The sequence below is a fragment of the Ruminococcus sp. MSJ-25 genome (genome assembly GCF_018917825.1).
Taxonomy (GTDB): domain Bacteria; phylum Bacillota; class Clostridia; order Oscillospirales; family Ruminococcaceae; genus Hominimerdicola; species Hominimerdicola aceti.
Window position 1 is genome coordinate 1 of sequence record NZ_JAHLPI010000012.1, and the last position, 57,671, is coordinate 57,671.

52 protein-coding genes and 1 other annotated feature (1 of these 53 running past the window's edge) are annotated in these 57,671 nt (G+C 43.0%); of the genes, 20 read left to right on the top strand and 32 right to left on the bottom strand.

Annotated features, from left to right (window positions below):
* The 9 genes from KQH97_RS03370 to KQH97_RS03410 all read right to left on the bottom strand — a co-directional run.
* A partial coding sequence (locus tag KQH97_RS03370) for a transposase (protein ID WP_216552733.1) occupies positions 1–320 on the bottom strand: 320 nt, incomplete at its 3' end.
* A gap of 204 nt (positions 321–524) precedes the next feature.
* Complete coding sequence (locus KQH97_RS03375; RefSeq protein WP_216552735.1) at positions 525–2,117, bottom strand: NAD(P)/FAD-dependent oxidoreductase; 1,593 nt, start codon at positions 2,115–2,117, stop codon at positions 525–527.
* A gap of 60 nt (positions 2,118–2,177) precedes the next feature.
* On the bottom strand, positions 2,178–3,449 hold the full coding sequence (locus tag KQH97_RS03380; protein ID WP_216552737.1) for a YbbR-like domain-containing protein: 1,272 nt from the start codon (positions 3,447–3,449) through the stop codon (positions 2,178–2,180).
* Entirely contained in the window at positions 3,437–4,318 is an 882-nt protein-coding gene (cdaA, locus tag KQH97_RS03385; RefSeq protein ID WP_117876473.1) for a diadenylate cyclase CdaA, read from the bottom strand. The genes KQH97_RS03380 and cdaA overlap by 13 nt, the downstream gene beginning before the upstream one ends.
* 163 nt (positions 4,319–4,481) lie before the next feature.
* Entirely contained in the window at positions 4,482–5,342 is an 861-nt protein-coding gene (locus KQH97_RS03390; protein WP_216552739.1) for a YitT family protein, read from the bottom strand.
* Positions 5,343–5,372: 30 nt separating this feature from the next.
* Positions 5,373–6,842 carry a DUF2130 domain-containing protein gene (locus tag KQH97_RS03395; RefSeq protein ID WP_118123592.1) on the bottom strand — a complete coding sequence of 490 codons (1,470 nt, stop codon included), beginning with the start codon at positions 6,840–6,842 and terminating at the stop codon, positions 5,373–5,375.
* 283 nt (positions 6,843–7,125) lie between these two features.
* Complete coding sequence (gene hcp, locus KQH97_RS03400; RefSeq protein WP_216552741.1) at positions 7,126–8,688, bottom strand: hydroxylamine reductase; 1,563 nt, start codon at positions 8,686–8,688, stop codon at positions 7,126–7,128.
* Between the two features lie 67 nt (positions 8,689–8,755).
* Complete coding sequence (locus KQH97_RS03405; RefSeq protein ID WP_041337233.1) at positions 8,756–9,274, bottom strand: spore maturation protein; 519 nt, start codon at positions 9,272–9,274, stop codon at positions 8,756–8,758.
* Positions 9,261–9,833: a nucleoside recognition domain-containing protein gene (locus KQH97_RS03410; protein WP_216552742.1), complete on the bottom strand. Its 573-nt coding sequence runs from the start codon at positions 9,831–9,833 to the stop codon at positions 9,261–9,263. The genes KQH97_RS03405 and KQH97_RS03410 overlap by 14 nt, the downstream gene beginning before the upstream one ends.
* 206 nt (positions 9,834–10,039) lie before the next feature.
* Between KQH97_RS03410 and KQH97_RS03415 the strand changes: the two genes are divergently transcribed.
* Positions 10,040–10,288: an AbrB/MazE/SpoVT family DNA-binding domain-containing protein gene (locus tag KQH97_RS03415; RefSeq protein WP_022288275.1), complete on the top strand. Its 249-nt coding sequence runs from the start codon at positions 10,040–10,042 to the stop codon at positions 10,286–10,288.
* Positions 10,289–10,401: 113 nt separating this feature from the next.
* Here KQH97_RS03415 and KQH97_RS03420 read toward each other — a convergent pair whose 3' ends face one another.
* From KQH97_RS03420 to KQH97_RS03465, 10 genes are all read right to left on the bottom strand, one after another.
* On the bottom strand, positions 10,402–11,265 hold the full coding sequence (locus KQH97_RS03420) for a glycoside hydrolase family 25 protein (protein WP_117939147.1): 864 nt from the start codon (positions 11,263–11,265) through the stop codon (positions 10,402–10,404).
* Entirely contained in the window at positions 11,237–11,695 is a 459-nt protein-coding gene (locus KQH97_RS03425; RefSeq protein ID WP_022288277.1) for an Rrf2 family transcriptional regulator, read from the bottom strand. The genes KQH97_RS03420 and KQH97_RS03425 overlap by 29 nt, the downstream gene beginning before the upstream one ends.
* 16 nt (positions 11,696–11,711) lie before the next feature.
* Complete coding sequence (gene rpoD, locus KQH97_RS03430) at positions 11,712–12,812, bottom strand: RNA polymerase sigma factor RpoD (RefSeq protein WP_216552744.1); 1,101 nt, start codon at positions 12,810–12,812, stop codon at positions 11,712–11,714.
* 42 nt (positions 12,813–12,854) lie between these two features.
* Complete coding sequence (gene dnaG / locus KQH97_RS03435; protein ID WP_181982685.1) at positions 12,855–14,618, bottom strand: DNA primase; 1,764 nt, start codon at positions 14,616–14,618, stop codon at positions 12,855–12,857.
* 23 nt (positions 14,619–14,641) lie between these two features.
* Positions 14,642–15,637 carry a deoxyguanosinetriphosphate triphosphohydrolase gene (locus KQH97_RS03440; protein ID WP_216552746.1) on the bottom strand — a complete coding sequence of 332 codons (996 nt, stop codon included), beginning with the start codon at positions 15,635–15,637 and terminating at the stop codon, positions 14,642–14,644.
* Between the two features lie 119 nt (positions 15,638–15,756).
* On the bottom strand, positions 15,757–16,377 hold the full coding sequence (locus KQH97_RS03445) for a YigZ family protein (RefSeq protein WP_117927031.1): 621 nt from the start codon (positions 16,375–16,377) through the stop codon (positions 15,757–15,759).
* A gap of 55 nt (positions 16,378–16,432) precedes the next feature.
* Positions 16,433–16,633 (bottom strand): 50S ribosomal protein L31, encoded by a 201-nt coding sequence (gene rpmE, locus KQH97_RS03450; protein ID WP_022288282.1) that lies wholly within the window; start codon positions 16,631–16,633, stop codon positions 16,433–16,435.
* A gap of 424 nt (positions 16,634–17,057) precedes the next feature.
* Positions 17,058–17,720 carry an orotate phosphoribosyltransferase gene (gene pyrE, locus KQH97_RS03455; RefSeq protein WP_216552748.1) on the bottom strand — a complete coding sequence of 221 codons (663 nt, stop codon included), beginning with the start codon at positions 17,718–17,720 and terminating at the stop codon, positions 17,058–17,060.
* 45 nt (positions 17,721–17,765) lie between these two features.
* On the bottom strand, positions 17,766–20,018 hold the full coding sequence (locus tag KQH97_RS03460; RefSeq protein ID WP_216552750.1) for a sialidase family protein: 2,253 nt from the start codon (positions 20,016–20,018) through the stop codon (positions 17,766–17,768).
* Between the two features lie 11 nt (positions 20,019–20,029).
* The gene (locus KQH97_RS03465) at positions 20,030–20,731 is read right to left on the bottom strand and encodes an ABC transporter ATP-binding protein (protein ID WP_171028866.1); all 702 of its coding nucleotides are present in this window, start codon (positions 20,729–20,731) and stop codon (positions 20,030–20,032) included.
* 149 nt (positions 20,732–20,880) lie between these two features.
* On the opposite strand from KQH97_RS03465, the gene KQH97_RS03470 reads away from it, so the two are divergent.
* Positions 20,881–21,417 carry a nitroreductase family protein gene (locus KQH97_RS03470; RefSeq protein ID WP_022288286.1) on the top strand — a complete coding sequence of 179 codons (537 nt, stop codon included), beginning with the start codon at positions 20,881–20,883 and terminating at the stop codon, positions 21,415–21,417.
* Between the two features lie 211 nt (positions 21,418–21,628).
* Here KQH97_RS03470 and KQH97_RS03475 read toward each other — a convergent pair whose 3' ends face one another.
* From KQH97_RS03475 to glgB, 3 genes are all read right to left on the bottom strand, one after another.
* Entirely contained in the window at positions 21,629–22,627 is a 999-nt protein-coding gene (locus KQH97_RS03475; RefSeq protein ID WP_022288287.1) for a GGGtGRT protein, read from the bottom strand.
* Between the two features lie 15 nt (positions 22,628–22,642).
* Positions 22,643–23,335 (bottom strand): iron-sulfur cluster assembly scaffold protein, encoded by a 693-nt coding sequence (locus KQH97_RS03480; RefSeq protein WP_022288288.1) that lies wholly within the window; start codon positions 23,333–23,335, stop codon positions 22,643–22,645.
* A gap of 119 nt (positions 23,336–23,454) precedes the next feature.
* Positions 23,455–25,239: a 1,4-alpha-glucan branching protein GlgB gene (gene glgB / locus KQH97_RS03485; protein WP_216552752.1), complete on the bottom strand. Its 1,785-nt coding sequence runs from the start codon at positions 25,237–25,239 to the stop codon at positions 23,455–23,457.
* Positions 25,240–25,426: 187 nt separating this feature from the next.
* Here glgB and KQH97_RS03490 point away from each other — a divergent pair, with 187 nt between their 5' ends.
* Positions 25,427–25,987: a TetR/AcrR family transcriptional regulator C-terminal domain-containing protein gene (locus KQH97_RS03490; RefSeq protein WP_022288290.1), complete on the top strand. Its 561-nt coding sequence runs from the start codon at positions 25,427–25,429 to the stop codon at positions 25,985–25,987.
* A gap of 116 nt (positions 25,988–26,103) precedes the next feature.
* Here the strand turns inward: KQH97_RS03490 and KQH97_RS03495 are convergent, their stop codons facing one another.
* From KQH97_RS03495 to galT, 3 genes are all read right to left on the bottom strand, one after another.
* A complete protein-coding gene (locus KQH97_RS03495; protein ID WP_216552754.1) occupies positions 26,104–28,623 on the bottom strand; it encodes a YfhO family protein in 2,520 nt (839 codons plus the stop codon).
* Complete coding sequence (locus tag KQH97_RS03500; RefSeq protein WP_216552756.1) at positions 28,610–29,422, bottom strand: PIG-L family deacetylase; 813 nt, start codon at positions 29,420–29,422, stop codon at positions 28,610–28,612. The genes KQH97_RS03495 and KQH97_RS03500 overlap by 14 nt, the downstream gene beginning before the upstream one ends.
* 62 nt (positions 29,423–29,484) lie before the next feature.
* Positions 29,485–30,990 (bottom strand): UDP-glucose--hexose-1-phosphate uridylyltransferase, encoded by a 1,506-nt coding sequence (gene galT, locus KQH97_RS03505; protein ID WP_216552758.1) that lies wholly within the window; start codon positions 30,988–30,990, stop codon positions 29,485–29,487.
* Positions 30,991–31,276: 286 nt separating this feature from the next.
* Positions 31,277–31,510 (top strand) — a binding site (T-box leader).
* An 86-nt stretch (positions 31,511–31,596) separates the two neighbouring features.
* Between galT and KQH97_RS03510 the strand changes: the two genes are divergently transcribed.
* Positions 31,597–33,267: a 2-isopropylmalate synthase gene (locus KQH97_RS03510; protein ID WP_216552759.1), complete on the top strand. Its 1,671-nt coding sequence runs from the start codon at positions 31,597–31,599 to the stop codon at positions 33,265–33,267.
* Positions 33,268–33,353: 86 nt separating this feature from the next.
* Here the strand turns inward: KQH97_RS03510 and ppk1 are convergent, their stop codons facing one another.
* Positions 33,354–35,498 (bottom strand): polyphosphate kinase 1, encoded by a 2,145-nt coding sequence (gene ppk1, locus KQH97_RS03515; protein WP_216552761.1) that lies wholly within the window; start codon positions 35,496–35,498, stop codon positions 33,354–33,356.
* Positions 35,499–35,665: 167 nt separating this feature from the next.
* Entirely contained in the window at positions 35,666–35,947 is a 282-nt protein-coding gene (locus KQH97_RS03520) for a hypothetical protein (RefSeq protein ID WP_216552762.1), read from the bottom strand.
* A 310-nt stretch (positions 35,948–36,257) separates the two neighbouring features.
* On the opposite strand from KQH97_RS03520, the gene KQH97_RS03525 reads away from it, so the two are divergent.
* From KQH97_RS03525 to KQH97_RS08755, 9 genes are all read left to right on the top strand, one after another.
* Positions 36,258–36,701 (top strand): MarR family transcriptional regulator, encoded by a 444-nt coding sequence (locus tag KQH97_RS03525; RefSeq protein ID WP_022288297.1) that lies wholly within the window; start codon positions 36,258–36,260, stop codon positions 36,699–36,701.
* A 9-nt stretch (positions 36,702–36,710) separates the two neighbouring features.
* Positions 36,711–36,905, top strand: coding sequence for a DUF6472 family protein (locus tag KQH97_RS03530; protein ID WP_022288298.1), 195 nt, complete (start codon positions 36,711–36,713; stop codon positions 36,903–36,905).
* A gap of 518 nt (positions 36,906–37,423) precedes the next feature.
* The gene (locus KQH97_RS03535) at positions 37,424–37,660 is read left to right on the top strand and encodes a hypothetical protein (RefSeq protein WP_117863975.1); all 237 of its coding nucleotides are present in this window, start codon (positions 37,424–37,426) and stop codon (positions 37,658–37,660) included.
* On the top strand, positions 37,647–38,249 hold the full coding sequence (gene lepB / locus KQH97_RS03540; RefSeq protein WP_022288300.1) for a signal peptidase I: 603 nt from the start codon (positions 37,647–37,649) through the stop codon (positions 38,247–38,249). Before KQH97_RS03535 ends, lepB begins: the two co-directional genes overlap by 14 nt.
* Before the next feature lie 45 nt (positions 38,250–38,294).
* A complete protein-coding gene (locus tag KQH97_RS03545; protein ID WP_216552764.1) occupies positions 38,295–44,045 on the top strand; it encodes a Cna B-type domain-containing protein in 5,751 nt (1,916 codons plus the stop codon).
* A 28-nt stretch (positions 44,046–44,073) separates the two neighbouring features.
* Positions 44,074–45,660, top strand: coding sequence for an isopeptide-forming domain-containing fimbrial protein (locus KQH97_RS03550; RefSeq protein ID WP_216552766.1), 1,587 nt, complete (start codon positions 44,074–44,076; stop codon positions 45,658–45,660).
* Positions 45,661–45,723: 63 nt separating this feature from the next.
* Positions 45,724–46,647: a class C sortase gene (locus tag KQH97_RS03555; RefSeq protein ID WP_216552768.1), complete on the top strand. Its 924-nt coding sequence runs from the start codon at positions 45,724–45,726 to the stop codon at positions 46,645–46,647.
* Positions 46,637–47,617: a Cna B-type domain-containing protein gene (locus KQH97_RS03560; protein WP_216552770.1), complete on the top strand. Its 981-nt coding sequence runs from the start codon at positions 46,637–46,639 to the stop codon at positions 47,615–47,617. Before KQH97_RS03555 ends, KQH97_RS03560 begins: the two co-directional genes overlap by 11 nt.
* A gap of 43 nt (positions 47,618–47,660) precedes the next feature.
* Positions 47,661–48,296 carry a sortase gene (locus KQH97_RS08755; RefSeq protein WP_117876497.1) on the top strand — a complete coding sequence of 212 codons (636 nt, stop codon included), beginning with the start codon at positions 47,661–47,663 and terminating at the stop codon, positions 48,294–48,296.
* Between the two features lie 39 nt (positions 48,297–48,335).
* Here KQH97_RS08755 and KQH97_RS03570 read toward each other — a convergent pair whose 3' ends face one another.
* Complete coding sequence (locus tag KQH97_RS03570) at positions 48,336–48,512, bottom strand: hypothetical protein (protein WP_171028869.1); 177 nt, start codon at positions 48,510–48,512, stop codon at positions 48,336–48,338.
* Between the two features lie 349 nt (positions 48,513–48,861).
* Here KQH97_RS03570 and KQH97_RS03575 point away from each other — a divergent pair, with 349 nt between their 5' ends.
* Positions 48,862–49,539, top strand: a complete 678-nt coding sequence (locus KQH97_RS03575; protein WP_117876498.1) for a TVP38/TMEM64 family protein — start codon at positions 48,862–48,864, stop codon at positions 49,537–49,539.
* 46 nt (positions 49,540–49,585) lie between these two features.
* On the opposite strand, the gene KQH97_RS03580 is transcribed toward KQH97_RS03575, so the two are convergent.
* Genes KQH97_RS03580 through KQH97_RS03590 form a run of 3 tightly spaced genes read right to left on the bottom strand, consistent with a single transcriptional unit; the run spans position 49,586 to position 50,677 of the window.
* Positions 49,586–50,182, bottom strand: a complete 597-nt coding sequence (locus tag KQH97_RS03580; protein ID WP_041337261.1) for a manganese catalase family protein — start codon at positions 50,180–50,182, stop codon at positions 49,586–49,588.
* Positions 50,182–50,445, bottom strand: a complete 264-nt coding sequence (locus KQH97_RS03585; protein ID WP_117856469.1) for a spore coat protein CotJB — start codon at positions 50,443–50,445, stop codon at positions 50,182–50,184. The genes KQH97_RS03580 and KQH97_RS03585 overlap by 1 nt, the downstream gene beginning before the upstream one ends.
* Positions 50,429–50,677, bottom strand: a complete 249-nt coding sequence (locus KQH97_RS03590; RefSeq protein ID WP_242989510.1) for a spore coat associated protein CotJA — start codon at positions 50,675–50,677, stop codon at positions 50,429–50,431. The genes KQH97_RS03585 and KQH97_RS03590 overlap by 17 nt, the downstream gene beginning before the upstream one ends.
* Before the next feature lie 307 nt (positions 50,678–50,984).
* Between KQH97_RS03590 and KQH97_RS03595 the strand changes: the two genes are divergently transcribed.
* From KQH97_RS03595 to KQH97_RS03620, 6 genes are all read left to right on the top strand, one after another.
* On the top strand, positions 50,985–52,187 hold the full coding sequence (locus KQH97_RS03595) for an ABC transporter substrate-binding protein (protein WP_216552772.1): 1,203 nt from the start codon (positions 50,985–50,987) through the stop codon (positions 52,185–52,187).
* Between the two features lie 219 nt (positions 52,188–52,406).
* Entirely contained in the window at positions 52,407–53,288 is an 882-nt protein-coding gene (locus KQH97_RS03600; protein ID WP_041337265.1) for a branched-chain amino acid ABC transporter permease, read from the top strand.
* A gap of 143 nt (positions 53,289–53,431) precedes the next feature.
* The gene (locus KQH97_RS03605; RefSeq protein WP_081856082.1) at positions 53,432–54,451 is read left to right on the top strand and encodes a branched-chain amino acid ABC transporter permease; all 1,020 of its coding nucleotides are present in this window, start codon (positions 53,432–53,434) and stop codon (positions 54,449–54,451) included.
* Position 54,452: 1 nt separating this feature from the next.
* On the top strand, positions 54,453–55,211 hold the full coding sequence (locus KQH97_RS03610) for an ABC transporter ATP-binding protein (protein ID WP_216552774.1): 759 nt from the start codon (positions 54,453–54,455) through the stop codon (positions 55,209–55,211).
* A gap of 13 nt (positions 55,212–55,224) precedes the next feature.
* Positions 55,225–55,935 carry an ABC transporter ATP-binding protein gene (locus KQH97_RS03615; RefSeq protein WP_022286767.1) on the top strand — a complete coding sequence of 237 codons (711 nt, stop codon included), beginning with the start codon at positions 55,225–55,227 and terminating at the stop codon, positions 55,933–55,935.
* A gap of 12 nt (positions 55,936–55,947) precedes the next feature.
* Positions 55,948–56,559: an AAA family ATPase gene (locus KQH97_RS03620; protein WP_117897045.1), complete on the top strand. Its 612-nt coding sequence runs from the start codon at positions 55,948–55,950 to the stop codon at positions 56,557–56,559.
* 57 nt (positions 56,560–56,616) lie between these two features.
* Here KQH97_RS03620 and KQH97_RS03625 read toward each other — a convergent pair whose 3' ends face one another.
* Positions 56,617–57,671, bottom strand: partial view of an NAD(P)/FAD-dependent oxidoreductase gene (locus KQH97_RS03625; RefSeq protein ID WP_117897044.1) — the 3' portion only. 325 nt of this gene lie beyond the right edge of the window; the window shows 1,055 of its 1,380 coding nt (coding positions 326–1,380); the start codon falls outside the window, past its right edge — the gene reads right to left on this strand; it ends in the stop codon at positions 56,617–56,619.

Below are 57,671 nucleotides of genomic sequence, written 5' to 3' on the forward strand. Positions count from 1 at the left end.
ATTGTCGAGTGGCTTGGCGGAGGATTATCCTGCAGCAGCCACATAAAGCGAATATCGGTTTTGCAGAGTTTTTCTATTTTTCGCAATGATTCGTATCCGTTTTCCATAAATGCAAACAGCATTACTTTCAGCAAAGTTTCTTCTTCATATCTTGGACGGCCTGTCCTGCGGTCCTCAGTCGTCAGGTATTTACTCAGGTCAATATGATTCATCACTTCACAAAATGTATATACCGGGTCAGTTGTTTCAATTATTTTTTCAATTTCTATTGGAAATTTTAATTGATATGGTGTATAATATTCTTGTGGTTGGTTATTCATGATACTTTAATTATACCACAAAAAAAGACTGCTGTCTTGCTTTTTGGCAAGATCGCAGCCTTTTTTCTTGGGGACTTTTTTTACAGTCCCTTTTTTGTTTATAGGGTGACAAATAATGCAAACGGGACGTCGGGGGCGCCGTCCCCTACAAAGCAAAAAGGTTGTATACTGTACAAAAATTTGTACAGTATACAACCTTTTTTGTTATTTATCACATGGTGCTTGTCTTGACATTATCTGCATTGCGGCTTTTAGACCGTCAACGGCGGCGGACATTATGCCGCCTGCATAGCCTGCACCCTCGCCACAGGGATAGAGATTTTCCACGCTCAGGGAAACCATATCTGCGTTTCGTGTAATGCGAACAGGGGAGCTTGTACGGGTTTCAGGTGCGGTGAGCATTGCACCTTTATCGCCGAAGCATTTCATTTTTCGTGAGAAATTCTGCAAGCCGCCCTCCAGCATATCCGTCACGAATTTAGGAAATACATCACGAAGCTCTGTCGCCTTACAGCCGAGTGCATAGGTGGGTGAAACTGTGCCTGCTATTTCAGGCTTGCCATCAAGAAATCCGCCAACTGTCGTGCCTGCGCCTTTATATGAGCCTGTGAGAGTATAAGCTTTTTGCTCTATAGACCGTGCGAAAGCCACTCCGTCAAGTGGGCAGTGACCAAAGTCGTCAGGGGTAACGGCCACGACAACTGCAGCGTTTGCGTTTTCACCGTCACGGGCAAACTCGCTCATGCCATTTGTGACAGTGCCTCCGCTTTCGGAAGCTGACGGCACAACTGTACCGCCTGGACACATACAAAAAGTGTAAATACCTCTGCCGTTTTTATCACGCCATGAAAGCTGATATTCACCCTTTGGAAGCAGTGGATTGCCTGCATGGTCACCGTATAAGCTTTCGTCCACAGCCGCCTGCTTATGTTCTATTCTTGCACCGACTGAGAATGGCTTAGGCTCAAGAAAAATGTTTTTTCGCTGCAAAAGCTCAAAAGTATCCCTTGCGGAATGACCAATAGCAAGTATAACGGCAGACACTTTTTCGTCCTTTTCACCTGCTGATATAGTTTGCACTTTGCCGTTAGCGATAGCCAGATCAGTGAGGGCAGTGTCAAATCTTACCTCGCCACCAAGCTCTATTATCCTTTTTCGGATAGCCGTGACGATATTTCGCAGATTGTCAGTGCCGATATGCGGTTTAGCTTTTGTGAGGATCTCTTTCGGCGCACCGAAATCCACGAAGCGTTCAAGAACATATCTGCAAAGAGGGTCTTTTATTCGTGTGGTGAGCTTGCCGTCAGAAAATGTGCCTGCACCACCTTCACCGAATTGCACGTTGCAATTGGTGTCAAGCTCGCCTGTGAGCCAGAATTTCTGTACCGCCCCAGTGCGTTTTTCCATTGAGCTGCCACGCTCTAAAATAATCGGTCTATATCCCTGTTCGGCAAGGGCAAGCCCTGCGAACATTCCTGCCGGTCCAAAACCTGCAATGACAACTTTGCCCTCTGCTTTTTTTGTGGATATGACAGGCTTGTAAACACTGCGCTCAACATAGGTCAGGGAAGTGTTCTTCTCACAAAGCTTCTTTTCAAGGTCGGCACTGTCAAGTGTCACGAAAACTGAGTGGACAAAGTGAATGTCGTTTCGCTTTCGTGCATCAAGAGAGCTTTTGTGTATCTCGCAGTCTATGGCGTGCTTTGAGGCACTGCCTAGCTTTTTCAGAGCGGTGGAGATAACTTCCTGCTCTGTTGCGTTAAGGGGGGAACTTATTTGATTTACTATTATTGGCATATATCCTCCTGCGTTTTTACCGAAAAATCGGGACGAATAGATCGTCCCGATAAAATTCTATTAGTCTGAAACAACTATCTGTATCTCGTTTTTGCCGAAACCCCAAACGTTGTTGTAGGTCGGCGAATAGATTATAGCCTCTCGAGCATAAGAACCAGAGTCAATTATGTCGCTGAGATTGACCTCAGCGTATAAGTCGCTGTCTTTAAGATTGTTTATCACATCTTCAGGACCGTAGACCTTGACGTTTGTGAGCTTTTTTGTTTCTATCTCAGTGGACTTGCCTGACGGCTTGCCCGTTGTGATGATATGGTCTGATGTTATGGTGAACTCCTTCGAGGTGTATCCCTCTGAGTCAAAGGATACACGAACGTTTTCATCGCCATTCATATTGATCTCACCTGAGTTGAGAGGGATCTTGAAGCTGAACACCTTTGCAAGGTTTATCTCTGAAAGGTTTATGGAGCCGATAGTGAGCGTTTCTGTATCTGAGTCGTCAAGATTTGGCGATACCACAGATATCTCTTCCTCGGAAAGCTTCAGCGGCAGTGAGCTGACATCAAAATTATCCGTACAATTAGAGATATCTACCTTTAGCTTTGCTGTCTTTTTCTTGTAGATAACAAAATTCACATCGACAGACTTTGTATCCTTGACTTCTATTTTAGATGGATCAACAACGTTGTCGTCATCGTCATAGAATACGATATCCTGTGTATTGATAGTCGTGTCCTCGGATATTTTCTTTGATTTTGAGATCTGTGCCACTGCTTTGCTTATGTTGTCAAGGTCATTTTTCGGACCTTCAACTGTTATCTCGCTTGGCGATGTGGTAGTTTCTTTAAGGATATAGCCCTCCTCAGCGCTTATGAGCGGGGCTTCTGCGGTGAGTGGGATAGTCTTTGTGGTAAGTCTGTCAAACTCCACAGAAACAGTGTCAGGGTTGACAGAAACTACAGTTACCTTGTCAGTGGAATGTGATGACTTGACATCAATGTCAAGGTCGTAGGTACCCTCTTTTGTTACGTCATCAAGATTGACAGTTGCCACAAGATCTGCGGCAGTATAGCTGCCTATCTCATAGTTCATGCCCTTTATCTCAACGTCTACGGAGATATCCTTATAGTTGAGAGCGGAAAGTCCTTTTTCTTTTGCCTGCGTTCCGTCAAGTGAGAACACAACAGGAACGTTTGTTATAGTCTTATTTATTGTAGGATACTGAGTGATAGAAAGGGCAAACCATATTATTACAGCAATGATTATGGAAAGTATTCTCAGACCAAAGTCTGCACCATGGCGATTTTCTTTTTTAGCCTTTTTTACTTTTTCCATTTTGAAATCACCCTTCCTGCAAAAGAATTTTCTCTAATGGAATTAGCGTCCTTTTCAGGCAAAAGACGATTGTCCAGAAGTCTTTTCAGAGAGTCCTTTGAATATCCTCTGGTAAGCTCTCCGTTTTCGGCAACTGAGATGTTGCCTGTTTCCTCAGATACCACGACTACTATTGCGTCAGAGTTTTCGCTCATTCCGATAGCTGCACGGTGTCTTGAACCGAGTTGTTTGTTTATAAGTTCGTCTTTCTGCGGTCTTGGCAAGAAACAGCCTGCCGCAAGTATTATTCCGTCTCTGATTATTACAGCACCATCATGGAGCGGTGTATTCGGGAAGAATATGTTTCCGAATATCGCTGTTGACGGTATGCAGTTGAGTATCGTTCCTGTAGCTATCTGTTCACCAAGCTTTGTCTTTCTCTCACAGATTATAAGCGCACCTGTTTTGGTGGAAGAAAGACTTGCTGCAGAATCACATATAGCGTCAATAGCTTTTTTCCAATGTTCGGTGTTGTCGTCAGAGTCACTTGAGCTAAAGAAATTAAAGCCACCCAGACTTGTTCGTCCAACCTTTTCAAGAACACGTCTGAGTTCAGGCTGAAACATTATGATAAGAGCAAGGAAGCCCCACTGGAAGCAGATCTTCAGCAAAAATCTGATAGTTTGCAAATTAAAGAATACTGCAAGCAGGTAGCAGCCTATAAGTATAAGGATACCTTTTGTGAGCTGCTGCGCCCTTGTTTCGCGAATAAGCTTTATGCCGTGGAATATCAGAAAGGAGAGGATAGCAATATCGACAATGTCATTAAGACCTATTGATGTAAAAACGCCCCAAATAGCGTTTATAACATAAGCGATACTGTCAAGCATAGTTCACACCCTTTCGATAATTTCTGTAAATGTAATGAAAAAAACAAAACAAATACAGATGATTTTATATATATTAATAGTATATCATATTTTTTCGCAAAGTACAAGGGTTGAACAAGATTTTTTTTAATAAAAAGCGGACCTTTTTCAGCCCGCTTCTATATCAGCTCTCTTTTGGCAGATAAAATCTTCCTGAGAGTTTTTGTGTTTTTACTTCGTTTATGAAGGCTTTCGGATCGGCTTCTTTTACAGCGTGTATGACTTTTTTGGTCTGTGCCGCTGATACTACTGAATAGACGATCTGTCTTTCGCAGTGTCCATAAGACCCCTCGCCGTCAAGTATGGTCGCGCCATGCTGGCTCACTGCATAAATAGCGTCTGCTATCTCTTTGGGCTTGTTTGTTACGATAAGCAAGGTGCTTTGCTGGAATTTTTTGTAGAGCATATGCAAAACGGTTGTTGAAGCATATTGAAAGATGATAGAATACAGTGCTTTGTCCCAGCCGAACATAAAGCCTGCAACACACAATATGACCGCATTGAAGCCAAGTATAACATTGAAGGTGTCCATATTGCTTTTTTCTGAAAGATAAATGGATATAAAGTCCGTTCCACCTGATGTTGCACCACGATTAAGGCAGAGGCTAATGGCAACGCCGTTTATCATTCCTCCGAAGATGCTTATGAGAAGCACGTCCTGGGTGATTATGTGGTCGGGGATAAGGTCGGTGAAAAAGCTGTTGAGCAGTATCATCACGCAGGAAAATGCCGTGAACTTTTTGCCGATAAATCTGAAACCGATATACACGGGGATTATGTTCAGAGTTATGTTTATGATGCTGAACGGAAGCATTATGCCTGCAAGCTGTTTCACTGCACGCTGTATGAGTATGGACATTCCTGTCATTCCGCCTGGGTAAAGACCGCCTGTGTTTACAAAGGTCTTTGTGTTTAGCGCCATGAGAAAGGCGGCGACAGTCACGGCGATAATTGTGAAAATGTCTTTTCTGATATCTTTTTTCATGGCTTTGCCACTCCTTTCATATGTCAGCAATTATTCTCCTTTAAGCTCAGCAAATTTTTTCTGCATGGTAGGGTTATTTTTGGTAAGGCTCTTGATAGTGAGAGCGTCAGCCTTTTTATTAGCAAGGCGCAGATTGTTTTCTGATGAAATAAGATTTTCTTTTATCTTTGTGAGATGTGCTATAGACTTGTCTATTTCTGTGATAGCTTCGCCAAAACGTCTGCTTGCAAGTTCATAGTTTCGGGCAAAGCCCTCCTTGAAAGTGTTGATGTTTTGCTCAAACATTGTGATGTCGATATTCTCGTTGCGTACCTTTTCAAGCTCTTCCTTATAGGAAAGGGTATTCATGGCGGCATTTCTCAGTATGGTGATTATCGGTATAAAGCACTGAGGTCTGACTACATACATTTTATCGTAAGCATACGAAACATCTGTGATGCCTGCGTTATAAAGCTCGCTGTCGCTTTCCAAAAGTGAAACAAGTACAGCGTATTCGCAATTTTTCTGATGTCTGTCCTTGTCAAGCTCTTTGAAGAAATGCTCGTTCTTTTTCTTGGTGGAGGTGGTGTCCTGCTCGTTTTTCATTTCAAACATTATGGATATTATCTCCACACCGTTTTCATCACATTCACGGTATATAAAGTCGCCCTTGCTTCCTGAGCTTGCGTCGTTATCCTTGTCAAAATAAGCGTTTCTGAATGCGGTAGCTCTTATCTTGTTGAACTCGTTCATGCAGTGCTGTTCAAGGCTCTCGCCCACCATTTTTGTAGACAGACGGCTTTTTAGGTCTTTGTAGTATGCGATAGCTTCGTCCTTGCTTTTTATCTGTGCATTAAGCTCTGCAATAGTGGAATTTTTCTCACTTTCCACTTTTGAAAGTGCAGTGGTAAGCTCCAACGCCTTTTCAGTATCCTTATTTTTGATATCCGTTTCAAGACGTGTTATCTCCGCTTTATATTCATTTTCTGACTTTTGCATTTGCAGAGTATGCTCAGAATTGAGCTGCTGTATCTGCATATCACGCTGGGATATCTCCTGCCTGAGCTTATCCTTTTCGCTGTTGAATTGCGATCTTGCTTTCTCCACAGCCATTGATATGGCAAGTTCTTTTTCTGTGGTCATGGATTTGGTCTGAGCGGTAAGCTGTGCGATAAGCTTTTCGTTTTGACTTATCTGCTCCTTTAGCTGTTCAAGCGTTTTTTCATATTCGGCTCTTGTGCTCTCCTGCGCCTTTGTGACTGCAAGTGTCTTTTCACTCTCACCGTTAGCCGCAGCCGCTTTCAGCTTTTGTATCTCCATATCCTTATCATTGACAGCCTTTGTATACTTGCTGTCAAAATCAAGCTTAGCAAGCTTCAAAGCCTTGTCTTTTTCATCAGCCACACGCTTGTCAAGCTCTTTATCAAACTCAGCCGTTTTTACCTGTGCCACGATAGCCGCATAGCCCTGTTCATCAACTTTGAATACTTCTCCGCAGTGGGGACATTTTATTTCAGACATTTTATGTACCTCCGATTTTTTGTTTTTTCTTTAATATGATTATATCATATTTTATTCTCCTATACAAGAAATGAAGAAGATTTTTTTACGACAAAAAAGCAGGAACGTAAAAATCACGCTCCTGCCAATTTGTTGAAAAGCCCAACAGTTAGCGAGCGACCAAAGGTCGCCCCTACATAAAATAGCTACGTCATTTGTAGGGGACGGCGCCCTCGACGTCCCGCTTGCTTGTTTTTTTTCAGCACTCTCAGCAGGAATGTAAAAATCACGCTCCTGCGAAAATTTAGCCGAGTATTTTCTTTATATCTTCTTCAGGGGTGCTGATAGGTGTAAGCTGGAACTTATCCACCAAAACGTCAAGCACGCCCTTTGAAACGAATGCAGGGAGGGTCGGTCCGAGGTAGATGTTCTTTATGCCCAATGAAAGCAGGGTGAGAAGTATGCACACTGCCTTTTGCTCATACCATGAAAGCACAAGTGTCAGCGGCAGATCGTTCACGCCGCAGTCGAACGCCTCGGCAAGTGCAAGGGCTATCTTTATGGCTGAGTATGCGTCATTGCACTGTCCGCAGTCAAGTATCCTTGGTATGCCGTCGATAGTGCCAAGATCCATATCGTTTATGCGGTATTTTCCGCAGGCAAGAGTTAGGATAAGGCTGTCAGGCGGCGTGAGCCTTGCGAAGTCTGAATAGTAACTTCTGCTCGGTGACGCACCGTCACAGCCGCCTATGAGGAAGAAGTGCTTTATCCTGCCCTCTTTCACAAGGCTTATTATCTTTTCGGCATTTGACAGCACTGCGTTGTGTGCAAAGCCTGTTGTTACTGTGTGACCGCCGTTCATGCCTGTCATTTCTCTGTCCTCGTCATAGCCGCCGCACTCAATGGCTTTTTCTATAACAGGCGTAAAATCCTTGTCGTCGCCAATGTGCACAAGCTCAGGATATGACACGATAGAGGTGGTGAAAACTCTGTCGCAGTAGCTTTGACGGACAGGCATTATGCAGTTTGTCGTGAAAAGTATCGGTGCAGGGATATTGTGAAATTCCGACTGCTGATTTTGCCAGCCTGTGCCGAAATTGCCCTTTAGCTGCGGATAGGCTTTGAGCTTTGGATAACCATGGGCAGGGAGCATTTCACTGTGAGTGTAGATATTCACTCCTTTATCTTTGGTCTGCTCAAGGAGAAGTTTCATATCGTGCAGGTCATGACCGCTCACGACGATAAAAGGCCCTTTTTCAATGGTCAGTGGAACTTCTGTAGGGACAGGATCGCCGTATGCGTCAGTGTTTGCGGCGTCGAGAAGTGCCATACATTTCAGGTTCACATTGCCTGTTTCAAGCACCAGCCCTAACAGCTTTTCAGGGTCGTTCTCACTGCCTATGGCACGCAGAGCCTTGTAGAAAAAGCTTGTCACCTCGCTGTCAGTTTTGCCAAGTGCCTGTGCGTGATAAGCATACGCCGCCATACCCTTTATTCCGAAGAGGATAAGTGATTTCAGCGAGCGGATATCCTCATGATCGTTCCACAGTTTTTTCATGTCGTAGTCATCAAACTTCTGAGAGTTGATGCGGTTTCGCTCAATGTGTATCTCCTCTGTGAGCTGTTTTATGGTGACATTATTGAAGTTCACGTTCGTGATAGTCGTAAAAAGCCCTTTGAGTATGAGCATATCTGTTTTTTCAGTTGGCGAGCCATTTTCTGCGGCGTTTGCAAGGGCGATAAGTGCACCGATAAGCTCGTCTTGATAAACTGCTGTGTCGGCTTTTTTGCCGCATACGCCTACTTTTCCGTCACAGCCTGTGTTGTGTGCAGTCTGCTGACACTGGAAACAAAACATATCTTTCATTGGTAAGACCTCCGTATATTTGTGATAGGTCTATTATGTACCGATATGTGAAATTTATTCCTGCGTTTTATGAGAAAAACAGCCTAACAGCCAGTGCAGAGAATACAAATCCCATAAGGTCTGAAAGGCACGCCGCCGCAAATACCGAGGGATAAGCCTTTTGTTTTATGGCTGAAAAATATACTGCTATGGTGTAGAATGTGGTTTCCGTCGACCCCATTAAAACGCTTGCCACACGTCCGCTGTAGCTGTCAGGGGAAACGCTTGAAAGAATGGTTTCAAGGCAGGCGAGTGCGCCGCTCCCTGAAATGGGTCTGACTATGGCAAGGGGTATGCACTCTTCCGGAAAGCCCAGAAAAGTGGTCACAGGTCGGAGCAGTTTTGCTATAATATCAGCCGCACCTGACGAGGTGAACATTCCCACTGCTGTCATAAGCAGAATGAGCATTGGTATCAGCCCCACGGCGATTTTGAGGTTTTCAGTCGCACCCTCGCAGAACACGTTCACTATATCCACCTTTTTCACAAGCCCATAGCAAAGTATAAAAACCATAAGCGCAGGCACGAAAATGTCACCGAAATTCATGGCGTTCGTCCTTTCTGAGGTTGAGGGCATAGACCATAAGACAGCCTGCGGTCACGGAGATAAGGGAGGAGAAAATGATAGCAGGTGTTACGTCAAAGGGGGATACTGCACCGTGTTCAAGGCGCATTGCCGCAATGGTGGAGGGGATAAGCTGAATGGAAGCTGTGTTAAGCACCACAAGCATAGAAATGCACTTCTTTCGTGCCGCAGGCGGAAGATTCTGCATGGCTTTCACGGCGGCTATGCCTGAGGGTGTGGCGGCATTGCCTAATCCTAAAAGGTTTGCGGTCAGGTTCATTGTCACGGCATTCATGACCTCGGGGCAGTGTGTGGCATCTCTGAATAGTAGCCTTGTGACAGGGGATAGCATACGGGCAATGACCGCTGTTATGCCAGCCTCTTCACATATCTTCATAAGTCCGCCCCAAAGACACATCGAGCCACTCAAGTATATGACAAGCTCCACCGCTTTGTTACAGCCTTCAAGAGAAGCCACTGATACTGCTGTCATGTCGCCTTTAAGAAAACCGCATAACAAGGCGGATAGGGACAATATCACAATTATTACGCTTAATATAATTAACACTCCTTTCAGTTAGTATTCATATCAAGTTAATATATAAAAAACTTTGACAATAAGTGTGAAATTTTGGTGATAACGCTTGACAAATGTAATTATGTTTGTTATAATATGTTTATCATAAGATTTATGTTAAATGAAATACTATTTTTGTGTTTCAAATTAATTTAAAGGGGATTGATTTTATGAAATCTACAGGAATTGTAAGAAAAGTTGACGAGCTTGGAAGAATAGTTCTTCCTATCGAGCTCAGAAGAACCTACGACCTTGCTGTTAAGGACGCTATCGAGATCTATACAGATGATGACAAGATCATTCTGAAGAAGTTCCAGAGAACTTGTATCTTCTGCGGAAGCGGTGAAGAGTGCGTTGAATACAAGGGCAAGACAATTTGTGCAGCTTGTATGGCAGAGCTCAAGGGTGAAGCTAAGTAATTACATATTTGTAGTAATATTATGAAACAGACAGGACGGACATGAAAGTGTTTGTCCTGTTTTTATTTTATGTGATAGAAAAAGCGTGTATGCAAAAAAACATACACGCTTTTTTATATTATAAGCTTTTTGAAATCATCTTCGCTGCCATTAAATACCGTCATGTGGAGATATTCGCCGCTTTCATAGAATGAGAATTTTACACGGTTGGTATAAGTCCAAAACGTCCAATCCATATCCTCGTCAGGCTTTGAAAACAGGCTCTCATACCATATCTTGTCCTTGTTAAATCTGCTGTCTGAAGCAACGATGTTTTTGTACGTCCGTTCTGTGCAGTATATGACAGGTCTTACGCCGTATTGCTTTTCTATCCTGTCGCAGAAGTCTGCAAGGTTATCTGCGGCTTCATAATAGTCAGGGGGCAAAAGTCTGTAAAGTCCTCTCAGTCTTACCTCCACTGCAGGGATAAGCCTGCCGCTTAGATCCTCGCCCACAGCATTTATGAAATGCTCTGCCTGCTCAGTGCCGTCAGTATCAAGCTCAAGCACATGATATGCTCCCACTGATATATCAGTGTCCTTTGAGCCGTTCCAGTTGTCACGGAACGCACCGTCCTCAAAGGTAGTGCCTTTGGTGGCTCTTATATAGGCGGTCTGGATATTCTGCTTAGCAAAACTCTTCCAGCGTATCTCGCCCATTGACTCTGTTACAACAGGTCCTCTTATTGGATAGTCACGCTTTTTCGGCTCATTGAACCACAGTCTGCCTGTATACAAAAGCACCGCAAGGTTTATCACAAGCACAACTGCACACAGTATTATCAGCCGTTTTACGAGCTTTTTCAGAAATCTGTGACGCGGCTTTTCTTCCTCGTAGACCTCGTAATTTGTGTAGTTTGAAAGGTCACGATCGTCATACTCGCTGTCTATTTTGTTTATAGCTTCCTTGTCAAGCTTGAATTTCTTGCTGCGTTTCATTAGCAGTATCCTCTCGGTTAAATTCCTCAGAATTTGCGATAAGCTCCGCAAAGGTATATGTGTCAAGCTTGTTCCTTACCATTTCAGATATCTCGTTAAAAGCTTTCTGATAACAGCAGATACCGTCTGCACCTCTGTTGCAGGTGCAGTCTGGGGAAAGACATCTTGAAAAATAATATGTACCCTCTATGGCTTCAAGAACGTCTTTCAAGGTAAGCTGTGCAGGGTCTTTATTTATGATATAGCCCCCCTGCGTGCCTTTATATGACTTCACTATATCAGCCGCAACAAGCTTTCTCAGTATCTTCAGCGCAAATCGAAGTGTAACGCAGGCATCATTGGAAATGGTCTTTGCGTCCATTTTGTCTTTTTCGCGGCATAGAACGGATACTATTCTTACTGCGTAATCCGCCTCAAGTGTTATAAACATTTATTTCCTCCGAAACTTAGTCAAGATAATCTCTTACCTTGTTGCTCCTGTTAGGGTGACGGAGCTTTCTGAGAGCCTTTGCCTCTATCTGACGTATTCTCTCACGGGTAACGTTGAACTGCTGACCTACTTCTTCAAGAGTTCTTGAACGTCCGTCCTCAAGACCAAAACGCAGTCTGAGCACCTTCTCTTCTCTCTCTGTAAGAGTGGAAAGCACCTGATTTATCTGCTCTTTAAGAAGCACAAGTGAAGCGGCTTCTGCCGGAGCCGGAGCGTCATCATCAGGGATAAAGTCGCCAAGATGTGAGTCCTTCTCCTCACCGATAGGTGTTTCAAGAGAAACAGGGTCCTGAGCGATACGCATTATCTCTCTTACTCTTTCAACGCTCATATCAAGCTCTTTTGCTATTTCCTCAGGTGACGGATCATGACCGTTCTTGTGGAGAAGCTGTGAGGATACTTTCTTTACCTTTGTGATAGTTTCTACCATGTGTACAGGTATTCTGATAGTTCTTGCCTGATCGGCGATCGCTCTTGTTATAGCCTGTCTTATCCACCATGTGGCATATGTGGAGAATTTGAAGCCCTTTGTATAGTCGAACTTTTCAACGGCTTTGATAAGACCCATGTTGCCTTCCTGGATAAGGTCAAGGAAGCTCATTCCTCTGCCCACATATTTCTTTGCGATAGAAACAACAAGTCTGAGGTTTGCTTCTGCCAGTCTTTTTCTTGCTTTTTTAGCGTCCTTTTCATTGCCGCTAGACATCTTTTCTGCAAGCTGTATCTCCTCCTCGGAGGTAAGAAGCGGCACTCTGCCTATTTCCTTAAGGTAGATCTTAACCGGGTCGTCGATAGCGATCCCGTCAGTTGAAAGGGAAATATCAACGCCGTCCTGATCCAGATCGTCTTCCGGGTTTACCATGTCAAGGCTGTCGTCGGTGATGATATCATCAATTATCTCAATGTTATTTGCGGCACAGCTATCATAGAAGCTGTCCATTTGCTCGACGTCATAGTCGAGCTTTTCAAGAGCGTCAGTTATCTCTTTTGTAGTGAGCTTGCCTGTAGTTTTGCCGTGTTCCATAAGGTTATCAAGTATCTGTTTCTTGTCTGTCATTTCAAACACTCCAATCTCAATTTTTACATCGGTTGATCTTTGCTAATTCTTTTTGCGCATTTCTTCAAACTTTTTGAAGAAGTCATCGTCGGATATATCCTCCTGTTTCTCCTTCGGCTTGTAGTTTAAAAGCACATTTATATAATCCTCAGCGACCTTGGCGTCAATGCCCAGTTCGCTGTATTTTTCCAGTATCTCCGTTATCTTACCCACTTCCTCGGGGGAAAATTCACCATTAAAAGATGATACAGAGCAATCCTGCAAATCTGTTATCTTGCTCGTCAGGCTTTCGTAAACACGCCTATTGAAGCTGGTAACGAATTTGTCGGGCGGAAGCCTTTTGAGAACATCTCCGCAGGCGTCATGATTATTGTAGAGATAATATATGATACCCGCTTCGGCGGCGGATTCTCGTCTGTGTTCATTGGCTTCGGGGTTTATGGTGTCACGTTTGTCAGCGAAAGTTATAGTGCGAGTCCATTCCTTTTTGCTATACTGATAGCGACGGTTTTTAAGTATAGCATTAAGTTCTGCATTAACAGTTGTGATGCTCACATTCTGTTCAGCCGCCACCTTTTTTGCGTATATCTCACGCTCAGTAGGGGAGCTTATATCCGCAAGGACTTTATAGGCTTTTTTGAGATAATCTATCCTGCCTATATCAGTGTCCATATCAATGCCGTCTTTGCATTTGTCTAGCTCAAACTCTATTGCACCGTCTGATTTTTTCAGCAAATGACGAAAGTGGTCTGCTCCGAATTTGTTTATGTACTCATCAGGGTCTTTTGCACCGTTCATTTTTATAACGGTGGTCTTAAGGCCAGTTTCACCTAGAATTTTTATTGCTCTCGTTGTGGCTTTCTGACCTGCGCCATCTGCGTCATAGCATATGACAACGTTGTCTGCATAGTTGGATATTATCTTCGCCTGCTCAGGGGTGAGCGCAGTTCCGCAGGAAGCTACGGCATTCTCAAAGCCTGCCTGATTAAGGGAAATAACGTCAAGATTACCCTCGCACAGAAGAATGGTCTTATCTTTCACTGCGGCGTTTTTGGCGAAGTTCATGGAGAAAAGAAATCTGTTTTTTGAATACACAAGGGTATCTTTTGAGTTAAGGTATTTTCTCTTATCGTCAGGTGTGAGCGCTCTTCCGCCAAAGCCCACTATATGACCTGCAAGGTCGATAAAAGGGAACATCGCACGATTTACGAAGAAATCGAACGTATTTCGGGTATTCTTCTGTGAACGTGAGATAAGCGAGCCTTGCTCCAATTCTTCCTCGGTGAAGCCCTCAGAGAGCATATAGCTTTTCAAGGCAGACCAACTGTTTGGTGCAAAGCCCATTCCATATTTCTTTATGGTTTCAATACTGAGCTTACGCTTATTTATAAGATAGTCAAGACATTCCTTGCCCTGTGGTGTCTTTAGCTGATGATAGAAAAACCTTGCGGCTGTTTTATTCATTTCATAGAAGCGCTTTCTGGTATCGGTGCGCTTGCTGTCATAGCCGTTATCCTCCGGAAGAGGCACTCCGCCACGTTCTGCAAGGAGCTTAACAGCTTCCCAATAGTCCAGATTATTGTACTTCATTGTAAAAGTGATAACATCTCCGCCTGCTCCGCAGCCAAAGCAGTGAAAATACTCTTTGTCAGGGTGAATATGGCAGGACGGGGTTTTTTCGTTGTGAAAAGGGCAGAGGCAAACATAATCTCTGCCTGTTCTTTTGAGGGTGACATAGCTGCTCATGACCTCTGCGATAGGGTTGGCAGCTTTAAGTCTTTCTATAAAATCTATAGGCAGCGGCAAATTTCTTCCTCCTTGGGTATGCGCTAATACTTTGTCCACCCCAATGGGATAAACAGATTTTTAAAGGTCTCAATGGCAAAGCCGTCTGTCATGCCTGATATGTAATCGCAGATAGCACGGTCAATTCCAAACTGATAGGCGAGATTCATATAAAAGGCAGGCAGCTTTTCGATATGATGAACATAGTAGTCATAGAGCTTTGCTATCATGTCTTTAGCCTTGACTTCTTCTGATTTGCACTTTGGATTTGTGTACACAAAGTCAAACATAAATTTATGCAGTGCAGTGTAGGCGTCACTCACTTCGTCGTCCATATGCAGGTTTTCAGCTCCGCCCTTGATAAGCGAGGTCACAAGAGTGGTTATCCTCTTAGACTTGGATCCGCCAAGCACCTTGGTGATACTTTTCGGGATATCCTCTTCGGTCATAATGCCAGCACGAACGGAATCGTCGATATCGTGATTTATATAGGCGATAACGTCTGCAAATCGCACAACATAGCCCTCTTTCGTGTCGGCTATCATGTTAGTGTGCTTTAATATTCCGTCACGGACTTCTTCTGTGAGGTCAAGACCCTTGCCGTCTTTTTCCAAAATGTCCACTACACGCAGGCTTTGCTCATAGTGGTGAAAGCCGTCAGGGCTAAGCTCGTTGAGAGCCCTTTCTCCTGCATGACCAAAAGGTGTATGACCAAGGTCATGACCCAGTGCGATAGCTTCGGTGAGGTCTTCGTTGAGCCGCAAAGCCCGTGAGATAGTCCGTGCGATCTGACTTACCTCAAGGGTATGAGTAAGTCGTGTTCTATAATGGTCGCCTGCAGGGGACAGATAGACCTGAGTTTTATGCTTCAGCCGTCTGAAAGAGTTGCAGTGAAGTATCCTGTCACGGTCACGCTGGAAACACGTCCTCAGCGGACAAGGTTCGCAAGGCTTTTTACGCCCTTTTGAATCAACAGACAAGCAGGCGTTTTCGCTCAGAAATTGTTTTTCAAACAACTCGGTTTGTTCTCTCGGCAGCACAAAAATTCCCCCTTACAGTATATAAAACATACTAACTCTATATAATATATACTATAATAGTTCAAAAAAGCCTTTATTTTTACATAAAGGCTGAATGTTTTTGTATAGTCGTACAAAGTTCACGCAAAATCAGCAAGAAGATTTGTTTCTTCTGACAATTCAAGCTTGCCGCAGGATATATCCGTAAGCTGTTTTTTTAGATTGTCTGCAAGCTCAGACTTCACAAGAAACGCAAGATCTACAGAATCGGCAAAGTCCTCTTTTTCCATTATCACGCCATATTCAGGCAGCGCATAGCTGACCTTGCCATAAAGTGTATAGTCGCAGGAAAAGGATATTCTTGAACACTCACACATTTTCATTTTTCTTGCAGCGTTCACCGCCATTGAACAGCCCTGAGAATAGGCTCTTGTAAGACCGCTTGCCCCCAAAAGTATTCCACCGAAATATCGTGTCACCACCACACAAACGTCTGTAAGCCCAGATTTGTTTATTACATCAAGCACAGGCACTCCGCCTGTACCCTGTGGCTCGCCGTCGTCGCTGTATCGCGAAACGTTACCCTCTCTCAACACATAGGCATAGACGTTGTGCCTAGCCTTGCGGTTTTCGGCTTTTATCCTGTTTATAAATGCGACAGCCTCATCAGCGGTGCTGACAGGTGCGATATGCCCGATAAATTCGGACTTTTTCTCCGTAAAGCTCGCCTGAGCTTCCTCATAGATTGTTGTATATCCCATTTGGTTTCCTCATATAAAAGAAAAAAGGAACGGAATTATCCGTTCCCTTTGAAAATTAGTCAAGATTAAATCTCTTCTTGAATCTGTCAACACGTCCGCCTGTATCTACGAGCTTCTGCTTACCTGTGTAGAATGGGTGGCACTTAGAACAAATTTCAACCTTGATATCCTTCTTTGTAGAACGAGTATGGATAACATTACCGCATGCGCAAGTAATTGTTGTTTCCTCATACTTTGGGTGAATTCCTTCTCTCATTTGACTTCCTCCTTCCAAACTAAAATTATGACTCATAGAAGCCCATCATTTCAGTTTAGACAGTAGTTCTATGTAGTATTTATCAATATGCTGAACAAATCAGCTTTATTATTATACCATTATATACGTCACTTGTCAAGCACTTAACACTTTTTTTACATTTATCATGCTCGTTTCGACAAAACAAAAAGGCAACCCATCGGCTGCCCTTTGCTTGTGTAAAAATTTTGGAGAGGATGAAACGAGCTAAGAGTTTGATCTTAGTGTTTACATTCTTTTTCTTTCTCTGTTCTACATTACATATTATAGCCTTTAGGGGCTGTAACTTCAAGAACAGACAAGTTACATTTCACTACAATACTGTTACAAATTATTTCAATTTGTAACTTTAAAATAACTTTAAATTTTTCTTTGAACAGTCCTATTAATCGTGATCTACGCCGTATGTTGCACGGTATTCCAGCATTTTGTCAAGATACTCTTTGCCCTCAACAACACCGTCCTGAATAGCCTTGATAATATCGTTGATGTTTACGATAGAGTATACCTTTACGCCAAAGTCTTTATAAGCCTGTTCAACGGCAGAGAGGTCGGTGTCAAGAGCCTTTTCCATTCTGTCAACTGTGATGACCATGCCTGTTACGTTTACGTCTGCGGCACTTTTGAGCTTTGGCATTGACTCTCTGAGAGCCTTGCCAGATGTCATAACATCGTCGATGATTATTACCTTTTCTCCGTCTGCAAGCTTCTTTCCAACGAACATTCCGCCCTCGCCGTGATCCTTAGCTTCCTTTCTGTCAAAGCAGTAAGAAACGTCAATGCCATACTTTGTTGCAAGTGCGATAACGGCTGAAACAGCAAGAGGGATACCCTTATATGCAGGTCCGAAAAGTGTTTCAACAGGTATTTTGTTGTCAGCTATGCAGTCAGCGTAAAAGCCGCCAAGCTTTGCAAGCTGTTCGCCTGTTTTATAGTTTCCGCAGTTGATGAAATACGGAGCTTTTCTGCCACTTTTAAGAGTGAAGTCACCAAATGTGAGAACTCCGCTGTCTACCATAAATTTTATAAATTCTTCCTTGTAGGTCATATTGAACTTCCTTTCAATTATGTTATTTTGATTATACCACATTTTTCACGGCTTTGCAAGGCTTTTTTGTCTGCCGAACATAAGTCCGTGAGAGCCTGTGGCAAGGCAGAAAACGCCGTGTTCACGCATATCTCCGCATATTGAGTGTATAACACCGTATTGCTGTCTATCGGTGTTTATACGTGCGAAGCTTTCGCCCAGATCATCAGAAATATAAAAGCCGTATTCGCCACTGATATTTCCTGTGACATACATTGCAGGAGTTTCTTCAAGCCCTTTTCCAAAGCCTATGCAGTTAATCCTATCCTCAGGAAGAATATCACTTATACCCACGCTGTCACTCTTTATCTCGAAGCGGTAAAGTCCTTTTATGCCGTTTGCAAGCCAGAATACTCCGCTTTTATCTGGCTGTCTTGAAAGCTGATAGTGAGCGTATCGTGGACATTTTATGTCCATTTTTATGGACACTTCTCTGAAAGTTGCACCTTTGTCACGGCTGATGTAAAGCCCCAGATTTGCTCTTTCTGCTATGGCGAAGAAAAGATCGCTGTTGTAATAGTCCGAGAATATTTTTACGTTGTGTTCATCTGCAGAGTTTCCGCTGCTGTCCGTAAAAATGGACTTTTGCCATGTTTTGCCCTCATCGTCAGTATAGCAGACAGCCTTGTTAGAAAAGCCTCTGCCGCCTGCAACAGCCCACATTATGCGTTTGCCGTCGGCAGATATCGCTGTCCAACCTGAGTCTACATTAGGCTTTTCGATGTTGTCAAGCTTTTGGTCTATAAACTCAGAAAGCCCACGGGGCATGGTAAGTCTTTCCCACGTTGAACCGCAATCTTTGGATAAGATCAGACCACCTTTTGTTTTGCCCGTCCAGTTGCCACGGGGAGTTGCGGCTATGTATTCGGGTCTTTGGAGTGTGAAGTCTGCGTTTAGGCAGGTGATGTAGCGGTCGCCATTTTCGTTTGCAAAGGAATTTTCGCAGTCACTGTCATAGTCCTTAAAGGCAAAGCCGCCAAGGTCGCCAATGATATCTATAATGCGATTCCTGCCATGGGGAGTGGTGTATACATTAAGGTGAACAGTTTCCTCTATGCCCTCGCAGAATGGTTTGACAAGCACATCTCCGCTTGCAAGACCTGTTATCATGAACAGACCTGTTCCTGTGTTGAACAAGGCTGTGTCGCTGTCAAAAGGTGAAAGCTTTATGTCGCTTATCCAGTGGACACAGTTTCCGCCGCCGTTGTATCGTGGTTTCATGTATGGGATATTCCAATCGAAGCGGCTATATTCAAGACCATTCATTATTATCTTCCAGCTTTCACCGCTGTCGGTGCTTGTATAGATCATATCTCCGCCATTTTTTCGGCAGACAGTTGATAGCAAAAGCATTTTGCCGTTGGAACATATTCCGCTGTAGCCGCATGGGATATGGTCCTCGGGGGTGATGTCTTTGTCAAAAACAGTCACTCCATTTTCGATGCGGTATCTGTATACCTTGCCGCCTGAAAGCGAGCCTGTGTCGCAAGCATAAGCACCCATGCCGCCGTAGAATACTTCTCCGCTTGAAGCAAAAGTGATGTAGATATATCTGCTGTCGCTGGTGATACGCTGTGGCACGAAGCCGTAATATGACGAATTTTCGTATTTCACAGGGTCGGGGGCGGTGAGGGGAACGAAGCTTTTCAAGCCGTCTGTGGAGCAATACAGAGTGTGACCTCTTGTTACACCGTCAGGGGAGTTTGCTTCACCTGAACAGCCTGCGATAAAAAGTTTGCCCTCACTGTCTGTCCATATAAGCGAGATGTTTTTCTCACCAAACAGGTCTATGCTTTGCCAGCTTTCGCCCATATCATCAGAATAGATAATTCCTGCGGTCTGAGAGCCGAAATACAGCCTGCCGTTTTTGTAAATAAGTCTGTCACCTGTGGCTCTGCCAACTTCGTTTCCGTGAACGCTGCATGGCAGTGTCTTTTGAATTATATTTTCTCCCTTGTCATCAGATATGCAGATATAATTTGAGCGTTTATCTCCGCAGGTGAAAAATAGCTTATTTGGGTCGTTTTCGTCAAGGGCTATTGCAAGGGGATAGGTCTGCGCAGGGTCGTCTGCGGTAACTTTGTCTGCCAGATACGCCCAAGTTTGTTTATCAAAGTCATAGCGGTAGATACCGCCTATGTCAGTGCGTATATAAAGCGTTTTGCTGTCGGTGGGGTGGAAAGTGATACCTGTCACAAAGCCGCCTCCGCCTATTTTCAGATTGCCATATTCGTATTTGACAGGTGAAAGAAGTTTCATATTTTTCTCCATTACCATTCGATAGTTGAAACGTCAACAGGGTCTTTGTTTATCTCGACCTTATCCACCTTGCTGTTTTTGACGGTTATAACTCTGTCGGCCATTGGTGCGATTGCGGAGTTGTGGGTTATGACTATAACTGTCACACCGTCATTTCGGCAGGTATCTTGCAAAAGTCTGAGGATATTTTTACCTGTGTTGTAATCAAGAGCGCCCGTTGGTTCGTCGCAAAGAAGAAGCTTAGGATTTTTCGCCAATGCTCGTGCGATAGAAACACGCTGCTGCTCGCCGCCTGAAAGCTGGGAGGGGAAGTTGTTCATTCTGTCCTCGAGTCCCACTTTTTTCAGCACTTCTTCAGGCTGTGAGGCATGAGCGCATATCTGTGTGGCAAGCTCTACATTTTCCTTAGCAGTAAGATTATTCACAAGGTTATAGAATTGAAAAACAAAGCCTATGTCATATCTGCGGTATGTTGTGAGCTGCTTTTTATTAAAAGTGGCAATGTCCTTGCCGTCAACAAGGATCTTGCCCTCGTCGCAGGTATCCATGCCGCCGAGCATATTAAGTATAGTAGTTTTTCCTGCACCGCTTGCGCCTACTATAACAGCAAATTCGCCTTTTTCTATCTCAAATGAAACACCGTCTGCGGCATTTATGGTTATCTCGCCCATTTTGTATCTTTTATAAACGTTCTCGAATTTTACAAAGCTCATAGTCTGCACCCCCATATTGTCTTTACGTTATTGTATCACAATAATATGAACATTTCAAGGGCTTTTGCTACTTGAAATGGTGGAAGTGATATGTTATAATTGTATCTGAAACAGGCGTGAGCCTCACATTTTGACAAGGAGAGATATAAATGGAATTTCAGAAGCTTATTGAAAGCAGAAGAAGCATAAGAAAATATGACGGCAGTAAAAAGGTAACAAAAGAGCAGATAGAAACTCTTATAGCTGCTGCAACAGAAGCACCATCGTGGAAAAACTCTGAAACTGCAAGGTATTACTGTGTTCTCAGTGACGAGATGACAAAGAGGGTAAGAGAGGAGTGCTTGCCTGGATTTAACAGAGAAAGGTCTGAAAATGCGGCGCTTCTTGTAACGACTTTTGTACATACAAGAGCAGGTTTTGACAAAGAGGGTGATCCTGATAATGAAGTCGGCAATGGCTGGGGCTTTTACGATCTTGGTCTGCACAATGAGATACTTCTTCTCAAAGCGGCTGAGCTTGGCTTAGGCTCGCTTGTAATGGGTATCAGGGACGGGGAGAAGCTCCGTGAGGTGCTTGAAATACCTGAAAGCGAGATCGTAGTATCGGTTATAGCCGTTGGCTATCCTGCAGAAGCCCCTGCCAGACCTAAAAGGAGAGCTGTTGAGGATATTGCAAAGTTCTTTTAATATGGGAGTTATGCAGTTTTTTAGCTTGTATTTGTGATATTGACCTTCCTGCGCTTTAGTTTGGTCGTCAGACCTTTCTTACAGCATGGGGAGGTCTTTTTGTGCGTAAAAATAAGGCGTTAGAACAAAATCTAACGCCTTACTGATATTCTTTTGAACACGAAGTCTTATCGTTGTTCGCATTACAAGATTTGTGAAGTGGCTTAAAACCTTACTTCATAGCCTCTTCAACTGCAACTGCGCAAGCAACTGTAGCACCAACCATTGGGTTGTTGCCCATGCCGATAAGACCCATCATCTCAACGTGAGCAGGAACTGAAGAAGAACCAGCAAACTGAGCGTCGCTGTGCATTCTTCCCATTGTATCTGTCATACCGTAAGAAGCAGGACCAGCAGCCATGTTATCTGGGTGCAGAGTTCTACCTGTTCCTCCGCCTGAAGCAACTGAGAAGTATTTCTTGCCCTTCTCAAGTCTTTCCTTCTTGTATGTACCTGCAACTGGGTGCTGGAATCTTGTTGGGTTTGTTGAGTTACCTGTGATAGAAACGTCTACGTTTTCCTTCCACATGATAGCAACGCCCTCGGTAACATCGTTAGCACCGTAGCAGTTTACCTTAGCTCTCAGACCATCGGAGTATGCCTTACGGAATACTTCCTTAACTTCGCCTGTGTAGTAATCCATTTCTGTTTCAACATATGTGAAGCCGTTGATTCTAGCGATGATCTGTGCAGCGTCCTTGCCAAGACCGTTAAGAATAACTCTCAGAGGCTTTGTTCTAACCTTGTTAGCCTTCTCAGCGATACCGATAGCACCCTCAGCGGCAGCGAATGATTCGTGACCTGCGAGGAATGCGAAGCACTCTGTGTCCTCTTCAAGAAGCATCTTGCCGAGGTTACCGTGACCAAGACCAACCTTTCTCTGGTCAGCTACAGAGCCAGGGATACAGAAAGCCTGAAGTCCCTCGCCGATAGCAGCAGCAGCGTCAGCAGCTCTTGTGCAGCCCTTCTTGATAGCGATAGCGCAGCCTACTGTGTAAGCCCACTTAGCGTTCTCAAAGCAGATAGGCTGAATGCCCTCAACGAGCTTATAAATGTCAAGACCCTTAGCCTTGCATACGTCAGCACACTCTTCGATAGTGTTGATACCGTACTGATTGATAACAGCAAGGATCTGCTTTTCTCTTCTCTCATATGATTCAAATAAAGCCATTGTAACAAATCCTCCTTATTCTTTTCTTGGGTCAACGATCTTAACAGCGTCAGCTACTCTACCGTACTGACCCTGTGCTTTTTCAAAAGCAGTGTTAGCATCGTCGCCAGCCTTGATGAAGTCCATCATCTTGCCGAAGTTTACAAACTTGTAGCCGATGATCTCGTCATCTTCGTTAAGTGCAAGACCTGTAACATAGCCGTCTGTCATTTCAAGGTATCTAGGACCCTTTGCAAGTGTACCATACATAGTACCTACCTGTGAACGAAGTCCCTTACCAAGGTCCTCAAGACCAGCGCCTACTACAAGACCGCCCTCAGAGAATGCACTCTGTGAACGACCGTAAACGATCTGGAGGAAAAGCTCTCTCATAGCTGTGTTGATAGCGTCGCAAACGAGGTCTGTGTTAAGAGCCTCGAGAACTGTTCTGCCTGGAAGGATCTCTGATGCCATAGCAGCAGAGTGTGTCATACCTGAGCAGCCGATAGTTTCAACGAGACATTCCTGGATAACGCCCTCTTTTACGTTAAGTGTCAGCTTGCAGCAGCCCTGCTGTGGAGCACACCAGCCGATACCGTGTGTAAAGCCTGAGATATCCTTGATTTCCTTAGCTTTTACCCACTTTGCTTCTTCTGGAATTGGAGCTGCACCGTGAGCAACGCCCTGAGCGATAGGGCACATTGTTTCAACTTCGTGAGAATAAACCATTATTTACATAACTCCTCTCAAATGATTTTGGTGTAAATGTTGTATATTACATACACTCATATTATAACGCATATTTCGCCATTTTGCAATAGTATTTTATGATTTTTAATATTTTTTTCTCATTCTGTGGTAATTATAACGCTGCTGAGAGGTGCGAGTCTGAGTGGCAGCTTATAGTTTGTGGTATAAAGACCGCTGTTTATGCAGTTTGATCCACTATAAATATCACGGTCAGAGTTGAGAAGCTCTTTGTAGGCTCCGTTTTGCTCGACCTTCAGGCTATAGTTCTGATAGCTTCCGGAAAAATTGAACACCATATAAAGCGTCTTGCCGGAAGGGTCGCTTCTGCGGTAGGCATAAATGCACTGATTTTTGTTGTCTGCGTCTATCCAGCGGAAAGATGTGGAATTATAGTCGGACTTATACAGTGCAGGCTGTTCAACATAAAGCTTGTGGAGTGCTTTCACATACTCGTGTAATGAATCGTGTATAGGATATGTGAGCAAATTCCAGCCAAGCTCTTTTTCATCACGCCATTCAAGATATTCGCCAAGCTCGTTGCCCATGAAGTTGAGTTTCTTGCCAGGGTGAGTGAACTGGAAAGTATACAATGCTCTTATGGTAGCAAACTGCTCCTGCTGACTGCCGAACACCTTATCCACCATGGTTTTCTTGCCGTGAACTACCTCGTCGTGAGAATAAGGAAGAATGAAAAGGTCATTATAGAAATAACTCATGGAGAAAGTCATTTTATTGTGATGATTTCTGCGTTCAAAAGGCGGAGTCTTTATATAATTGATTGTATCGTTCATGAAGCCCAGATCCCATTTATAGTCAAAGCCAAGACCGCCGAACTCAACAGGGGCAGTTACCTTTGTGTAGTTGGTGGAATCTTCTGCGAAAAGCATAACGTCAGGGTGCATTTTCTGAATGGTGTAATTAGTGTTCTTCAAGAACCATATACCGCTGTCGTTCACAGCGTCATCAGTGTGGCCGTGACGATATATAAGGTTTGCAACTGCGTCATATCTCAATCCGTCAACATGATATTTTTCTATCCAGAAATTAACTGAGGATTTTACAAAGCTGAGCACATGAGGCTTTGTGTAGTCAAACAGGGCAGTACCCCACTCGGAGTATCTGTCATACTCGTTGTCGCTTTCAAAGAGGAAGCCTCCGTCATAGATGTGCAGGGCATAGAAATCACGAACAAAATGTACGGGTACAAAGTCCAGAATAATGCCGATATTTTCCGCATGACAAGCGTCTATGAACTTCATAAGCCCTCTAGGGTCGCCGTAACGGCTGGTTGCGGAGAAATATCCCGACACCTGATAGCCCCATGAGCCGTCATAAGGATATTCCGTCAGTGGCAGAAGCTCGATATGGGTATAGCCCATTTCCTTTACATAAGGTATGAGCAGGTCTATCATTTCTTCATAGGTGTAAAAGCGGTCGGTTTCTTCTTTTCCCTCTTTTATTCGCCACGAGCCGAAATGTACCTCATATATGTTCATAGGCTTTTCATAGCATTTGTCGCGCTTTGAGAGCCATTCTTGGTCATTCCAGCTATAGCTGTTGATATCATAAACCACAGACGCATTTTTCGGTCTTAACTCGCTGTACACCGCAAAAGGGTCTGAGCGGTAGTGCTTTTCAAGAGTAGGCGTTGTGATAACATACTGATAAATGTCACCCTCTTTTGCAGGGCGTTCAACGCTCCATACCCCACGTTCATCACATTCCATAGGGATAATATCTCCATTCAGGCAAAGCTCTACCTTCCTTGCATGGGGCGCATAGGTGGAAAATCTTATGCCGTTCTCTATTTTTACTGCCCCCAGGGCTTCATACGCTCTACAGCTTTGACCATTTATAAATTCTGTGATGATATTGTTTTTCATGCCGTTTCCCCCTGTGAAAAATATGATAATGATAAAATATTTATAAAAAGTTATTGAAATTTCATAAATTTATGATATAATAAAAGTTAGCGCAAATTGTCTGCTTTTTTGACATTAATCCAGCTTAGTCTGATTTTTCCTCAAAAAAGACCTTTTGTCGTTATGAATCTGAAAGGAATGTAGTTAAATGTCAAGCTCTGCGATAACCAAAAGTGCTTTGTGTGATTCACTGAAAAAACTCTGCGAGCAAAAACCCTTTGATAAAATATCCATATCCGATATAACAGGTGAGTGCGGTCTTAACCGCCAGTCTTTTTATTACCATTTTCAGGATAAATATGAGCTTTTGAGCTATATCTATCTTCACGAGCTTTTCGCTGACATCACCAAAGGCGTAAACTACGACAACTGGTATGAGCGTCTTGAAGGATTTCTAGTAAATATGCTCAAAGACAAGCGCTTTTACTCAAACACGCTAAAAAGCAACGAAAAGATATTCGAGCATTATCTTTTCAGAAGTATGCACAAGCTGTTCATCAGATTTTTCTATCACGCTGTTGCTATAACCAGAAAGCGTTCCGATAAGGCAAAGTTCTTTGCCGATTTTTATTCTCATGGCTATTGTGGAATAATAATAGATTGGGCAACGGGCGGAATGAGAGAAACTCCACATGACGTAATGCTGAAAATGCGTGAGCTTGCATACGAAAATGTTACCATTGGTGAGGGATTCAGACAGAACCTTTGACAAAAGTCACACAATCACTCTGTTATTTTATCATATTTTATGTAATAAGTGAATAGACAAACCTAAACATACGACAAAAAAAGCGACAGATCCAGATTTCTGTCGCTTTTATTTTACTACTTTGAAGCTTTTGATTTTCTTCTGTCAATAATAACGCATACTATGAATATGAGCAAGCCTGCACCTGAGAGAACTATGCCCTCGTGGAGCAACGGTGCGGTAAAGGTTATCTTTATGCTGTGGCTGCCTTTTGGTATCTTAAAGCCAAGGAATGCAGTGTCGGTCTTTTCACACTGCACCTCTTTGCCGTCGATCTCAGCGGTGAAGCCGTCGGTATACGGAATGGAAATGGTGAAATAGCCGTCATTTTTAACGTCTATAGTGCCGTTTATCACATCTCCGTGAGAGGTCTTCTTGTCTATCATGAACGGGTCAACGTCACGCACAAGGCTGTCTTTGTCGATGACATAACAGCGAACGTTGGTTATCTCATACTTGCCGTCAGAGAAATTCACCTTAACGCTGTCTGCACTATAGTCCTGACCTGTGGTTATGACGTATTCAAAACGTCTGTTATTATTGTAATACTTCCAATCAGGTGCAGTGAGCTTGTTTTTATTGCCGTTTATGGACACCCAAGCGTCCTTTCTGCCACCCTTTATATCGTTGTTCACATTGAAAGATACAAACATTATCTCATTGTTCGTGAGCGTTTCGGGAAGCGTTATCTCCTGAGTGAAAGGCTTTTTGGCGTCAATGGTGTATTTTCCCCATTCACGCTTTATCTGGTCGCACTCTGTAAAGTTGATGGAGCGTACTTTTTTGATATCAGATGAAAATGACTTTTCCGTCTTATCCTCAACTATTATATTATTGAAAAGAGCTTCCACTGAGTAAGGATAATTCAGGGAATTATATTCTTGTCTGCCGATAAGAGCATTGGTAGCATATCCGAAAGGTAGAACGTCATTGTTTTCATAAAGAGAAAGGCTTCCGCTTTCTTTTATCTTCTTGTAGCCTGACACTGCCTTTACCGGGTCGTCAGTGATAAGATATCTGTTTGAAAAATACATATCAGCAATAAGGCTTCGTGTCTGAGTGGTCAGGGAAGTGTTGCGGTATGAATTTTCGTTGTATATCTCGCTGTAATAAAATTTGTTGTAATCTTTATTGTGCAGTGAGGAATATATTGACATGGTGTAATAATCTGCATTATATATCATGTTCACTGTGTTCACTTCGTCAACGCAGTTTGAAGTCCTCGATATCTCCTCTTGCGAGCCGACATAATCTGCAAGCGTATTCATATCACTGCTGTTATCATATTCAAGCTCACTTAAAGGCACAAGCTTGTCTGCAAAGTTTGCATATACTGTGGATACCACGAGGCAAAGGGACATTCCTATATTAAGTATGAACTCTTTTTTGCAACGTCTGTATACAAACAGGCTCGACATAAGCACAACAAAGTCAAGGATAATATAAAACTCCACTTTTTTGGTGGTCTTGAACCAGAAAACTCCTGCCAGTGCAACTAAAAGGGTTATCACTGCAAGTGGTTTAAGCTTTAACTTTCCTCTTATTATATCAAAATAGGTGTGTCCGAAAAGGAGCATACCAAGAGGAAGGAAAGGTATAAGAACTTTCGGGTCAACATACAGTGTGCCGTTTAACATATAGACTATTATAGGGCAGGTGGCTATTACCATCATAACGATCCCAAGAAATCTTCTATAGCGTTGTTTTGAGAACACCGCCGATATTATGCTAAGCACTGTGAAAAGGCAAAGCCCCATTGAGTAGTGATAATAGAGCAGGAATTTCAAGTTTACACCTGGTATGAACGACTTGAGATCAACATGGCTGTTGCCTGCCTCTCTGCCTGAGAGCATACAGTGCAGTGTCGGCAGGATAAGTACGCACGCTATTATCACTGCTAGGATAAGCCTGAAAGCGAATGCTGTTCCGTCTTTGCAGAACTTCTTGAAAGTTGGCTTTTCATTTATTTTCAGCCAGCGGTAAACACCATACACTGCCATTGCCGCAAGACCCGACACTGCAAAGAAATAGCTTGTCATGAGCATCAAAAATGCCCAAAGCGTCACCATGTATTTTCTCTTGCCCTCAAAATAATCCTCGATAGCCATAAAACCCAAAAGCAGGAACGGCATATAATTCACGAACATTATGTGCCTGTGACTGTGGAAGATAAGGGGCGCTGAAAAGAGAAACACAAAGCTCAGTGCAAACGCTGTGTTGTCTGTGAATTTCTGCCGCATCCATATATAGAATATCCACAGGCTTGCTATAATGCCTATTATGGATACTATCTGTATATAGGTTGACATTTTCACAAAGGGCAGAAGATAAGAAAAAAGTATTATAGGCGAATAAAGTCCATAATATGACAGATTATAGATGTTCTCACCACAACCTATGTTCGGGGCAAAGGAGGGAAAAAAGTCCCCTGTTTTGTAAAAGAGCTTTCTGAAATAATCAGGGATAGCATAGTGCTGTCCGCCCCAATCAAGCTCAGAGCCATAGGCGTATTTAAACCTTGTGAGCGCAAGGACAAACAGAAGATATATCCCTGTAAGCACACACAGATGTATTATATTTTTCTTACTGAGCTTCATTCACAGCCACTCCCAGCGCAGTTGCAGTTTGTTTTTTCATTTCAGGGTGTTCACTGTAGCGTTTATACAGCGTCCAATCCTCATAATAAGCCATATGCCACAGCTTGTCTACAGTTTTCTTTTGAGAGGTATACATATCCGCAAGCTTTTTCTTGAACTCGTATCTCTCCTTTGATATCTTTGGCAAAGTGTTGCCCACCACCTTCAGACGGCTAGCCTTGTAATACTTGCCAAAGCAGTAAAGGTCACATTGGATATTGTTCTTGTCGTATATCTCAGTGACGTAATTATGCACGTTTACATGGTGGATATGACCGTATTCGCCTTTTTGATTATGCACAGCTATAAGCTTCCAATCCTTGCAGGTCATTATCTTTTCAAGGTCAGATTCGATACCGTCCTTAACAAGCGCCCAATCGTCACGCTTACCCCTGACTTTATCAGGATATTCAAGCATTATACACTCGTTTCCCGAGGCTTTCACCACGTCCTTGAACTCCTGAGAACGCACCTTATTTCTTCCGTTTGTTACACACACAACAAGATAGCCTTTATCATAAAGATGTCCTCCGCCCCAAAGCACTTCGTCATCAGGGTGAGCCACTATCATAAGCTTATCAGCCTTTGATGACGAAGCAAGCTGTAACTGTATGGCGGATATGGGCGTAACGTCATAAGCCTGATTGATCGTATCTCTTATATGCCTTTTGTAGCCTAAAAACCACAGTGTGCCTATAAAAATGACTATTGCCAGAATTATTGCTGTTTCCTTTATATGTCGTCTTGTAAATCTGAGCATAAAAAAGCCCGCACCCTTGCAGGATCTCTCCTGCGAGATACGGGCGTTCACCTCTTTCTTTATTACTTGTTGTTCACATAGTCTATAAATCTTTCAAATGCAGCCTTTCCGTCTTTGTTTCTCTTATAAATGCCTGCATGTTCAAGCACCTTTGCGAACACGATGCCTATTTCTTTCTGCAAGACCTCGTGAACGTTCTCGGCTGTTATATTGTTTCTCTTTGATATCTCCTCAGCCCAATCAGCGTGCTTTTCTATCATCTCGTCACGGCGTACACCCTCTATGCCCTCTGTGACCAGAACCTGAGCAAGCTTCTCCATTTCGCCTTTAAGTCTTGACGGAAGCACCGCAAGACCCATTACTTCGATAAGACCGATGTTCTCTTTCTTTATATGGTGAAGCTCCTGATGTGGGTGATAAACGCCAAGAGGATATTCCTCTGTGGTGATATTGTTTCTAAGCACAAGGTCAAGCTCATATCTGCCGTCCCTCATTCTTGCGATAGGTGTGATAGTGTTGTGCGGCTCGCCTTCAGTTTCAGCGTAAATGAACGCTTCTTCATCGGTGTAGCCTCTCCAAGCTTTGAGTATCTTGTCAGCAAGGTCAACGAGAGCATTTTTGTCCTCGCTGTTTATTCTGATAACTGACATAGGCCATTTGACGATACCTGCGTCAACGTTCTCAAAGCCCTTGAAAACTATCTTTTCTTCAACAGGGGCTTTCGCCATTGCAAAAGTATAATGACCGCCCTGGAAATGTTCATGGGAGAGTATCGAACCGCCGACTATCGGCAGGTCAGCGTTTGAACCTATGAAATAGTGCGGAAACTGTCTGACAAAGTCAAAAAGCTTCTCAAATGCCGAACGGTCTATTACCATGGGCGTATGCTTTTTATTGAAAAGGATACAATGCTCGTTGTAATAAACATATGGGGAATACTGAAGTCCCCAGTCTGTGCCGTTTATTTTAAGGGATATAACACGGTGGTTCTGTCTTGCAGGGGAGTTCACTCGTCCTGCATATCCCACGTTCTCATAGCACAGCAGGCACTTAGGATATCCCGATTGCTTTGCAAGCTTTGCCGCCGCAATGGCTTTCGGGTCTTTTTCAGGCTTGGAAAGATTGATAGTTATATCAAGGTCGCCGTACTCTGTTGGAGCTATCCAGCGCATATCTTTCTTTACCCTGTATCTTCTTATGTAGTCCGTGTCCTGCGAAAGTTTGTAGAAATAGTCAGTTGCGACCTTTGCAGACTGGTGGTTGTAAAGTCCCCAGAACTTTGTGTCTACCTCTGACGGTCTTGGAGTAAGAAGCCCCATGAGCTTTGTGTCAAAAAGATCTCTGTATACAATGGAATTTTCCGTAAGACCCTTTTCCACAGCGTAATCGAGAAGCTCTTTGAGAGTGCTTTCAAGATCAACGTCAGAAAACTCCTCCGCTGGTTCGTCATATTCCTCAAGGTCAAGGGCTTCAAGAAGCCTGTTTGTAGTGTAAACTCTGTCGCTCTCCTCAATAAGTCCGCTTTCCAGACCATATGTTACAAGTTTTTTTATGCTTTCAAATATCATGTTACAGATCCCCTTTTGTACAAAAGTATGAGGGGTCACCCCCTCAGCCAGCTCTATTATTATAGCCCATTGCTTATTCTTTGTCAACCGACAGAAAGGCTAATTAAGATACTTTTAAGCATTTGAAAAGTGTGATAAGAATATTTTAAGATTATTTTGCAGGGGACGCCAGCCCCTACATTTAATGTTAGGAAAAACGATTTAGCACCGAATATTAACAAATTGTTAAATCGGCAATTGTCCTATTGACAAAAGCGGGAAGTATGGGTATAATAAAAACAATATGACAAAGGCGTTGACAGGAACAAAAGCAAAGTTCTGACATTACAGAGAGCCGTCGGTGGGTGCAAGACGGTATGCGGAATTTGTGATAACTCGTCCCCGAGCCTGAACGGTGAAATTTTATTAGCCGCTCACGGGTTCTCCCGTTATAGAGATACGCATTGATAGATGCGGCTGAGATATGCGGTGTGAACCGTATATGAATGAGAGTGGTAACACGGCAAAGCTCGTCTCTCCTTATTGGTAGGAGCGGCGATTTTTTTATGCCCTTTTCCACATCACTATCAAAATAACTATCGGCTTTATTTATAAGGAGGAACTGACATGAAAAAAGTAGAAAAGTATGAGAGAGGCTATTATATGCCTCCTGTAAAGTGCATGAAGTGGGCTGAAAAAGAGTATGTTGACCATGCTCCTGCATGGTGTTCTGTTGACCTGAGAGACGGAAATCAGGCTCTTATCATTCCTATGAGCCTTGAAGAAAAGCTGGAGTTTTTCACAAAGCTCGTTGAGATTGGCTTCAAGGAGATAGAGATAGGTTTCCCTGCCGCTTCTGAAACAGAATATGAGTTCTGCCGCACACTTATTGAGAAGAACATGATACCTGATGATGTTACTATTCAGGTACTTACACAGTCAAGAGAGCATATCATAAAGAAAACATTTGAAGCTATCGACGGTGCAAAGAACGCTGTTGTCCACCTTTACAACTCAACATCTGTTGCACAGAGAGAGCAGGTGTTCCGCAAGTCTAAGGAAGAGATAATCAAGATAGCTACAGACGGTGCAAAGCTCTGTAACGAGTATAAGAAGCACGCAAAGGGAAATATAGTATTCGAGTATTCTCCTGAGAGCTTCACAGGCACAGAGCCTGAGTTTGCAAGAGATATCTGCAACGCTGTTATCGACATCTGGCAGCCTGCACCTGATAACAAGGTCATCATCAACCTGCCTGTAACAGTTGAAATGTCAATGCCTCATGTTTATGCTCAGCAGGTAGAGTATATGTGCGACACTCTTCACAACAGAGAGAACGTTATTATTTCACTTCACCCACATAATGACAGAGGCTGTGCAGTGGCAGACTGCGAAATGGGTCTGCTTGCAGGCGCTGACAGAATAGAGGGTACTTGTTTTGGCAATGGTGAGAGAACAGGTAACGCCGATATCGTTACTATCGCACTTAATATGTACACTCACGGAGTTGACCCTAAGCTTGACTTCTCAGATATGCCTGCACTGGTAGAGCTTTACGAGAGAGTTACAAGAATGAAGGTTTATGACAGAAGTCCATATTCAGGCGCACTTGTATTCGCTGCATTCTCAGGCTCACATCAGGACGCTATCGCAAAGGGCATGAACTGGAGAAAAGAGAAGAGCTGTGACAAGTGGACAGTTCCTTATCTTCCTATCGATCCGCATGACGTTGGCAGAGAGTATGACGGTGACGTTATCAGAATAAACTCGCAGTCAGGCAAGGGCGGAATAGGCTTTATCCTCCAAAATCAGTTCGGCTATGATCTTCCAAAGAAGATGAGAGAGGACTTTGGCTACAAGGTAAAGGCTGTTTCAGACCACAAGCACAAGGAGCTTATGCCTGATGAGGTATACAAGATATTCAAGGACGAGTACCTCAACAAGTGCGCACCTGTTGATATTCCTGAAGCACACTATGTTCAGAAGCAGAACGGCACTATCTGCGCCGCTATCACAGCTTCAGTAAACGGTGTAACAGACGATCACACAGCAGAGGGCAACGGACGTCTTGACGCTGTGGCAAATGCTATCAAGCAGGCTTTGAACTTTGATTTTACCGTGGAAACATACACAGAACACGCTCTTGAAAGAAAGTCAACATCTGAGGCTGTTTCGTATGTTGGAATTTCCTGCGGTGATAAGATGTATTGGGGCGTCGGCAGACACTCAGATATCATCGTATCTTCTATCAAGGGACTTGTTTCAGCTATCAACAACGCTTTTGCAGATAAGAAGTAATGAATAAAAATTTAAGGGACAGGCGAAAGTCTGTCCCTTTTTTTGTACAAAAAATGCAGCCATATAGAATATGACCGCATTGTATATTATTTCTTTTTTCTTCTGAAAAGCCTTTTGAGCCAGCCTAAAAAGCCCTTTTTCTCCTTTTCAGACTCGACAGCCTTGGCATCATTAACAGGAGCAGGCTTTGGTGCATTGGCGTATGCCTCAGCGTAAAATCTGCTTTGTGCGTCAATGGCGATATCTCCACGCTCTGCACGGACATATTTTCCGTCAGGCTGCATTATCCTTGCTTTTACGTTGTCCTGCATCTGGGTGTCAAAAATATCGAGGACACGTTTTTTTACTTCTTCACTGAGGATAGGTGCGGCGACCTCAACTCGCCTTGTGGTGTTTCTTGTCATATAGTCTGCGCTGGATATGTATACCTTTTTGCGAACACCTGTGCCGAAGATATATATCCTTGCGTGTTCAAGATATCTGCCCACTATTGAGCGTATCTGCACATTGTCAGTAACGCCCTCCACGCCTGCCACAAGGCAGGATATACCTCTTATGACAAGCTCCACCTTTACGCCTGCCTGAGAACATTCTATTATCTTGTCCATAAGTACCTTATCAGTAAGAGAATTGAGCTTTGCGGCAACATATCCCTCACCGCCTGCTCTTGCAATGCTTATCTCATTATCCATAAGCTCCACTACCTTATTTTGCAGACAGTGTGGAGCGACCATAAGTGCCTTTGAGCTTTCCACAAGCTCGCCCATTGAAAGCGTTCTGAACACCTCGCAAGCATCCTGAGCAATGTCATTGTTTGACGTCATAAGGCAAAGGTCTGTGTAAAGCCCTGCGGTCTTTTCGTTGTAGTTTCCTGTACCCACCTGAACAGTGTACTTTACGCTGTCGCCAACTTTTCTTGTAATAAGACAAAGCTTTGAATGGACTTTAAGCCCCTGCGGACCATACATTACATGACAGCCTGACTCCTCGAGAAGCTTTGACCACCCTATATTGTTTTCCTCATCAAAACGTGCCCTCAGCTCCACGAGCACAAGCACGTCCTTACCATTTTCAGCGGCGTTGCACAACGACTTTATGACCTTGGAGTTCTTCGCCACACGATACAAAGTCATTTTGACAGACGTAACGCTATCGTCCTTTGCCGCCTCGTCAAGAAGCCTGATAAAAGGCTTTATGGACTCATAAGGATAGTGCAGGAAAAGATCCTTTTCGTCTATCTGCTCTATCATTGACCTTGACGGGTCTATCATCGCAGAGGGCTGCGGCTCCTGCTTTGGGAAGAAAAGTTCCTTTCTGTCCGATGCCTTGTCAAACACAGCGAACACATAGGACATATCAAGGGGAGTTTTCTCCACAAAGACTTGCTTTTCTGAAAGCTCCAACCTTGAAAGCAGTTCGTTCAGCACAGTGTCGGATATTTGCTTTGAAAGCTGCAATCTTACAGGACAAAGGCGTTTACGCTTGTTGATAAGCTCAGACATATTTTGTCTGAAATCAAGTTCCGAGTCAAAGCCCTCGTCAACGTCGATATCGGCGTTTCGTGTCACTCTCATAAGAGCCTTTTCTTCTATTTTATAGCCCTCAAATGCCTTGTCAGCATAATGGAGAATAAGCTCCTCTACAAGGATATAGCTTATGCAGCCTTCATCACCAGGAAGAAAGATCACACGCTGGAATTTCTCGTTACAGCTAACTATACCCACTGTGACGGCAGATTTTGAAGCGAGTTTTGCGACCGCATAAATACTTTGATTTGCAAGAAACGGGAAAGGGTGTCTTTTATCGATAATAAAGGCGTTAAGAAACGGCTTGACCTCATAGGCATAATAAGCTTCAAGAAATTTCTTATCCTGTTCAGTAAGAGCCTTTATGTTTTTATGTACTATATTTTTAAGCTCCAGTTCCTCGCAGATAGCTTTGTATGTCTTATCTTTTATTGGTATAAGCTCATGAACACGCTCAAATATTGCTGAAAGCTGTTCAGATGGACGCATTTTGGACTTGTTGTCTTTATGATCGTCGTCCACAAGCGAGGAATCATAAAGTGAACCCACACGCACTCTAAAAAACTCGTCAAGATTGCTTGCAAATATCGACTGAAAAAGCAATCTTTCAAGAAGCGGTGTAGCACTGTCCTGAGCTTCTTCAAGAACTCTCTCATTAAATTTAAGCCATGATAACTCTCTGTTATCGTAGACCTTGTTATTCATATTCTTATTTCTCCTAACTCCTATCGTAAGAAAGGCATCTTATATCATACTGTATTATTATACCGCCAAACGAATATGATGTCAATGCAGGTGCCGTAAAAAGCTTGTAAAATCGCCATAAAACAAAAAAACTCCCGCCCGAAGGCAGGAGCAGATCGTCTTGAAGATCAGATCACGATATATTCCTTAGCGGTCTGGCATATATTTGCACAGTTATTCGCAAGGACGCTGTTGTCTTGTGGCAGATTCGGCAACATGACAAGCCAAAAAAGAATGAACACCATTATAAGCATAAGCGTAGCACCAGTCAAAAGTATCAAAGCGGCTGAACGCTTTGATTTCAGTGTTGTATGTACGTCGCTGCACACTTTCTCGGCGGGCTGTGCATTTTCTTTTTCCTCGTTAGGAATACGTTTTTCTTGCTCTTTTTTACACTCAGTACACAACATATACTTTAAACCTCCATAATCTATTTTTACTTCATTAACTATTATACCACATTCTTACCGTCTTGTGTTAAGCTGGCAGCTATAATTTACAGAAATTTTGACTGAACTTTTTGTTAATATGTAAAATTCTAAAACTTGTCGTGTGTATATGATTTATATTCATCAACAAAACCCCTAAAAGAATAACTTAACAAAATCAAATATTGATATAATTCTGCTATTGACAAATGAGAAGCGTATGTTATAATTACTGTGTGTGGAAAAATCAACGAAAATACGTTGTAATTAGCTTTATGTGGAGGAAGTAAAAATGGTAGACAATGTACGTCGTGAATGTATCATGTCAATGTATGAGATATACCCTCTCAGCAGAAAATTGGTATTTGATACGTTTGATAAGAAAAAGTATGATATAACAAGAACTCAGCAGATAATAATGCTGTCACTATGTATTGAGGGAACGCTCACAATGTCACAGCTTGCAAGCAAGATAAACACTTCTAATGAGCAGGCAACAAGGGCTGTGGCACAGCTTGTTGACAAGGGCTTTGTTATCAGAATGCAAAACCCCGATAATCGCAGAGTTATCAACATCAGGCTCACTGACGAAGCTATGCGCTTTATGGAAAAGATGAAAAACGAGATACTTGATGATATACTTGGTAAATTTTCCAGTGTTTCAGATAGTGATATGAAAAAAATGAAGGACGCACTTGTATTTATAAATAGTATACTTAAAAAGGTGCTTAAATAGGAGGCTGTTATGACAAAGGCAAAGAAAATAGTCAGCCGTTGCGAAAGCTGTGTGAATTACGTTTTTGATGAGGATTGTGAATGTTACTGCTGCATGGTAGATCTTGACGAGGACGAAGCATACAGATCAATGAGCGACAGCGAATATAGCTGTCCTTATTACAGGCTTGATGATGAATATGCTGTTGTGAGAAAGCAAAATTGATGATAGATCGGTGAATACATGAAATTTGCCGATTTTTTTCTTGCTTTGTTGAACGTGTAAAGTTTGAAAACTTGTCGATGTAGCTATGTAAAGCTTATTTGCTTTGCAGTGAACATTTGTCGTTAAATAAGGACCGATCTGGGACTAAATTAATATTTGACGAATGATAGAAAGTTATTTATCAAAGTTTACAAAATATTAATAAATACAGTATTAGTATACAATGTTAAAATATTGACTATGCAGGCTGCTATAATCAAAATAGGAAAGATTTTTTTGGGGAAAGTTGCAATTAGCGTAAAAACGCAGGTTTCGTATTGTTTCATGTTCAAGGCTAATAAATATGCCGTTTTATCATCTGCCGGCACTGTGAAAATGATAAATCAATATTGTGCGAACTATCAGTATATTTATATGCAATAAAATACAAATATGATATATTGTGGGATTGACAAATGGAAAATCAAGTGATATAATACTTGTAATTATATAGGCATATTGCGTCGGAGGTGAGGCTTTTGAAGGATAAGGCGCTTGAAAAATTGTCGAAAAATGAGCTGCTCGAGTTAATGCTTTATCTGCGAAAAGAATATGATAAGCTTAACGCAGAGAATGAAAAGCTTCTTCAAAAGCTCGAAGATAAAAAAAGTATCACTGACCGACTTGACAGGCTGGAGCGGCAGGTAGCTGCACTGACCGGTCACAAGCTGGTTGTTGAGCAGCCGGTAGTGGAGGAAGATCATGGCGGCAGATAGCAAGAACGAGGTGTTAAAAAAACCTGAGCTTCCTGATGTCCAGACACTCGAGCGGGTGGTAAAAAAGCATCATGAAAGGCGGGAATATCTGAGGATACTCCGCAGCACCGTGGCGTCGCTTCTTGTTGTGGCAGCGGCAGCAGTGATCATATCAATGTTATTTTTGCCTGTTTTGAGAGTAACGGGTACAAGTATGACGCCGACCTTGCATGACGACGAGCTGGTGGTGTGCAGAAAGCGTGGAAGCTTTCAGAAGGGCGATATAGTTGCGTTTTATTATAATAATAAGATACTGTTGAAACGTGTTATCGCTACAGCAGGAGATGTGGTGGATATTAAGGAGGACGGTACTGTTATCGTCAACGGAAAAACCTTGAATGAGCCGTATGTTGACGGCAAAGCTCTGGGAGAATGTGATATCGAGTTGCCTTATCAAGTGCCTGACGAGAGAATATTCGTTATGGGCGACCACAGATCTACGTCTGTTGACAGCCGTACAAAGAGGATAGGCTGTATTGCTGAGGAAGCAGTGCTTGGAAAGGTCTCACTGAGGATATATCCTTTTAAAAGGATAGGCACAGTGGACTAGCGTTTATTATAATATAGTGTATAATTTCGGAGGGAGTGATCCGTTTTGCAGAATTTTAACAGTAAAGTTCGGCAATATCTAAAAGAAAATGAAAGGAAAAAACGCAGCCGCTTGTTCGGTGTGGTGCTGTCTGTAGTTATGACAGTGTCAGTGCTGGCAAGTCTTGTTATGCCTGCAATAAGTGCCACTGAGGGTACTTCCGTGGCAGGTGGAGATGTTTCCTATAACGGCGGAAGCTATTCTTATAAGGATGCGAATAGCGTCACGATAAAATCCTATGATGCGGTCGGTTCAGGAAAAGACCAATCTAAAAAGATCGAATTCAATGTGGAATTTGATTTTGGCAAGGGCGAAATGACCAATAGGTATATTTATTTCCCTATCGACGATAATGTTAGCCTGCCCGAGGGCGGTATACCGTCAGACGGAACCTGGGGCGATGTCGAGGATACTCACTTCGATGAAGGACATGGAATTTCAGGTAAGTACAGAGTCGACGAGATAAATGGAAAGAAGTATCTTTTTATTGAGTTTGACGAGCGATATAAACAGAAAAACGAGAAGGACGCTATAAGCGGTAAGGCAAGCTTTGAGGGTAATGTAAAGCGTAAGGATACAGATACAGGTGATAAGACCACTGTTGAGATAGGCGGTCAGACGGTTGAAATAGACGGTTTTACTCCGCTCACTATGTCTGCCGTAAAGGACGCAAGCGAAACTGCTGACGGAGTTAGGTGGACTATCACAGTTGACAATCCTGCAAAGAAGCCTCTTGACAGGATCGAGGACGAGCTTTTTAAGGATGCTGTTGACGGAAGCTTCACTGTTTCACCTGAGGGTGCGGGAAGCTATGACGCGTCAAGCGGAAAGTTTGTTTTCAGCGATGGATTTAGCGAAGAAAATGTTACCATAAGCTACACGACCCCATATCCTACAAGCAATCCGGATTTCGTTATGTCAGGTAAGGTGGAAAACAAATCCACTACATATGACAAAGACGGTAATGGAGTAAAAGCAGATAAAACTATTTATTCTGAGTCAAAGAAGGATAAGATCTCAAAAACAGGCAAAAATGTTGACTACGACAATAACGAAGTCACATGGGAAATTGTTGTAAGCAACCCTAGCGGTGCAGACCTAAAGGGCTATCACCTTTATGATGAAGCATTTCCTGATGCAAAGCCGGGAAGCTTTACACTTAAAACTGACGATGGCTCAGATGTAAAGTACACACTTGACGGAAACACGCTTACGTTTGACGATAAAATAACAGCATCCCAAATCACCATTGAGTATGTGACTGCTATCGATCCTGACAAGGCGGAAACTACAAATACAGTTAAAATGCAAAGACCTGATAACAGCGAACCATGGAATGATATCACATCAAGTGAAACTGTTTATAATAGGTATCAGATATCAAAAAATGGTTGGATAGATAATAACACGTTAGGTATACTCAAATGGGAAGTAACTGTTAAATGTAATGACAAAAATTCTACCCTTAAAGGCAAGACAATAACTGATAATATGCTTAAAGCAGGACAGATTGTCAGCATAAAGGTTGGAAATGATACCTTTGATGCAACAGTTGCAAGTGACGGTGAGCTTGTTTTGCCTGACAGAATAGGTGACAATAACGAGGTAGTTATTTCCTATGAAACAAAGGTTGCTGACTATGATCTTGGCGACCCTGACAGCAGTGGATATTATTCAGTGAAAAATACTGCAGGTATTGACGGCTTCCATTCTGACAAGACGGTTTATTATAAGCCTGTAAACGAGAAGTCAAAAACAGTTCTTGACATTTCTCAGAACGGAAGCAGTGTTACATATAAGTGGCAGGTAGAGGTCAAGCAGACAAACGGTTCCTTCAGGGGCAAGACTATAAGCGATGTAATGAACGCTGCGTCAAATGACGGCAAGTCAATAAAGAGCGTTCTTGACCCTGATTCCATTATTATGTATGTTCAGAGAAATGGAAAAGGAAGCTATGAAACTCTTAACAGTTCAAATTACACTGTAGTACCTAATGCCGACAACACTTCGTTTGAGATAAAGTTCAATGATAGTGAAGAATTTGACAATATAAACCTTGTGCAGATACAGTATAGCAGTACCGTAGATGTAACAGGTCTTGACGCAGGTACTATTATAAATGTAAATAATAAGGCTGCTTATAAGGGTGAAACATTCGAGCCTAGTGCAGATAAGACTAAGTTTACTATAGGCGACAGCTCCAAAGCACCTTATGAAAAGTATGACGCTGCAAGCAGTGTAGCAGGCGACACAGTGCATGATCTTAGCAGCCTGCCTGTTGTTACTGTAAATGGCGTTGAGTATTACAGGTTTGATTGGCGGCTTGATATCAACAAGGACGGCACTTATAAGCGTAACGATAATGTTGAGATCGTGGACACGCTTCCGGCGGGAATGATATTCTACGAGAACAAGGATTATCTCAAGTATTCATTTGGAAATAGTTCTGATAAGTATGATTTTGCACAAACAACTCAGTTTGAATACTTCTATGATAAGACAGCCAATACAGTAACTTTCAAGACTGCATGGAATCAGCAGGACGCTTGGACAGCTTACTACAGTACACTTGTAAAGGTCGATGATGTTAAGAATGGTGTTTACAAGAATGGTACTGCAGCGTTCAAAAACACGGTTCAGGATAAAGCTGGAAAATATCCGGAGAGAAGCCAGACGCAGACAGTTAAGGAAAAGAACTTGAAGAAAACTTCTTCTCCGAAGTCCACCGGCTGTGAGATAACTTATACCATTGATGTTAACCCTAAAAAGCTCAAATGTTCTACAAGCGGAATGATAACTCTCAACGATGTTATCAAGTGCGGAGGCACGGCTGTAGTTAAGACAAAGGACGCTCAGGGTAACATTCAGACAAAAACGGTAAGCATAAATGGCAATTCCTCTGTTGATATGGATCTGAAGTCTATCAAGGTATTTGACGCAGATACGGGTGCAGAGCTTGCTGTGAGTGATTACAGTTATGTGATATCAGATCCGGAGGTAGTTGACAGCACAGTTTCTTGCAGTGCAGATGTTATTACCAATGAAAAGGGCAAGTTTATTGCTAACTTTATTCCAAGTGAAAGTATTGTTGGCGCTAAGGGTACTATTGATCTGACTTTGCCTGAGGGCTACGAAAACGGAAATATAAAGAGATACTATGTGGCTTATGGCTATATGGACGGCAACAGTTTCAAGGAAGTAAAGGCTTTTGCCAATAAGAGCGGCGAGTGGTCAGATTTTGGCAAAAGCATATCCGTTCCTGTGGAAGAGGTTTCTTCTGAGAAGGCGGGCGGTGTTTTCAGAGTCGAATATGAATACAGGGATAGCAGCGGCTTTTCAAACACTGAAGTCAGCAATGAAAAAATGCTTTCGGCTGTAAAGTGTTCCGCACTGACAGCGAAGACACGAGATTTTGTAAAGAAACTTGAAATAAACGTTCCAGATCAGCGTCACCTGAAATTAGTTTACATTTATACAGGAAGTCCTGCAAATGATGAGGACGCTGAGAACGATGGCTATAAAGTTCATGTGTTCAATAATATCTCATTTGACACAAACGGCTCTGCTGTAAATGACAGTGAAGATAATGATTCCGAGTTTGAGTTGATAAATCAGTCAAAGGCGTCATCAACAACTGTTGAGCCATTTAAGCTTATGAAGGTAGACAGCGGAGACTATAGTATTATGCTTAAGGCTTCTTTTGAGATCTACAGATACACTAAGCTGGAAAATGGCACATACGATTGGCTCCCGGCAGTAGATTTCAAAGAAAATGCTGCGAAGGACAGAAGATCAGTTATTTGGGGAAATTCGGCACAGGATAAGGCGCAGACATTCAATGTAAATGCTGACGGGTCATACAATCTTGACCTTGAACCTGCCGCAGGCACAGGAGATACTGAGGGCCATCTTTATAAGCTTATAGAAAAGCAAAGTCCAGAGGGTTATCTTCTTGACGAAACTCCTATTTATTTTGCTTTTAAAGTGCGTCCGGCTGTAGTTCCAAGTGAAGTCGGTGAGGACGGATATCAGTTCGTGAAGAACGGAGATATGTTCAGAGTAACAAATCTGCTGAAAGAGTTTAAGATAACTGCAAGCAAGGTTTGGAGCGATGGAAACGGCAATCATTCGGCAGAGAGCGTAAAGTTCCTTCTTGGCTCGTCAACAACTAAGGTTTTAAGCGGTGTTCCAGATGATATTCAGTGGGGCAGTGATGAGGTAACTCTTAACGAAGCTAACAATTGGAAACATGAGTGGACAAAGCTTCCTGGATATACAAAGGTCGGCAATGATTACAAGCAGCTTTACTACTATATCAAAGAGATCGATCTTGCAACAGGATATGAGGCTGTATACAGTGCAACGGCAATGAGCAAAAACACTGATGTTACAGTTACGAACGTCAAGGGACTTAACATTACGAAGGAATGGCGTGATGAGCTTGGAAACAAGCTTGCTGACAGTGAGCTTCCTGCCGGTATCGACAAGATCGATGCAGATGTTTATGAGTCCTCTGTTGCACCAAATTCAACTTCAAGAGTGAATGGAGATAACGGAATACCAACAGATTGCAAACTTATAAAAACTGTTTCTTTGGAAAAGTCTAAGAATTGGACGGTAACTCTTGACGGTCTTGACAAGGACAAGTATTATTATGTTCTTGAAAAGAATATACCTGACGGCTTTGGCGTTACATATACTTATTCTAATAACGGCAGTGCCACGGGCTTTGATACAATCATCAATACCAAGAACCCGCAGAAGATAGAAAAAATGGATGTTCGTCTGCAAAAGGCATGGTCTGACGGCGACAGCAATGCTCATACCAATGATAAGGTAACGTTCAATATCTATAGGTCAACAAATAAGGCTGACGTGCCTGAAAAATATAACAAGTTTACAGGTACAATGGATAAGGGACAGAATGTTAAATTCAAGATCCTTACAAGCAATGGTGCAGAAATGGCTCAGAACGGAAGCTTTGCCTCTGAGTATACCATGTATGGCTCGGCTAAGTTCAGTTTTGATATGACAAAGTCATGGATAAATAACGGTGAAACTGAGGGACGTGTTAGAGTTCTTGACAGTTCAGGAGCTGTTCTGGCTGACATCTATAAGTCAGGTGAAAATTGGGTGGACGGCAAGGCTATACCTATATGGAGCGGTGATAGCAAGTATGTCAGCGTTAGTGATTACGTTACACCGTCCTGGGACAAGAGTCAGTTTGTTCTAAATCTGAATAATATCACTTCAGATATTACTGTTGAACTTACACTTAAGGGCGATAGTGGCTGTTCATATGCAGTAACAGCTAATGATCTTGGCACACCTGAGAAGACGAACGTTACACCTGTTCCTGATAAAGATGCGATACCTAGCGGTGAAGTATTCTTGTGGAAGCAGATAACGCTCACGGCTGATAACAACTGGTCAACTGCCGTTTCTCTTGAAGAAAATAATGTCAAAGGAAATAAGTATTACTATTGGTTTGAGGAGATAGACGTGAACGGTCAGCCGGTAAGCACGTCATCATATAAGGCTTACTACAGATACAATGGCTCAGAAAATGAGAATTGCATTGATATGACAAAGAACGGCGATCAGTATGTTCAGGTCTATAACAACTCAGAGGAAACTTTGGGAGAGCTGCCTGAAACAGGCGGCATGGGTGTTATCCCATTCGTAGCGGCAGGCGGAACAGTCACTGTTGCTGCAACATTACTTTTAGTTACAAAGCGTCGCAAAAAAACGCTATAAATAAACCAATATGAAAGGATAATTAATTATGAAGATGAAGAAATTCGCAGCTCTTGCTGCTGCAACCGTTATGTCAGTTTCAGCTATTGCTGCAACATCAGCATTCGGAGTATTTGCTACTACTGATGCTGGCGTTAATAACATTGTTATCAAAGATTCTGATACAAACAGAGTATATAAGGCTTATCAGATCTTTGACCAGGCATCTGCAACAAATACTATCAAGTGGGGCAAAGGCATTAATGGCGATGCTCTGCTTACCAGCCTGAAAACTTCTGGTCTTAGCACTTATATGTCACAGTTCGACAGTGCCGAGAGCGCAGCAGACGTTGCAAAGATAATCTCAGACGCAGATCATTGGACAAAGGAAGATACTGCCAAGTTTGCAAAAGCCGCTTCTGCCTGCATCATCGACAATAAGTCTGTAACCGCCTATGAAGATAACGGTGAGTACACTATTCCGCTTCCAAATGCTGGCTATTATCTCGTTGTCGATGCAACAGAAAATAATGGTGTTGATAAGGCTAACTCAGCTCTTATCCTTAACGTTTCAGGCACAACAAACGTTACTCCAAAGAGGACAAAGCCAACACTTACAAAGCAGATCAAGCACAATGAGAATGACTCATGGGGCGATGTTGGCGACAACGCAATCGGTGACGATGTAGAGTTCAAGATCACAACAACTATACCAAGCGATGTATCAGCTTATGACAAGTATACATACACAGTTCGTGACCAGCTCAGCGAGGGCTTTACATTCAATGATAACCTTACATACAAGTACTATGACGCTGACGGTCAGGAGATCACTTCTGTTACAGTAGGCCCTAACACAACAGTTGGCGACGACAGCAGTACGACCGACTATAAGGAGTCTTTCTATGTTACTTTCGATATCAAGGAACTTGTAAAGAACTATCCTACAGTTGCAAAGATCGAAACTTTTTATTCTGCTAAGCTCAATGAAAAAGCTAAGGTAGCAGTTACTGCTCCTGACAGCGTGAACAATAACCCTAACACAGCTTATCTGACATATTCAAACAATCCTCAGGACACAACAGGTAAGGAGAAAGGTGAAACACCTAAGGTCACAGTTTATGACTGGACATTCTCACTTGTTGGTAACAAGGTAGACGAAAAGGGCGCGCCTCTTGCAGGTGCTAAGTTCCAGCTTAGAAATGTTCATAACGATGCTATCAGACTTGTCAAGATAGCTGACAATGTTTACAGACTTGAGATCGGCAGTGAGGCAGGCTCTGTTGATTATATCGAAACAGACACAACAGGTAAGTTCACTATCAAGGGCATTGATGATCAGACAACTTACAAGCTTGTTGAGATAGAAGCTCCTGCTCAGTATAACAGAGCTGATCCATATGAGTTCAAGTTTGACACAACATATGATCCTGCTAATACGCTTCAGTCCATTCGTATGCTCGACGGCACTGATTCAGGCACAAGCGGTTCAACAGTTAAGATCATAAACCAGAAGGGCGGCTCACTTCCAACAACCGGCGGTATCGGTACTCAGATCTTCTACGGTGTAGGCGGAGCTATCGTACTGGGCGCAGGTGTGCTTCTCATTGCTAAGAAGAGAGCTAAGAACGACTAATTTTTGAATTTATTTTTACCTTTGTCCTGCCGATCTCGGTCGGCAGGCATCAGGGAGGACTCCATGAGGAAGAAAAGCGGTAAATCAACTACAATTTTATTGGTCTTGTTATTGCTTGTGGGGCTCTCCGTGATGTTATATCCAACAATAAGCGATTGGTGGAATTCAAAAACGCAAAGCCGTGCGGTGGCGACTTATCAAAAAGCGGCAAATGACCTTTCTGACAAGGAGAATGAAGAGATACTCAGCCGTGCCAGAAAATATAATGAAGAGATAGCAAAGCTTGCCCGACCTTTTGTGGATTATGATCAGGTCAAGGGCTATGAGGATATCCTAGATATCACGGGGACGGGTGTTATGGGCTATATTTCCATTCCGACTATAAGGGTGGAGCTGCCAATTTATCATGGCACAAGTGACGGCGTGTTAAATGTCGCTGTGGGACATTTGCAGGGTTCGAGTCTGCCTGTTGGCGGAGCGGACACTCATTCGGTCATTTCAGCACATAGAGGTCTGCCGTCGGCAAAGCTTTTCAGCGACCTTGATAAGCTTGCGGAGGGCGATGAGTTCACTATAACAGTGTTGAAAGAGGTCTATACATATGAGGTCGAGGATGTTTATATAGTTCTGCCTAATGAAATGGATAAGCTGAACATTATTCCGGGTGAGGATCATGTTACGTTGACTACCTGTACACCATACGGAGTCAATTCTCACAGGCTTCTTGTTCGTGCAAAGAGAGTTGAAACTGCGGACGATACAAAGAGTGTTTCAAAAATAACGGCAGACGCTGTTCAGCTCGATTCTCTTGTGGTCGTGCCTTTTGTAGCAATACCATTGTTTGTGGTACTGCTTGTGTGGTGGTTTGTGGATTCAAAACGCAAAAAAATCTCTCATGATGAGCTTGTGGCAATGCTAGATAAGCCAGAGAGTGACGATAATGTTGAAAATCTACCTGATAAGGAGAGTAGCAAAGATGAAACTTAAATTTTCTCAGCTTGCAAAGGCTGTTTTGTGTACGGCGGCAATGGCTGTTTCAGCCTTGGGAAGTATGACGATCTCAGCTTCTGCAGCCGATAATATCAATGTGGATATAGTGTGCAAAAATGATACAACGACTGTTAGTAATGCCGAGTGGAGCATATATAAGGTCGGTGAGCGTAAAGAAGCTGACTTTGTCCTTACCGGCGAGTTCAGCGATTATCCTATAGATATGTCTGATTTTACTGACGCTTCAAAAATGCAGGCTGTCGCTGATACGCTCGACAATTACGCAAAAACCGATGGCATAAAACCAGTTTCAACAGGCAAGACGGACGCAAACGGTGAAGTAAAGCTTTCTGCTGATTCTGTGGGTCTGTATCTTGTTTCAGGCAAGAGTTTTGAAAACACAACAGCTAAGTTTACACCTTCTCCGTCACTTATCGAGATAGATAAGGATATCGTGGCTGAGGGTCAGATAACAGTTTACACCAAGTTTACATACGAAGAGATCCCAGCAGGGGACAGTGATTATGGTGTAAGAAAGTCGTGGATAGTTCCTGATGGTCAGGAAAAGCTCATACCTGATAATATCAAGGTGGAGATATATCGTGATGGCAAGCTTTTCGATACTGTTACTCTTAACGCTGACAACAATTGGGAGTATTTCTGGAAAGACAATTCTACGGCTGAGTGGACAGTTAAGGAGATAGATATTCCTGCCAACTACACAGTTGTTACCAAAAGTAATGACAAGCTGTTTCTTATAGAGAACACATATAAGTCAGACAGTTCGAGTAATACAGATAGTAGTTCAAGCACACCTGACAGCAGCTCGTCAGGCTCTGATTCATCAAGCTCAACGCCTGACAATATACCACAGACTGGTTCGCTCAACTGGCCGGTGCCTGTACTTATAGGCGGTGGAGTTATCCTTATCGTGGCAGGCTGGAGAGTAAGCAGAAAAGAGAAATAAAGGCGAAACCACATAGGCTCGCCTTTACAACAGGAGAAAAATAGTGACTAAAAAAAAGCTAGGACTTTTGTTGATAATAATGGGGATAATGCTGATAGCGGCGGCATTATCCCTTAATTATTACAACTATTTTCATGAAAAGCAAAGTAATAAAAGGATGGAGGCTGTGCTGAGTGACCTGAAAACGCAGATCTCAGACAGTTCAGAGGATAGCGACAGCAGTTCACCCTTTGACATTTTTGACGATAGTCGATCCACGGACAGCGAGATAGATGACCCGGATAAGGATATCGTGCTTGACGGCAACTCATATATAGGCTTGATTTCATTCCCGACACTTGGGCAGGAGTTTCCTGTGACCCGTGGCTGGAGCTATGCTGCCATGAATACTGCGGCTTGTCAGTACAGCGGCAGACGTGTAGACAATGATCTTATAATCTGCGCTCACAATTACACAGGCTTTTTTGATAAGCTGGATAAGCTCAGCTCAGGTGACGAGGTCATTTTCACCGATGTTTACGGCAGAGAATTTAACTATACTGTCACAAACAGCGAACTGCTGAGCGGCTGGGATTCGCCATCGCTCATAAAAGGTGGTGGCAGCGACTGGGATCTGACCTTGTTCACCTGCACATGGAGCGGTTACAGCAGAGTGACTGTAAGACTTGTTTATTCATAAATACATCAAAAACGCACAGAGTTCTACACCCTGTGCGTTTTATATTCCTGCGGCAAGTCTTATTTTTTTTATATCAAAAGTTTTTAGTTTGTCATCGTATATGCAGTGTCGTCTTGACTTTCTTGGGTGGCGGCGTGTATAGTCAATGGCTTCTTCAAGGTCATTTGTTTGAAAAACTGGACGTTTCATTGCTTTGTTGTATACTGTGTATCTCATAAAAATACCTCCCAAATAATTCTTATAATTAATTATAACATTAATTGGTACGTTGGTCAATAGCAATATTGTACAAATTTAACCTATTAATCAGATATACATAAATTAAAACAGAAATCGACTTGTTTAAGAACACTTCACGACATAAGACGACATAATTCTACTTATAAAAATTATAGTGATAGTGGGATATTGTGCAAAAATGAGAATGGTTGGTCAATTTGACGAACGATAAAGTATAAATTTGTTTTGACAGCGAAAGTTGTAACACAGTTTTCATTGATTGATAATTAATTGAACATTCAAATATGGTATAATACCCTAAAGAATCGGAGAGGAGCGAGGAGTTATGGATAGGTTTGTGCGAAAATATGGAAGATATGTACCCTTTGCTTTAACTATTATCATAATAATTTGCTGTGCTCTTTTTCTGAAGGACCATGAGTTTTCTGAGATACTCAGTTATTGCCCGGACAATTTGTGGCTTGCCGCATTTGTTATTCTGGGGTTTTATGGATTGAAGTCCTTGTCGGTGGTATTCCCGCTTGCGGCTATTTTTGTGTGCGTGGGTGCAATATATCCGTTCTGGGTGGGCATTTTGTTGAACGTAATAGGACTATCGGTTTGTTTTACTGTTCCTTATCTTGTGGGAAGGATATCGGGTGGCGATATCATGCGTGTTATTGAGATGAAATATCCTAAGGCACGAAAGCTTGTAAATTATGGGCATGACAATAATCTGTTCGCCTCCTACATTTCAAGGGCAGTGGTAGTTGTGCCGGGCGACCTTGTTTCAATGATACACGGCGCACTGCGAATGCCTTACAGACCATATCTTCTTGGCTCGATAATGGGAGTGATGCCTGAAATGCTTGTGCAGACATATATTGGAGCACAGTTGAAGCATTTGACAATAAAATCTGTGCTTGTGATGATAGCACTCATAGCTGCAACGCTGGCTTTTTCGCTGATACTTAATAAAAAGGTCAGCAGGAGCGGCAAGCAGATGGACAAAGAAGATTTTTGATATATGTACAAAAAAGCGGACTGATAACAACAGCCCGCTTTTTTTATTATTTGTCAAAGCTAGGATTGAAAGCGTAGAAATTTTTGCTGTCAAGCATATCCTGAATAAGCCTTAGACCTTCGCCAAAACGCTGGTAATGGACTATCTCACGTTCACGAAGAAACTTGATAGGGTCACGGACATCGGGATCGTCAGCAAGCCTGAGAATGTTGTCGTAGGTCAGGCGGGCTTTTTGCTCAGCAGCAAGGTCTTCGTGTATATCAGCAATAGCGTCACCGGTACTTTGGAAGATTTCCGCAGAAAATGGTACACCAGAGGCGGCTATAGGGTAAACGCCTGTAGTGTGGTCAACAAAATAGGTGTCAAAGCCACTGTCTTTTATCTCCTTGAGGGAGAGGTCACGGGTCAGCTGATAGATAATAGTGCCGATCATTTCGATGTGGGCAAGTTCTTCTGTGCCGATATCGTTGAGTATTGCCTGCACTTCACGACAGGGGGCTGAGTAACGCTGATTGAGATAGCGAAGTGCTGCACCAAGTTCGCCGTCAGGGCCACCAAGCTGCGAGATAATGACCTTAGCCAAAGCAGGATTAGGGTTAGCGATCTTAACGGGGTATTGCAGCTTTTTTTCATATTGCCACATTAGTCAACACTCCTTTCCCACGGAAAAGGTGATGTTACCCATTCCCATTTCTTGGACGAATTGTTCTGCGTGATCGTCAAAGGTCCGTATTTCTCATTGTATTCCGCTACAAGCTTCTCTTTTTCTGCCTTGTGGCGGGCAAAATATGCCAGACCATCTCTGCAGGTAGGGTGGCTGTCGAGGTAAAGATTAGCCTCTACAAGGGCAAAGCTGCACGCCTGTATCTTTCTAAGAAGCCTCTCCTTTTCACTTAGTATGGGCATTCTTTACAGCCTCCTCTCCTATAAAAGGTTTGTCTATGGACGGGAAGATAGTTCCTCTTGAAAGTCCTACATCTGCCTCATAAGGCTTCTCCCACATCTGAAAAGGCACATATGCCATCGCCAGCGGCGTATCCTCAGGAAATCTTCCTTTCGGAAAAGGGCAGGCAGGTGTGTTATCCTCTGTGTCGTCAGCAAGTATCCTGCCTAACGACAAACTGTCAAACATATCCAAATAAGTTCACTCCTTATGTTGTCTGAATCTCATATACCACAGGTTTCGTGTGGCTGTTTTATCATATGCAGCTTATAAGTCAGTGGTGTATGTATGCAGGATATTATCAAAAACCTTGCAAATCGTTCATGGAAAATACACAAAATTAATTTTTTGTGAACACGCATATTGTTTGTAACAATAAACATAGTTTAAATAACGTTAAATTTGTAAGATTTAATATTGACAAATCGGGCTTCTGCGTGTTATATTAATACTATTAAAAAAAGCATATGCAGTGACATATGTGATCAGAGGAGAGATTATTATGAAAAATGTCAAGAGAATTCTTGCATTAACAGTTTCGGCTGCCCTTGCAGTTTCTTGTTTCGCAGGCTGCGGAAACGGTGCAAAAAAGAACAACGATACTATCGTTATCGGCTGCAGCGGTCCGCTCACAGGTGACGCTGCACAGTACGGCGTTGCTGTTAAGAATGCTATCGAGCTTGCTGTCAAGGACGTAAATGACGCAGGCGGAATAAACGGAACAAAGCTCTCATACGTTTTCGAGGACGATGAGGCTGACTCAGGCGATAAGGCTGTAAATGCTTATAACGCACTGAAAGACAATGGTATGCAGGTAATGGTCGGAACAGTAACAACAGGTTCTTGCCTCGCAGTTATTGAAAAGACAAAGCAGGATAACATCTTCCAGCTTACACCTTCTGCATCTGCTCAGGACGTTATCAAGAACGATAACTGTTTCCAGGTTTGCTTTACTGACCCTAACCAGGGTAAAGGTTCTGCCGACTATATCGCAGAAAATAAGCTTGCTACAAAGATAGCAGTAATTTACGACAGCTCTGACGCTTATTCATCAGGTATCTTCAACACATTCAAATCCGAGGCTGAGGCTAAGGGTCTTGATATCGTTGCAGAGCAGTCATTCACAAAGGACAGCAAGACTGACTTCTCAGCTCAGATCAGTGCAGCTAAGAACGCAGGCGCAGACCTCGTGTTCTTGCCTATCTACTATCAGCAGGCTTCACTTATCCTTACACAGTGCAAGTCAGCTAACTACAACCCAACATTCTTCGGTTGCGACGGTCTTGACGGAATTCTTTCTATCAAGAACTTTGATACTTCACTTTGCGAGGGCGTAATGCTCCTTACACCATTTGCTGCCGACGCTCAGGATCAGGCAACTCAGGACTTCGTTAAGAAGTATAAGGACGCTTACAACGGCGAAACACCTAACCAGTTCGCTGCAGACGCTTATGACGGTGTAATGGTACTTGCAGAACTCATGAAGAAGGAAGGCATCACAGCTGATATGTCTGCTTCTGATATCTGCGATAAGCTCAAAAAGGCTATCTCTGATAAGGACTTCTCATATGACGGACTTACAGGTACAGGCATGAAGTGGGGCGAAGACGGTGCCGTATCTAAGGACCCTAAGGCTGTTATCATCAAGAATGGTGCTTATTCAGCACTGACAGCTGATGACATTGCCGCTTCTACTGCTCAGTAATAGCTGAAATGAAGTGCGTACAAAAAGTACGCTTAATATGAAAAAACCGGCAATTGCGAAAAATTGTCGGTTTTTTTGATTTATTTCATTAAAATGTGTTGCAAAAACTACGGGGTTATGTTATAATTTATTGTATATTGTGTTTATGACAAGGACAGATGTAATATATGTGATTACATCTTGTGCTTTGTCTATTCCAAAAGGAAGGAATGTTTGTATATGGGTTTTCTTAATAACCTCATCAACGGAATAAGCCTCGGCAGTATATACGCAGTTATAGCTTTGGGCTATACGCTTGTATACGGTATTGCCAAAATGCTTAACTTCGCACACGGCGATGTTATTATGGTGGGCGGATATGTTATATTCACCTGCATGACCACATGGGGACTGAACTCTTGGCTTTCCATAGTTCTTGCAGTTATTGCCTGCACACTTCTCGGTATAGTCATCGAAAAGGTGGCGTATAAGCCGCTCAGACAAGCTACTTCGCTTGCGGTGCTTATCACTGCCATAGGCGTCAGCTACTTTTTGCAGAACATCGCACTGCTTATATTCGGTGAAAAGCCTGTAAACTTTACATCAGTTGTAAACGTGCCGAGCATCAAGCTTTTTGACGGACAGATAGTTATTTCCGGAGAAACATCAGTTGCAATAATCGTATCTATACTCATTGTAGTTGGTCTTTCATTGTTCATCAACAAAACCAAGAGCGGACGTGCAATGCTTGCAGTATCTGAGGACAGAGGTGCAGCTCAGCTCATGGGCGTAAACATTAACCGCACTATCTCTCTTACATTCGCTATCGGCTCAGGTCTTGCCGCAATTGCAGGCGCACTGCTTTGCTCAGCTTATCCTACGCTTCAGAACACCACAGGCGCAATGCCTGGTATCAAAGCGTTCGTTGCGGCGGTATTTGGCGGTATCGGCTCAATACCGGGCGCTATGATCGGCGGTATCCTTATCGGTGTTATCGAGATACTTGGACGTGCCTATATCTCACCGCAGCTTGCCGACGCTATCGTTTTTGCTGTTCTTATACTTGTGCTTATCATCAAGCCTACAGGTATCCTCGGCAAGAAGATAAGCGAAAAGGTATAAAAGTCAACTTAAAATTTTCGAGCAGACTTGCTTTGCAGTTCTGTTTTATCTGAAAGGATTGGTTTTTTGTGAAAAAAGAAGGGGCTAGCGCAAAAACAAAGTTTTTTAAGCCGCAGACCAGAAAAAGCTTTATCACATACGCAATGGTGATAGTTGCCTTTGTGGTAATGCAGATACTCAGCAGCGGCGGATATATCTCAAGTATGCTCACAGGACTTCTTGTTCCTCTGTGTGTATACTCTATACTTGCAGTATCCCTTAACCTGACAGTTGGTATACTTGGCGAGCTTAGCTTGGGTCAGGCAGGCTTTATGTGCGTTGGCGCATATACAAGTGCGATATTCTCTATCGTTACTTCTGAAACTATTGAAAATGTGTGGATCAGATTTCCTTTGGCTATCCTTATAGGCGGAATAATTGCCGCAGTGTTCGGCATACTTATAGGAATACCTGTTCTCAGACTTAAAGGTGACTATCTCGCTATCGTTACACTTGCGTTCGGTGAGATCATAAAGAACGTTTTCGCAGCACTTTACCTTGGTTATGATTCTAAGGGTGTTCACGTTTCTCTCAAAAGTCTGTCAAACCTTAACCTTGAGCCTGACGGAAAGCTTATACTGAACGGTCCTCAGGGTATCAGCGGCACACCTAACGATTCTACATTTATTATCGGCGCTGTTATGTTGCTTATCACTCTTATCATTGCCTATAACTTTGTATATTCAAGAACGGGAAGAGCAGTAATGGCTATCAGAGATAATGTTATCGCAGCCGAGTCTGTAGGTCTTAACATCACAAAGTATAAGCTTGTTACTTTTGCATTGACTGCATTCCTTGCAGGCTGTGCAGGTGCGCTTTATTCTCATAACTTCTATACGCTCCAGGCTTCTAAGTTCGACTATAACCTGTCTATACTTATCTTGGTATTCGTTGTTCTGGGTGGCATAGGCAGTATCAGAGGAAGTGTTATCGCAGCTATCGTGCTTGTTCTGCTTCCAGAAATGTTAAGAAGCATAAACAGCTACAGAATGCTTATCTATTCTATCGTCCTTATCGTAATGATGATAATAACCTCAAATGAAAAAACAAAGACCTTTATCAGTGCAAATACTGCAAAATTCAAGGCTTTGTTCAAGCGTGAAAAAGTAAAGGAGGCTGAGTGATATGGCACTTCTTGAAGTAAAAAATCTCGGCATCTCATTCGGCGGACTCCGTGCAGTTGACGAGTTCAGCATAACAATAGAAAAAGGTCAGCTCTATGGTCTTATTGGGCCGAACGGAGCAGGAAAGACCACTATCTTCAATATGCTCACAGGCGTTTATAAGCCAACAGACGGCACAATCGTTCTTGACGGAAAGAACATTACCGGCAAAAGCACTATCGAGATAAACCGTGAAGGCATTGCCCGTACCTTCCAAAATATCAGGCTTTTCAAAGAGATGTCAGTGCTTGATAACGTAAAGGTCGCACTTCACAATCATTATAAATACAGCACCTTTACAGGCGTTTTCAGACTTCCGAGATATTTCAAGCTTGAAAAGGCAATGGACGCAAAGGCGCTGGAGCTTCTGAAGGTTTTCGAGCTTGACGATAAGGCGAGTCTGCTTGCTTCCGGACTTCCGTATGGCGATCAGAGAAAGCTTGAGATCGCAAGAGCCCTTGCAACACAGCCGAAGCTGCTGCTTCTTGACGAGCCTGCTGCGGGTATGAATCCAAACGAAACAGCGGAGCTTATGGATACTATCCGCTTTGTAAGAGATAATTTTGATATGACGGTGCTGCTTATCGAGCATGATATGAGCCTCGTTTCAGGTATCTGTGAAAAGCTGTCAGTGCTGAACTTCGGTCAGCTTCTCTGCGAGGGCAAGACAGCGGAAGTGCTTAAAAATCCTGAAGTTATCACCGCATATCTGGGCGAATAAGGGGGTAAGTAAAATGGCAATGTTGGAAATCAATGATCTGCACGTCAATTATGGCATGATAGCCGCTTTGAAAGGTATCTCCTTTGAGGTAAACGAGGGCGAGGTCATTTCCCTTATCGGCGCAAACGGAGCAGGAAAGACCACCACTCTGCACACCCTTACAGGTCTTATCTCTGCAAAATCGGGTTCTATCAAATTCAACGGCGTGGAGCTTACAAAAACTCCTGCACACAAGATAGTCGAGATGGGTATAGCACACGTTCCTGAGGGAAGAAGAATATTCCAAAACCTCACAGTGCTTGATAACCTTAAGCTTGGAGCATTTACAAGAAAAGACAAGGAGAATATACCGAAGGATATTCAGGATATATACGAGCGTTTTCCTAGGCTTGCAGAAAGAAAAAATCAGATAGCAGGTACTCTTTCAGGCGGTGAGCAGCAGATGCTGGCAATGGGCAGGGCGCTTATGTCAAGACCTAAGATAGTTGTAATGGACGAGCCGTCAATGGGTCTGTCACCGATCCTTGTGTCAACCATATTTAAGATAATCGAGGATATCAGAAAGAGCGGAACAACTGTATTGCTTGTTGAGCAGAACGCAAAGAAAGCCCTTGCTATCTCAGACAGAGCTTATGTTCTTGAAACGGGCAAGATAGTTCTGTCAGGCAAGGCGTCTGATCTTATCAATGATGAGTCGGTCAAGAAAGCATATTTAGGTGAATAGGAGTTGAGCTTTATGGCAAGGATCATAACCATTGCAAGGGGCATCGGCAGTGGCGGAAGAACTGTAGGAAAAATGCTGTCAGAGGATATGGGTATAAAATATTATGATAAGGAGCTTATAAAGCTTGCAAGCGACGAAAGCGGCATAAATGAACGCTTTTTCGGGCTTGTTGATGAAAAACTGAAAGGTTCTTTTCTGAGAAAGGGCGGAGTTTACAAGGGTGAGCTTCTTGACCCTGATGATCACGACTTTACTTCTGACAGAAATCTTTTCAATTATCAGGCTAAGATAATAAAGCAGCTTGCAGACAGAGAGCCTGCGGTAATAGTTGGCAGATGTGCTGACTATATCCTCCGTGACAGAAAAGACGTGCTTAAGGTTTTCATATATTCTGATATGGAAACTGCGGTCAAGAATATCGTCGATCTGTATGGTGTTTCTGAAAAAGAGGCTGTCAAGATAATCGAAAAGACAGACAAGGAGAGAAGCGATTATTATCGTCACTACACAGGCAGGGATTGGACAAATGCGAAAAACTACAATCTGTGTCTTGATACCAGCGACATGAGCTATGACAAGTGCGTTGATATCATTAAGGGATATATAAAGCTTCTTGAAGGGTAAGGCATAAAAATAAAGCCGCATTGCTTTTTGGCAGTGCGGCTTTTGTGATATATGAAATCAGTTGAATTTTTCTGAAATAGTCCTTGCGGCAAATACTCCTGATGCAGAAGCCTGCGACAGAGAGTGCGTAACGCCTGAGCCGTCGCCAAGGACGTAAAGACCTTTGACAGCAGTTTCAAGGTTCTCGTCAACGTCAACTCTTGAATTGTAGAACTTGACCTCAACGCCGTAAAGAAGCGTGTCGATATTCGCCATACCCGGAGCTATCTTATCCAGAGCGTATATCATTTCGATAATATCGTCAAGCTGTCGCTTTGGGATAACAAGGCTCAGGTCGCCAGGAGTAGCTTTGAGAGTAGGGTTCAGGAACGTCTGACCAAAGCGGTGTTCATTTGTACGTCTGCCTGCAACCAGATCACCGAAACGCTGAACAAGCACTCCGCCGCCAAGCATATTAGACAGCCTTGCGATAGACTCACCGTATGCGTTTGAGTCCTTGAAAGGCTCAGAGAATGTGTTGGATACCAGCAGAGCGAAGTTAGTGTTCTCAGTTCTCAGCGCAGGGTCAGCATAGCTGTGTCCGTTTACTGTGATGATGCCGTTTGTATTCTCGGTAACTACCTCACCGTATGGGTTCATGCAGAATGTTCTTACAAGGTCGCCGTATTTCTTTGTGCGGTAAACTATCTTGCTTTCGTATACCTTGCTTGTGATATGCTCAAAAACAGCCGCAGGTATCTCAACACGAACGCCGATATCAACTCTGTTTGAACGCCTTTTGATACCAAAGTTGTCGCATATCTCAGAAATCCATTTTGAACCGCTTCTTCCTGCCGCAACAACAGCGTTTGAGCAGTGATACTCGTCCTTGTCTGTGATAACAGTGAAGTCGTTCTCCTTGCCTGTTATACCCTGAACACTTTCATAAAATTTTATGTCTATCTTGTCCTTGACAAAGTCATAGATGTTCTGGAGTATCTGCATATTTCTGTCAGTGCCAAGGTGTCTTACCTGAGCGTCAAGGAGGTGGAGGTCATATTTCAGAGCCATTGCCTTGATGTCGGAAGAAGTTGTGGAGTAAAGCTTAGCGTCCTGACCGCCCATTTCAAGGT

Bases quoted from the DNA above. Each gene is read 5' to 3' on its own strand.
- KQH97_RS03490 (WP_022288290.1), top strand. From the start codon at position 25,427: ATGTCAAGCTCTGCGATAACCAAAAGTGCTTTGTGTGATTCACTGAAA.
- KQH97_RS03560 (WP_216552770.1), top strand. From the start codon at position 46,637: ATGAAACTTAAATTTTCTCAGCTTGCAAAGGCTGTTTTGTGTACGGCG.
- KQH97_RS03605 (WP_081856082.1), top strand. From the start codon at position 53,432: ATGGTGATAGTTGCCTTTGTGGTAATGCAGATACTCAGCAGCGGCGGA.
- KQH97_RS03390 (WP_216552739.1), bottom strand. From the start codon at position 5,342: ATGAAAAAAGATATCAGAAAAGACATTTTCACAATTATCGCCGTGACT.
- galT (WP_216552758.1), bottom strand. From the start codon at position 30,990: ATGATATTTGAAAGCATAAAAAAACTTGTAACATATGGTCTGGAAAGC.
- ppk1 (WP_216552761.1), bottom strand. From the start codon at position 35,498: ATGAATAACAAGGTCTACGATAACAGAGAGTTATCATGGCTTAAATTT.
- KQH97_RS03585 (WP_117856469.1), bottom strand. From the start codon at position 50,445: ATGCCCATACTAAGTGAAAAGGAGAGGCTTCTTAGAAAGATACAGGCG.
- KQH97_RS03570 (WP_171028869.1), bottom strand. From the start codon at position 48,512: ATGAGATACACAGTATACAACAAAGCAATGAAACGTCCAGTTTTTCAA.
- KQH97_RS03415 (WP_022288275.1), top strand. From the start codon at position 10,040: ATGAAATCTACAGGAATTGTAAGAAAAGTTGACGAGCTTGGAAGAATA.
- KQH97_RS03460 (WP_216552750.1), bottom strand. From the start codon at position 20,018: ATGAAACTTCTTTCACCTGTCAAATACGAATATGGCAATCTGAAAATA.
- KQH97_RS03530 (WP_022288298.1), top strand. From the start codon at position 36,711: ATGACAAAGGCAAAGAAAATAGTCAGCCGTTGCGAAAGCTGTGTGAAT.
- KQH97_RS03580 (WP_041337261.1), bottom strand. From the start codon at position 50,182: ATGTGGCAATATGAAAAAAAGCTGCAATACCCCGTTAAGATCGCTAAC.
- pyrE (WP_216552748.1), bottom strand. From the start codon at position 17,720: ATGACCTACAAGGAAGAATTTATAAAATTTATGGTAGACAGCGGAGTT.
- KQH97_RS03465 (WP_171028866.1), bottom strand. From the start codon at position 20,731: ATGAGCTTTGTAAAATTCGAGAACGTTTATAAAAGATACAAAATGGGC.
- KQH97_RS03375 (WP_216552735.1), bottom strand. From the start codon at position 2,117: ATGCCAATAATAGTAAATCAAATAAGTTCCCCCCTTAACGCAACAGAG.
- KQH97_RS03595 (WP_216552772.1), top strand. From the start codon at position 50,985: ATGAAAAATGTCAAGAGAATTCTTGCATTAACAGTTTCGGCTGCCCTT.
- glgB (WP_216552752.1), bottom strand. From the start codon at position 25,239: ATGAAAAACAATATCATCACAGAATTTATAAATGGTCAAAGCTGTAGA.
- KQH97_RS03395 (WP_118123592.1), bottom strand. From the start codon at position 6,842: ATGTCTGAAATAAAATGTCCCCACTGCGGAGAAGTATTCAAAGTTGAT.
- KQH97_RS03555 (WP_216552768.1), top strand. From the start codon at position 45,724: ATGAGGAAGAAAAGCGGTAAATCAACTACAATTTTATTGGTCTTGTTA.
- KQH97_RS03520 (WP_216552762.1), bottom strand. From the start codon at position 35,947: ATGTTGTGTACTGAGTGTAAAAAAGAGCAAGAAAAACGTATTCCTAAC.
- KQH97_RS03610 (WP_216552774.1), top strand. From the start codon at position 54,453: ATGGCACTTCTTGAAGTAAAAAATCTCGGCATCTCATTCGGCGGACTC.
- rpmE (WP_022288282.1), bottom strand. From the start codon at position 16,633: ATGAGAGAAGGAATTCACCCAAAGTATGAGGAAACAACAATTACTTGC.
- rpoD (WP_216552744.1), bottom strand. From the start codon at position 12,812: ATGACAGACAAGAAACAGATACTTGATAACCTTATGGAACACGGCAAA.
- KQH97_RS03615 (WP_022286767.1), top strand. From the start codon at position 55,225: ATGGCAATGTTGGAAATCAATGATCTGCACGTCAATTATGGCATGATA.
- KQH97_RS03470 (WP_022288286.1), top strand. From the start codon at position 20,881: ATGGAATTTCAGAAGCTTATTGAAAGCAGAAGAAGCATAAGAAAATAT.
- KQH97_RS03475 (WP_022288287.1), bottom strand. From the start codon at position 22,627: ATGGCTTTATTTGAATCATATGAGAGAAGAGAAAAGCAGATCCTTGCT.
- KQH97_RS03495 (WP_216552754.1), bottom strand. From the start codon at position 28,623: ATGAAGCTCAGTAAGAAAAATATAATACATCTGTGTGTGCTTACAGGG.
- lepB (WP_022288300.1), top strand. From the start codon at position 37,647: ATGGCGGCAGATAGCAAGAACGAGGTGTTAAAAAAACCTGAGCTTCCT.
- KQH97_RS03480 (WP_022288288.1), bottom strand. From the start codon at position 23,335: ATGGTTTATTCTCACGAAGTTGAAACAATGTGCCCTATCGCTCAGGGC.
- KQH97_RS03600 (WP_041337265.1), top strand. From the start codon at position 52,407: ATGGGTTTTCTTAATAACCTCATCAACGGAATAAGCCTCGGCAGTATA.
- KQH97_RS03620 (WP_117897045.1), top strand. From the start codon at position 55,948: ATGGCAAGGATCATAACCATTGCAAGGGGCATCGGCAGTGGCGGAAGA.
- KQH97_RS03550 (WP_216552766.1), top strand. From the start codon at position 44,074: ATGAAGATGAAGAAATTCGCAGCTCTTGCTGCTGCAACCGTTATGTCA.
- KQH97_RS03510 (WP_216552759.1), top strand. From the start codon at position 31,597: ATGAAAAAAGTAGAAAAGTATGAGAGAGGCTATTATATGCCTCCTGTA.
- KQH97_RS03575 (WP_117876498.1), top strand. From the start codon at position 48,862: ATGGATAGGTTTGTGCGAAAATATGGAAGATATGTACCCTTTGCTTTA.
- KQH97_RS03425 (WP_022288277.1), bottom strand. From the start codon at position 11,695: ATGTTTATAACACTTGAGGCGGATTACGCAGTAAGAATAGTATCCGTT.
- hcp (WP_216552741.1), bottom strand. From the start codon at position 8,688: ATGAAAGATATGTTTTGTTTCCAGTGTCAGCAGACTGCACACAACACA.
- KQH97_RS03500 (WP_216552756.1), bottom strand. From the start codon at position 29,422: ATGCTCAGATTTACAAGACGACATATAAAGGAAACAGCAATAATTCTG.
- KQH97_RS03445 (WP_117927031.1), bottom strand. From the start codon at position 16,377: ATGGGATATACAACAATCTATGAGGAAGCTCAGGCGAGCTTTACGGAG.
- KQH97_RS03420 (WP_117939147.1), bottom strand. From the start codon at position 11,265: ATGAAACGCAGCAAGAAATTCAAGCTTGACAAGGAAGCTATAAACAAA.
- cdaA (WP_117876473.1), bottom strand. From the start codon at position 4,318: ATGCTTGACAGTATCGCTTATGTTATAAACGCTATTTGGGGCGTTTTT.
- KQH97_RS03405 (WP_041337233.1), bottom strand. From the start codon at position 9,274: ATGAATTTCGGTGACATTTTCGTGCCTGCGCTTATGGTTTTTATACTT.
- KQH97_RS03525 (WP_022288297.1), top strand. From the start codon at position 36,258: ATGGTAGACAATGTACGTCGTGAATGTATCATGTCAATGTATGAGATA.
- KQH97_RS03380 (WP_216552737.1), bottom strand. From the start codon at position 3,449: ATGGAAAAAGTAAAAAAGGCTAAAAAAGAAAATCGCCATGGTGCAGAC.